Origin of the sequence: Microcoleus sp. T3_D1 (genome assembly GCF_036700405.1) — a bacterium.
In the GTDB taxonomy this organism is placed as follows: Bacteria; Cyanobacteriota; Cyanobacteriia; order Cyanobacteriales; family Microcoleaceae; genus Microcoleus.
Window position 1 is genome coordinate 1 of record NZ_JAUBOV010000006.1, and the last position, 57,671, is coordinate 57,671.

The 57,671-nt window shown below is 46.7% G+C and carries 32 protein-coding genes (1 of these 32 running past the window's edge); 11 read left to right on the forward strand and 21 right to left on the reverse strand.

Features of this window, described 5'->3' with window-relative positions; all coding sequences use genetic code 11:
* Positions 1–84: 84 nt before the first annotated feature.
* The 7 genes from QT992_RS04680 to QT992_RS04710 all read right to left on the reverse strand — a co-directional run bounded on the left by QT992_RS04680 (position 85) and on the right by QT992_RS04710 (position 11,965).
* Complete coding sequence (locus QT992_RS04680; RefSeq protein ID WP_333151007.1) at positions 85–603, reverse strand: Ycf51 family protein; 519 nt, start codon at positions 601–603, stop codon at positions 85–87.
* A gap of 84 nt (positions 604–687) precedes the next feature.
* Entirely contained in the window at positions 688–1,746 is a 1,059-nt protein-coding gene (locus tag QT992_RS04685; protein WP_333321341.1) for an adenylate/guanylate cyclase domain-containing protein, read from the reverse strand.
* A complete protein-coding gene (locus QT992_RS04690; protein WP_333143834.1) occupies positions 1,743–2,117 on the reverse strand; it encodes a response regulator in 375 nt (124 codons plus the stop codon). The genes QT992_RS04685 and QT992_RS04690 overlap by 4 nt, the downstream gene beginning before the upstream one ends.
* The gene (locus tag QT992_RS04695) at positions 2,110–5,829 is read right to left on the reverse strand and encodes a response regulator (RefSeq protein ID WP_333342756.1); all 3,720 of its coding nucleotides are present in this window, start codon (positions 5,827–5,829) and stop codon (positions 2,110–2,112) included. Before QT992_RS04695 ends, QT992_RS04690 begins: the two co-directional genes overlap by 8 nt.
* Before the next feature lie 855 nt (positions 5,830–6,684).
* Entirely contained in the window at positions 6,685–9,198 is a 2,514-nt protein-coding gene (locus QT992_RS04700) for an MASE1 domain-containing protein (protein ID WP_333321338.1), read from the reverse strand.
* Between the two features lie 572 nt (positions 9,199–9,770).
* Positions 9,771–11,111: an ABC transporter substrate-binding protein gene (locus QT992_RS04705; protein WP_333342758.1), complete on the reverse strand. Its 1,341-nt coding sequence runs from the start codon at positions 11,109–11,111 to the stop codon at positions 9,771–9,773.
* Between the two features lie 65 nt (positions 11,112–11,176).
* The gene (locus QT992_RS04710) at positions 11,177–11,965 is read right to left on the reverse strand and encodes a hypothetical protein (protein WP_333376632.1); all 789 of its coding nucleotides are present in this window, start codon (positions 11,963–11,965) and stop codon (positions 11,177–11,179) included.
* Positions 11,966–12,351: 386 nt separating this feature from the next.
* On the opposite strand from QT992_RS04710, the gene QT992_RS04715 reads away from it, so the two are divergent.
* Both QT992_RS04715 and fmt read left to right on the forward strand, forming a co-directional pair.
* Positions 12,352–12,510 carry a hypothetical protein gene (locus tag QT992_RS04715; RefSeq protein ID WP_333338329.1) on the forward strand — a complete coding sequence of 53 codons (159 nt, stop codon included), beginning with the start codon at positions 12,352–12,354 and terminating at the stop codon, positions 12,508–12,510.
* Positions 12,511–12,677: 167 nt separating this feature from the next.
* Positions 12,678–13,676 (forward strand): methionyl-tRNA formyltransferase, encoded by a 999-nt coding sequence (fmt, locus tag QT992_RS04720; protein ID WP_333338326.1) that lies wholly within the window; start codon positions 12,678–12,680, stop codon positions 13,674–13,676.
* Positions 13,677–13,759: 83 nt separating this feature from the next.
* On the opposite strand, the gene QT992_RS04725 is transcribed toward fmt, so the two are convergent.
* The 4 genes from QT992_RS04725 to QT992_RS04740 form a co-directional block, all read right to left on the reverse strand.
* Entirely contained in the window at positions 13,760–15,001 is a 1,242-nt protein-coding gene (locus tag QT992_RS04725; protein WP_333338323.1) for an exonuclease SbcCD subunit D, read from the reverse strand.
* A 108-nt stretch (positions 15,002–15,109) separates the two neighbouring features.
* Positions 15,110–15,685: a Uma2 family endonuclease gene (locus QT992_RS04730; RefSeq protein ID WP_333338320.1), complete on the reverse strand. Its 576-nt coding sequence runs from the start codon at positions 15,683–15,685 to the stop codon at positions 15,110–15,112.
* Between the two features lie 89 nt (positions 15,686–15,774).
* Positions 15,775–17,052: an ATP-dependent DNA ligase gene (locus QT992_RS04735; protein WP_333338316.1), complete on the reverse strand. Its 1,278-nt coding sequence runs from the start codon at positions 17,050–17,052 to the stop codon at positions 15,775–15,777.
* 307 nt (positions 17,053–17,359) lie between these two features.
* Positions 17,360–18,415 carry an acyltransferase gene (locus QT992_RS04740; protein WP_333315748.1) on the reverse strand — a complete coding sequence of 352 codons (1,056 nt, stop codon included), beginning with the start codon at positions 18,413–18,415 and terminating at the stop codon, positions 17,360–17,362.
* A 206-nt stretch (positions 18,416–18,621) separates the two neighbouring features.
* Between QT992_RS04740 and QT992_RS04745 the strand changes: the two genes are divergently transcribed.
* The 3 genes from QT992_RS04745 (at position 18,622) to QT992_RS04755 (ending at position 26,513) form a co-directional block, all read left to right on the forward strand.
* Positions 18,622–18,927 carry a glutaredoxin family protein gene (locus tag QT992_RS04745; RefSeq protein ID WP_333315806.1) on the forward strand — a complete coding sequence of 102 codons (306 nt, stop codon included), beginning with the start codon at positions 18,622–18,624 and terminating at the stop codon, positions 18,925–18,927.
* A 327-nt stretch (positions 18,928–19,254) separates the two neighbouring features.
* Entirely contained in the window at positions 19,255–20,781 is a 1,527-nt protein-coding gene (locus QT992_RS04750; protein ID WP_333315749.1) for a UDP-N-acetylmuramoyl-L-alanyl-D-glutamate--2,6-diaminopimelate ligase, read from the forward strand.
* Between the two features lie 167 nt (positions 20,782–20,948).
* Positions 20,949–26,513 carry an AAA family ATPase gene (locus QT992_RS04755; protein WP_333338313.1) on the forward strand — a complete coding sequence of 1,855 codons (5,565 nt, stop codon included), beginning with the start codon at positions 20,949–20,951 and terminating at the stop codon, positions 26,511–26,513.
* A gap of 318 nt (positions 26,514–26,831) precedes the next feature.
* Here the strand turns inward: QT992_RS04755 and QT992_RS04760 are convergent, their stop codons facing one another.
* Complete coding sequence (locus QT992_RS04760; RefSeq protein WP_333376634.1) at positions 26,832–28,448, reverse strand: HAMP domain-containing sensor histidine kinase; 1,617 nt, start codon at positions 28,446–28,448, stop codon at positions 26,832–26,834.
* Positions 28,449–28,850: 402 nt separating this feature from the next.
* Here QT992_RS04760 and QT992_RS04765 point away from each other — a divergent pair, with 402 nt between their 5' ends.
* On the forward strand, positions 28,851–30,257 hold the full coding sequence (locus QT992_RS04765) for a TldD/PmbA family protein (RefSeq protein WP_333315752.1): 1,407 nt from the start codon (positions 28,851–28,853) through the stop codon (positions 30,255–30,257).
* A gap of 710 nt (positions 30,258–30,967) precedes the next feature.
* Here the strand turns inward: QT992_RS04765 and patX are convergent.
* Positions 30,968–31,171 carry a heterocyst-inhibiting protein PatX gene (gene patX, locus QT992_RS04770; protein ID WP_333315753.1) on the reverse strand — a complete coding sequence of 68 codons (204 nt, stop codon included), beginning with the start codon at positions 31,169–31,171 and terminating at the stop codon, positions 30,968–30,970.
* 801 nt (positions 31,172–31,972) lie between these two features.
* Entirely contained in the window at positions 31,973–32,704 is a 732-nt protein-coding gene (coaE, locus tag QT992_RS04775; RefSeq protein ID WP_333338307.1) for a dephospho-CoA kinase, read from the reverse strand.
* A gap of 205 nt (positions 32,705–32,909) precedes the next feature.
* Here coaE and QT992_RS04780 point away from each other — a divergent pair, with 205 nt between their 5' ends.
* The 4 genes from QT992_RS04780 (at position 32,910) to QT992_RS04795 (ending at position 42,481) form a co-directional block, all read left to right on the forward strand.
* Entirely contained in the window at positions 32,910–38,054 is a 5,145-nt protein-coding gene (locus tag QT992_RS04780) for a CHAT domain-containing protein (protein WP_333376637.1), read from the forward strand.
* 170 nt (positions 38,055–38,224) lie between these two features.
* On the forward strand, positions 38,225–38,377 hold the full coding sequence (locus QT992_RS04785; protein WP_333315759.1) for a hypothetical protein: 153 nt from the start codon (positions 38,225–38,227) through the stop codon (positions 38,375–38,377).
* A 190-nt stretch (positions 38,378–38,567) separates the two neighbouring features.
* Positions 38,568–38,717: a hypothetical protein gene (locus QT992_RS04790; RefSeq protein WP_333315760.1), complete on the forward strand. Its 150-nt coding sequence runs from the start codon at positions 38,568–38,570 to the stop codon at positions 38,715–38,717.
* A gap of 737 nt (positions 38,718–39,454) precedes the next feature.
* A complete protein-coding gene (locus QT992_RS04795) occupies positions 39,455–42,481 on the forward strand; it encodes a PAS domain S-box protein (protein WP_333338301.1) in 3,027 nt (1,008 codons plus the stop codon).
* Between the two features lie 165 nt (positions 42,482–42,646).
* On the opposite strand, the gene QT992_RS04800 is transcribed toward QT992_RS04795, so the two are convergent.
* The 6 genes from QT992_RS04800 to cobA form a co-directional block, all read right to left on the reverse strand.
* A complete protein-coding gene (locus QT992_RS04800; protein WP_333315762.1) occupies positions 42,647–43,225 on the reverse strand; it encodes a Uma2 family endonuclease in 579 nt (192 codons plus the stop codon).
* An 87-nt stretch (positions 43,226–43,312) separates the two neighbouring features.
* Positions 43,313–44,485, reverse strand: a complete 1,173-nt coding sequence (locus QT992_RS04805; RefSeq protein WP_333315763.1) for a tetratricopeptide repeat-containing serine protease family protein — start codon at positions 44,483–44,485, stop codon at positions 43,313–43,315.
* A gap of 93 nt (positions 44,486–44,578) precedes the next feature.
* Positions 44,579–45,769: a tetratricopeptide repeat-containing serine protease family protein gene (locus QT992_RS04810; protein WP_333338298.1), complete on the reverse strand. Its 1,191-nt coding sequence runs from the start codon at positions 45,767–45,769 to the stop codon at positions 44,579–44,581.
* Between the two features lie 233 nt (positions 45,770–46,002).
* Positions 46,003–46,287: a type II toxin-antitoxin system death-on-curing family toxin gene (locus QT992_RS04815; protein ID WP_333338295.1), complete on the reverse strand. Its 285-nt coding sequence runs from the start codon at positions 46,285–46,287 to the stop codon at positions 46,003–46,005.
* An 87-nt stretch (positions 46,288–46,374) separates the two neighbouring features.
* Positions 46,375–46,566 (reverse strand): DUF2281 domain-containing protein, encoded by a 192-nt coding sequence (locus QT992_RS04820; RefSeq protein WP_333338293.1) that lies wholly within the window; start codon positions 46,564–46,566, stop codon positions 46,375–46,377.
* Positions 46,567–46,601: 35 nt separating this feature from the next.
* Positions 46,602–48,188, reverse strand: a complete 1,587-nt coding sequence (gene cobA, locus QT992_RS04825) for a uroporphyrinogen-III C-methyltransferase (protein ID WP_333376639.1) — start codon at positions 48,186–48,188, stop codon at positions 46,602–46,604.
* A 190-nt stretch (positions 48,189–48,378) separates the two neighbouring features.
* Here cobA and QT992_RS04830 point away from each other — a divergent pair, with 190 nt between their 5' ends.
* Positions 48,379–51,594 carry a glycosyltransferase gene (locus QT992_RS04830; RefSeq protein WP_333376641.1) on the forward strand — a complete coding sequence of 1,072 codons (3,216 nt, stop codon included), beginning with the start codon at positions 48,379–48,381 and terminating at the stop codon, positions 51,592–51,594.
* Positions 51,595–51,801: 207 nt separating this feature from the next.
* Here QT992_RS04830 and QT992_RS04835 read toward each other — a convergent pair whose 3' ends face one another.
* Positions 51,802–57,671, reverse strand: the 3' portion of a protein-coding gene (locus QT992_RS04835) for a tetratricopeptide repeat protein (RefSeq protein ID WP_333376643.1). The gene runs 4,003 nt beyond the window's last position; the window shows 5,870 of its 9,873 coding nt (coding positions 4,004–9,873); the start codon falls outside the window, past its right edge; the stop codon is at positions 51,802–51,804.

Sequence of the window (57,671 nt, forward strand, 5' to 3'; positions counted from 1 at the left end):
GGATTTTAAAGTCCCAAAAGCCTTTCGACCCCAATTATTTACTCGCGACCCCTTGACAGGTCAAGACAGTATCTACAGGATTTATCAGGCTTGATATTTTTTCAGAATAGCAACTTTTTCGGGGAAGATTTCGATCGCCATTTTGTCATCATAACGAGTCGCGAGCGATCGCCTCACCTCGCCCAAAAACAGCGGCTGCGACAGCCCCGGTTCAGGATGTACCACTGTACGAACGCGGATGGTCATGTAGTCTCTGCCGCGCCCAGAGCGCCCTGGAGAGTACAAATCCGCCGCCGCTTGCCGCATCGTTGCTTCTAATTCCGATTCGGTGATCGTAGGTGGCACAGTAACTACTGTTTGAGCGCCGCCAGTATCGTAAACTAAAGAATAGCGCACCGCACCCGGAATTTCTGTACGGGAAAACAGTCCCAAACCCAGACCGAATATACTCGCAGCAATTACTCCCATAAAGCTTGTCACTCCTACCAATCGGAAGCGAAAACCCCATTTGAAGATAAATGCTATAACTGTTAAAATAGCCAAAGCTACTGTCAGAATTCCCGCCCATTGGGCGTACATTAAGAGATTAGAATTTACGCTCATTTGATGATTTGTTGACTGTTGACTGTTGACTGTTGACTGTGGATATTAGTTACCGATACCCGATGCCCAATGCCCAATGATTAATTAAGCGTTTCGGGCCACAAGCAGATAAGTCATCATATCGCCTTTCCCCTTCACTGGAATGATGCCGCGCTCCTCAAAAACGTACTTACCCCGCAAGCGTTCGTAGGTAGCAACTGTCACCTGAATGCTGCCGGGGACGCCTTGAGATTCCATCCGGGAAGCTGTATTTACCGTATCTCCCCACAAATCGTAAGTAAATTTTTTAGTACCGATTACCCCAGCTTCCACCGGGCCTGTGTGGATGCCGATGCGGATGCTGAGCGGCTGACCTCCCTTGGTACGGATCTTAGTCATTGCTGCTTGAATTTCCAGCGCCATTTCCGCGATCGACTCGGCGTGGTCGTCGCTGGGCGTCGGCAAACCGCCAACTACCATATAAGCATCGCCGATCGTCTTAATTTTCTCAAGTCCGTAGCGCTCGGCCAACTCGTCAAAAGCCGAAAAAATCTCGTTGAGCAACTCCACCAATTGGGCCGGCGATAAATGAGCCGAAAGCTTAGTAAAACCGACCAAATCGGCAAACATCACTGTTACCTCAGCGAAACTGTCTGCGATCGTAATTTCCCCCTGTTTCAGGCGCTGCGCGATCGCCTTCGGTAAAATATTTAACAGCAAACGCTCGGACTTTTCCTTTTCCTGGGCCAACTCATGTAAATAGGCCTGTTCCTTATCCCGCAGTCGCTTCTTTTCGAGACAAGCGCTAATTCGAGCCTTGAGCAATACCGGATTGAACGGTTTAGAAAGATAATCCTCCGCCCCCAACTCTATACACCTGACGATACTGTCGATATCGTCCACCGCCGAAATCATAATCACCGGGATGTAGCGCAAATTCTCGTCCGCCTTCAGACTTTCGAGCACCTGATAGCCGTTCATTTGCGGCATCATAATGTCTAGGAGAACCAAATCAAAAGGATGGCTTCGCAACATTTCCAGAGCTTGGAGACCATCTTCAGCAACAGTCACCACATGGCCTTGACGCTGAAGTCGGCGGGCCAGCAAATCGCGGTTTACCTCATTGTCGTCAACAACCAGCACGCTGCCCTCGTCACCTTTCATGTCATAGCCTTTTTTAGAAGCAGTTCAATCTTACCCAAAAGTCGAGGAAACTCGACCGGTTTGGTGTCGTAGTCGTCGCAGCCGGCGGCAATACACTTTTCACGATCGCCCGCCATTGCGTGAGCCGTCAGCGCAATCACCGGAATCGTGCTAGTTTCAGAAGCCGCCTTAATTTGCTGCGTTGCTTGCCACCCGTCGAGCACTGGCAGACTCATATCCATCAGAATCAAATCCGGTACCTTCGCGAGCGCCATCGACACTCCCTCAGCACCGTCAACAGCAATAAAGACCTCGTGTCCCTTGCGGGCCAGACGCCGGGAAAGCATATCCCTGTTCATTTCGTTATCTTCGACCAACAGGATTTTAGCCATTGGTGTTCTCCTTGCCTTTCGAGTCGTACCTGCGATCGAACCTGTCATTGACTATAGAGCGAACATCGTGCAACAAAGTATCGCAACTGTAGACTCCCTTTTGTAGCACCCGCTCGACGTAGCCGTTTAGCTGCTGGCTTTCGGCCGGTGTCAAGTTTTTCCCCGTGAGCACAACAATCGGTATAGGATCTCCCGAATGGGATTTGCGAATTTCCCCGATCAACTCAAAACCATCCATTTCTGGCAACATCAAATCCAGTAATATCAGGTGCGGGCGAGCAACTTTTAGCCGATCGAGAGCAGCGCGTCCGCTGTCAGCTTCCGTTACTTCCCAGCCTTGTGTTTCTAGTACGCATCGCAGTATTTCGCGCGTGGCAACGTCGTCTTCCACAATTAGAATTTGACAGGTCAAATTGTTACTTGCAACGTCGTCTTGGTCGCGTCGGTACTTGTTCAACAAGGCAGCCAGCCGTTTGCCGTCCACTGGTTTGGTGAGGTAGTCCGAGGCACCCAATGCAAAGCCGAGGCTTTTGTTGCCCACAAAGGATAGCAGGATTACGGGAATTTCGGCAAGCTCAGGATCTGCCTTCAGCGCTGAGAGTACCGCCCAGCCGTCCATTCCGGGCATGATCACATCCAGGGTAATGGCGTCTGGCCGTAGTTGCTTAGCGAGCCGGAGAGCTTGCTCGCCGCCGCCTGCGACTTCTACGTGCAGTCCTTGGCGACTGAGGGTGCGCTGGATTAAATCCCGCGATATCGGGTCGTCATCAACTACCAGCACCGTGCCGACAGCGGGGGCGTCGGGAGGGCTAGTGCTGTCGTGGACATTGTTGGGGATTTCCGGCTGTTTGATGGCGCTGGGCAAGAGCACGGTGAAAGTGGTGCCGGAACCCGAGGTGCTGCTGACCTCAATGCTGCCGCCCATCATCTGACAGAAGCGCTGGCTGATTGCTAGTCCCAAACCGGTGCCACCGTACTCGCGGGTAGTCGAGGCATCAGCTTGGGTGAAAGGTTGGAAAACTCGCTCCAATTGCTCTTGTGTCATGCCGATGCCAGTGTCGGCGACGCGGAAACTTAAAAATTCGGAGTTGGAAATTAAAATTTCGGAAGATTCCTCTTGATTTTTCATTTTTAATTGTTCATTTTTAATTCTTTCCACTCCGATCGCAATTCTCCCGTTTTGTGTGAACTTGGCAGCGTTGCTGAGCAAGTTAAGCAGCACTTGCCGCACTTTGGTCATGTCCGCGTGCATGGTGTCGAGGTTGTCTGGACAGTACACTTCTAGGGTATTACCGTTTTTCTCAACCAGCGGCCTGGCCGTGGCAACAGCACTTTCAATTAAGGTATGGATGTCGAAGGTTTCTAAGTAGAGATCCATTCGACCTGCTTCAATTTTAGAGATATCTAGGATGTCGTCGATCATCGACAGCAGGTGTTTGCCGGCGCTGCAGATTTTTTCGAGGTCGGGGACGAAAGCTTCATCACCCAATTCTTCAGCTTCTTCTTGGAGCATTTCGCTGTAGCCGATGATGGCATTGAGCGGTGTGCGAAGTTCGTGGCTCATGTTGGCGAGAAATGTGCTTTTTGCCCGGTTGGCTGATTCGGCTGCTTCTAGGGCCGACTGCAAGGCGGATTCTGCCTGTTTGCGATCGGTGATGTCTTGGACTGTGCCTTCGTAGTACAAAACGCTGCCGTTTTCGTCGCAGATGCTGCGCGCGTTTTCGGAAATCCAGATCGTGCTGCCGTCTCGGCGGTATATTTGGGATTCAAATTTTGACACTTGGTGGCGCGCGCGCAATTGGGCCATAAACTCGGCGCGCCGATTCGGGTCTACGTAAAGTTGGCGGTTGATATCTGTGAGTTCGGCTAGCATTTGGGCACAGGATTCGTAGCCGTAAATCTCGGCTAGTGCGCGATTGCCGCTGAGGTAGCGCCCGTCTGGGGTGGTCTGGAATATGCCTTCGACTGCGTTTTCAAAGATGCTGCGGTATTTTGTTTCGGATTGTCTCAAGGCTGCTTCTGCTCGCTTGCGCTCTAGGGCATTGGCGAGCATTTCTCCTACCATTTTTAGCTGTGGGGATATTTCGGTTGCTCGACCTGCTGTTTGCTTTAAGCCCTCGAATCCGAGAAATCCTACTAGGTTTTTACTCGAAATTATGGGAATAATTATCAGTGATTGGCTATTTTTTAGCGGTTTTTGGGATTCTAAATTATTGAGGGAAGTCCCACTCGAAGGTATTGAGGCGGTTGCGGTTTGATTGACTGTTTGGGATGGGGAGTCTGTCGGGAATTGGGCTGGATTTTGACCGATAAAATAGGCAATTTCGGCGATTGCTGAGGGCGGGAGTTCGCCGATTTCTGGAATATAAAGGCATTCGGCGCGATCGAGCTTTTCTGCAATCCAAGGGATTTGTGCGATGTCTATTGGTTTGTCGGTGCTGTTTTTGACGGCCGGAATGCTTTCGCCGCACCACTCGTAGGTTTTGTCGGCGCGGGTTTTGTCGAATGATAACAGGTAGATGTAACTGCGGTCAAACCCGCTCAAGGTGGCGATCGCTTCTAGAGTGCGATCGATGCTTTTATCTATTTCTGATAAGGGCTTGCTGATAAAATCGGTTGACAAACGGGCAATCAACTGAGCGAATTCTATTCGATACTGCAAAGATTGTTCTACTTTTTTGAGTTCGGTAACGTCTCGAAAGATCCAGACTCTACCGACTGTTTTCGCTCCGACTTTTGATGGCAACGAATTTAATTCAAGAATTTTTCCGTCTTTAAATTCTAATAATTCGCTGATTTGAGTATCTGAATCTGCCGACACTTTGAGCACGTTTTGGAGAAATCCTTGCGGGTCTTTTAATTGTTCCCTGTCGAATGGGAATCCTGTTTCGATCGTGTTTTTGACTGGGCCGAAGGTCGATCGGCTCAACTTTCCTTGGCTGGCGGACAAACCCCACAGCTCTAGAAATTTCTGATTATAATTGCATACATTGCCGTTGATGTCAACGGCCAGAATTCCTGCATCGGTAGATTTTAGAACTGCTTGCAGTATCGAGAGCGATTGCTTGTGTTCTCTAATGTCAAAAATGTCAAAAAACACCAAGACTGATATTTCGCTTCCCTCAACTGCGGGATGGAAAAAATAGGAAACTGGTAAAATCTTGCCGTCGCGACACAAAAACTCGTCGTCCCAGTTGTTGCAAGGTTGACTGGAAGCGATCGCCTGTTGTAAATCTAGTGTAGGTGCGATCGGCCTATCTTCAGTCTTGCTGGGCGAATGTTTCGGAGCCGTCAAAACTGGGGATTTGTGGCCTTTGTTTTGCTTCCCGATGCGCTCTAGCAGAGAAACGCCTGCAAGTTCCGACTCTCGCCACCCCAGCAAGCGTTCGGCCTCTGGATTCACCGAGATTACACAGCCCTTCGCGTCAAGGATACACAATCCCGCCCCCAAACTGTTGACACTCGCCCGCAGTCGATCGAATTCTGAAGCTGTTGGAGAGTCTTGAGGGGACTGCGGCGAGTGGGCTAAATCCTTTAACGGCACCGTCTCCGAGTTCAAGCAATCCTGCTGCTGAAGTTCTTGCTGACTCTGAACTTTGTCATAGCTACAACTTACCTGCTCTAATAAAAGCTGCCACTGCTCAGCAGTGGGAGGGGGAGACTCGCCGACTAAACCGAGCTGTTCGAGTTGGCGCTGGAGGTGGGGGTGCATATTTTCTGGCGCTTTGTAGGCAACTTTCTACAGTATATCTTTTTAATTAATAATATATATAGGTAGGTATACGGTTAGGGGACAAGTACGCGATCGAAATCTCTAACAGGTTTTATTGAGAAGCCGAGGGATCATCTCTGCTCTCCAAAATCTTTCCAACTCGGCTAATTATATTAATTCTCATAACTTTTAAGGGTTGTGTACAAACCAATCTTCTGAATGTCGGCAGCCGGCTCAAAAATAATAATAATATCATCTGATCGAGTCAATACTCAGGAAATTTTGGGTAACGATACTATAAGCTTACGCGGGGCAAGGATCAGAAAAAAGTCGAATTAAATGCAATCCCGGTGTGGAGCCGACATTGATTTAATTATCCACAGTCGATCGAAGTCAAGCGAGAATCAGCCATTGGGCCCGATAAAAACTGTTCGGAGTATTAATCAAGTGAACTTACCCTCAAAAATTAGGTGGGACCCAAAAAACGATCGCGGACGCGGGTACTGGACAGGAAAAATTATTATTCCCATGCCAGCCGAAACGATTTCAGGACTTTTCGTATTTACTCATAAATTAATTAGGGTTATCTAACCCGCCCTAATCTTCTACCTCTATAGCAATCCTACATCATTTGTGAATTTATTACTCCCGATCGAGCGGGTTCGGGGAGGGTTGGGGTGGGGTAAAAAAAATACGACTCATTTAAGATTACTCTATATTAGAAAAACCTCGTAAAAAACTTACTTTATAATGTGATAAATTCTGGGGAAAATCTCCCTATCTGCTAGCGAAATAATCAGCCAAGTGCGGAGGCAAATAAAATTTACAGGCATAGAAAATAACTGTAAAAAAATATTATTGGTCAGACTTTTCGGTTGAGATCGAAAGGTCGGTGAAAATAGCTGGCAGCCGAATGGTAAAGGTAGAACCTTTGTCCACCTCGCTGAATGCGGTAATGTCTCCGCCCATCATTTCGCAGAATTTCTTAGTAATCGTCAGCCCCAAACCAGTGCCGCCGTACTTCTTAGTAGTTGAGGAATCGGCTTGGGTGAAAGGCTCAAAGATTTTGGCTAACTGTTCGGGACTCATGCCAATGCCGGTATCTTTGACCGTAAAAATGATCCAATCTTGAGCGGAAGATAAGAGAGACAAGCTATTTTCAGCTTTGCCACCTCCTCTATACGCTCCAAGTTTTTTGCCTTTCTTTGCAGAGTCGGCGGGGGTTTCGACGGATCGGGTAACGGCGAAGGTAATCGCGCCGGAGCAAGTAAATTTCGCGGCATTGCTGAGGATGTTGAGCAGAGACTGCCGGAGTTTAGTCAAGTCGGTCTGCATCGAGCCAATATCATCGGGGCATTGTATTTCTACAATATTGCTATTTTTGTCGGCCATCGGCGCGATCGTGGCAACTACTTCCTCAACCAGAGTTGAAATGGTGAAGGTTTCGAGGTGGAAGTCTATGCGGCCTGCTTCAATTTTGGTCAAGTCGAGAATATCTTTAATCAGGTCTAGTAGGTGCTTGCCGGCCGTGTTAATTCTCTGGAGGTCGTCTATGAACTCTTCGGCACCAAGGTCTCGGGCGTCTTCTTGCAGGATCTCGCTGTAGCCGATGATGGCGTTGAGGGGGGTTCTGAGTTCGTGACTCATATTGGCGAGAAAAATGCTTTTGGATCTATTTGCAGCTTCGGCGGCTAATGCAGCCCGGCGGAATTCTTCGGAACGCAGGCGTTCGGTGATGTCGGTAGTCATGATTAAAACGCACTGAGTGCTGCCGAGGTCGATGAGTTCCACTGACAGCAGCCAGTCGCGCACTTCGCCGGCTTTGGTGCGAATTTTGATTTCTTGGTTGCTGATCGAATTTTGTGATTGCAAAATCTGGGTGAGTCGCCCCCCGTCTTCTGAATTGACAAACATTCCTAAGTCGCTGGGAGTGCGGCCCATAAATTCGTGGCGCAGCCAGCCTAATGAGCGCAAAAAGCTTTCGTTGGCATCGAGGAAGCATCCGTCTGTGAGGGTGCAGATGCTGATCCCGACTGGGGAGGCGTGAAAGGCCTTGGAAAATCTTTCTTCTGAAGAACGCAGGGCGGCTTCGGCTTGCTTTCTGTCTGTGATGTCTTGGACGGTGCTGGTGATGTAGAGGGAGGTGACGGCGGCTTGTTCGTAGACTGTGCGGTTGCTACCGTCGGGGAGTATGAGCCTGTAGTCGATGCTGTAAGGCTGTTGCTGAAATAAAGCGGCTTCGATCGAGCTTTTGACTAATTCTCTGTCTTCAGGGTGCACGTATTCCAAGAAGGCTTCCAGGCTGGGTTCAAAAGTTCCCGGTTCCTGTCCCAAGATGCGGTAAATTTCCTCTGACCACCGCAATTGCTGGGCGTTGCGGTCTAAGTCCCAGTTGCCTAGCTGGGCGATGCGTTGGGCGTTAGCGAGGCTGGCTTCGCTGGCGCGCAGGGAGACTTCTGCTTGGTGACGTTCGGCGACGGTGGCAGCTAAGACTAAGCCGGTGACGGCGATGACGGCGATGAAGGCTTGCAGGGATAACAGTGCTTGGGGGATACTGCTGGCGTGTTTGAGGAAGGGGCCGCTGCCTCGGGCAATACCCCAGATGGCGAAGCCGCAGAGGATGAAGTTGGAGAGGGCGGTGTAGCGCTGACCGAATCGAAAGGCAGCCCAAACTACTAGGGGAAATGGTAAGTATTCGAGGGGATAGCGGGCGTAGGCGGCGCGGGTGCGGGAGCAAAAGACGAGCCAGCCGACTGCTAGTAGCAGCAGCAGCCAAATCGCTCGTTCAGCTATCTGTTGGCGATGGGTGGGGACTTTGGGCAATTGTTGCCACGTCAGCAGCAGCGGGGCGACGAGCAAAATTCCCATTGCGTCTCCTACCCACCAAGTCCCCCAAATCGTGCCAAAATCGCTCCAGCTAGATAAACCGGTCAGGCAGACGACGATGCTGCCGATGGTGGAGTTGATTAGGGTAGAGCTCAAGGCTGCTAGTCCGACTATTCCTAAAACGTCTTTGAGCCGATCGAGCCTAGCGCTAAAGTTAATGCCCTGGAGTAGATAAGTTCCCGTCCACGCTTGCAGGGTTCTGGCGCCTGCCGAGATCAATGCCGTGGCGATGTTGGCCGACGGTACGCTCATGCTAAACAGGAAGCCTCCGATCGCGATTCCCGGCCACAGTTGCCGCCCAAACAGCAGCAGGGCGACTTGGGCAATTCCTGCTGCCGGCCACATCGGGTAAATTTCTGAACTGAGGGTGAGGGTGGAAATGGCGAATTGCGACGCCCCATAGTATACCAGGGCGATCGCGCCTACTGCGAGGAAGTACCGCCAGGAATGTCCTTTGATTGCGTTAAGGAACTTTGTCTGCATTGTCGTTTAGGGAAAAGGTGGACGGTTGTTGGGATCTCAGGATGTGGCACGGGACAGGCACAGGGTAGAGAAAATGTTTCTATTAGGTGATGGTAGGTCATGAGTGGTAGGTACTGGGAGAAGCTTGTGAGCTAAATTTTTGTGGTGCCGTTGAGGGAGCGGTTTTTTTGTTCGATCAAATCTGCCCATGAATTTCGGGAGTATCGCTTTTTTGTAAATATATCTCTAATGGCTAAGCAATTGGTTTGTAAATTTTTGGTTTTTGTTAAAAATTTATTACCGAGCGACAGCGGGTGTCTTTTTGTGTCGGGCGATCGTAACTCAATTCACCCTAACATCTTGCACCCTGCTCAATAATACCTAAAATACCTAAAATACCTAAAATACCCATAACAGCGACCTAAAATCTCTGAGTTTAGGTAAGTTTGGGGCAAACAACACGGTTTCTGATTAGAAGTGCAGGCGGTAGTGATTTTCACTAGATTTTTAACCCATCAATTGAGGCTTCAAGTCTGGCGATCGAATACAGTGAAACCGGATAATTTACAGCTAACAAAAATATTTTTTCTTGTCTATTTCTCTTTGGCTGTTGCAATATCTAAGGTTAGTGTCAAACGCTCTTGAGATTCTTTAAGGGCGTCTTGGGGGTTGCGGCCGAGAAGGGTTGCCTCTATGGCGCGACCGAGGTTTTCGGATAGGCGGGAGTAACCTGATATAATGGGTCGCGCTCTGGCTGAGTTCATTTGTTCTAAAAATACTTGCAAAACAGGGTTTTTTTCCACAAAGCTTTGATAAGCTTGGCTCTGTCTCGATTTTAAGTTAATGGGTAAATAACCTGTTCCCAATGCCCATGCTGTTTGGAATTCTTCACCTATAACGTATTCTAAGAATACTAGGGCTGCTCGCTCTCGTTCTGGCGAGGTTTTCATTAAAAATAGGTTTTCACCCCCCACGACGGCTGCGGGGCGTTTGAGGAGCGGTAAAGGCATTGCTGCGTAGTCGATCGCGCTTTGCTGCAACTGTGCTAGCGTCCACGGCCCGGTGATTTGCATGGCGACTTTCCCGGCAATGAAATTGTCGAGTTCGTAACCGCGTTCGGGTGCTGACAATATTGCTGAACCTTCTTTTAACAAGTCGCTCCACAATTCTAAGGCGGCGTGAGAACCGGGATTATCTATTTGCGGTACAGGACTTTGAGGTATTTCGCCTTTGAGTTCGCCGCCTGCGCTGAACATGAATGGCAGCCAGGTAAATACTGTCCATTCTCCTTTGCCTAGGGGGAGCACTATGCCGTGTTGGTCTGTGCGGCCGTCTCCGTTGGTATCTCGCGTGAGCGATCGGGCTACTTGCTTTAATTCCGCCCAATTCTGCGGCACTTTTTTGATTCCTGCTGCTGCAAATAAGCTGGGACGGTAAAATATGGCGACGTTATTTGTGCCTAGGGGAACTGACCAAGTGTGTCCGCCGAGTTCCATTGACTCGAAGAGGGCCGGGTAGATTTCTGCTTTCCGGGGCGATTTGTCGAGCCAGTTTTCTAAGGGTACAATTGCGTTGAGTTCGGCTAGTTTTCCGGCACTTGTGGGGCTATTCCACAGCAAATCCGGCGGTGCATTTCCAACTATTGCTGTTAGTATTTTTGGTAGTTGTTGGTCGGGCTGGCCGATGTAAATTGGTTTAATCTGGATGTTGGGATGCGTTTGGTTGAATTTGTCTGTGAGGGTTTGAAATACGTCGCGATTTGGCGGTGGATTGATGCCGTGCCAAAGTGTGAGTTCGATCGGTTCGCCGTTTTTGGATGCGGGTGTTGTGCTGTTTTGACAGCCGCTTAATATTAGCAGATTTAAGGTAAGTAAAATGCCGACAGCGAGTTTTAGTGGTTTTTTAATTGCTTTGGATAATTGGGATAATATCATTTTTTAGTTAGATTCAGGGAAGAAGATTTTTTTAACTGCAGATGAACGGGGATGGACGCGGATAGTTAGATGTTGGTAAAACGAGCTAAATCTCGAAAATCGGCTGGTAGCTGATTTCTCTCTCCATCCGAGGTGTTTTGAAACAAAACGGTGAAAGCTCCTGCTCCTAGTCTATCTTGCGGCCACATCCGATAGCAAGGAATTTCTGTCAGGTGCGATCGATATTTTTCTAAATGAGGAACAGTGACTGGGAGCATCTCAGTTTTGCATTTACAGTGCGAGCGTCCCCGCTCGCGTATTGTACAATACGCGAGCGGGGACGCTCGCACTACAATAAAAAAAATGCTTTTTACAAAACTGAGATGCTCCCCAGTGACTGGCCCAAATTCGGGGAATTTGCTTAACAGCCATTCGCTGACTTGTTCGTTTTCTGCGGTTGAATAAGTGCAGGTCATGTATGCAAGATAACCTTGGGGCGCTACAATTTTAGCAGAATTGGCTAAAATTCTTTTTTGGCGGTTGGCATTGCTGTTGATGGTGACATGATGAAAGCAGCCGGGTGCTTTGTCTCCTTTTGCTAAGAGTGATTGACCAGTACAAAGAGCATCCACTATTACTAAATTAGCCGTTTGTGGCATCTTTTCGGCAAGTATTTTTGAATCGACGTTAGCGGCGGCGGATGGTTGAATTTGGCAGCGTTTTAAATTAGAGATCGGCATTCCCATGCGTTTGCCTATGGCTTCGTTGCACAACAGCAATTCTGGGTTTAATATTTTCCAGGCAAATATACTTTTTCCTCCGGGGGCGGCGCACATATCTACGATTAGTTTGATTGGCTGCGGTGTTGTTAACAATGTGGAGGCGGCGAAGATTGAGGAAAAGTCGAGACAGTAGTAATGTCCTGCTTGATGTAAGGAATGTTTTCCCGGCTGGGATTCTCAGGCTAGTCTATCTACAAATTGCGGTTGCCAAGAAACTGGAATTTCGACAGTAAATGGGTTTTCTGTTGGTTTTGGTGGCAGCCACAAGATAGCAGGATTAAAAGCTTGGGGATTGGTGACGGCATGAATAAACTTTTCTTGTTCGGCGGTGTCTGCAAATAAGCTGCGGCTGAGATTCAGCAGGAGATTCGACGGTTTTTCCCTGTTCGAGGAGATATGATAAGATTGAGATTCCCAGTAACAAAGGTAGATTAGATGATAATTATTAGTGTAGAACAGTTATAGTTAAGTTGGGAAGAATGGATGCAAATGTTGTTGCCTCTATCAAACCCATTGCTTTTGAGCGTTCGAGTCTGGCTGCACCTGAGTATCAATCGAGATACTTTTTGCCGATCGCACAACTCGGAACTCTTCTCGAAGTGTATAATCTAGGAGCCAACTACTATTATTTGAGCTGACAAATAAACATTACATGAGCTCGGTGGGTAAAAACACTCATAAACTAGCTTGTATCATAGCTGCGACGCGCTGAATAGTCTGTATAATATACTATGGTTTTTTGCCATTACCTACTTGATGACTAATGAGTAATGACTGAGGACTACTTACTAATAACGAAGAATCTATGAAAATTGTTTTTTTTGGCACTCCCGATTTTGCTGTTCCTACTTTATCCAGTTTGCTAAGTCACCCAGAATTTGAGGTTGTGGGTGTAGTGACTCAGCCGGACAAACGTCGGGGAAGAGGCAATCAATTGATGCCTTCACCTGTAAAAGATGTGGCTTTAAATCACAGTCTCCCGGTTTGGCAGCCTCGCCGAATTAAGAAGGATGCGGAAACGCTTGCTAAGTTGCGGGAAGCAGAGGCGGATGTGTTTGTGGTGGTGGCTTACGGTCAAATTCTTTCTCAAGAAATTCTGGATATTCCTAGTTTGGCTTGCGTTAACGTTCACGGTTCAATTTTGCCGAAATATCGCGGTGCTGCGCCGATTCAGCGCTGTCTTTTTGACGGGGAAAAGACAACAGGAATTACTACTATGCTGATGGATGCGGGCATGGATACTGGGGCGATGCTATTGAAGGCTTTTGCTGGTATTTCACTGTTGGATAATGCTGATTCTTTGGCGGATAGGTTGGCGGAAATTGGGGCGGATTTGTTGATAGAAACTTTGGTGAAATTGAGAGACGATAAGGTTAAAGCTGTTGTTCAAGATGATGCTGAGGCGACTTACGCGCCGATGATTAAGAGTGCGGATTATGTGCTGGATTGGTCGAAAAGTGCGATCGACCTTCACAATCAAGTTAGGGGCTTTTTCCCGGATTGCACGACGACTTTTCGTGGCAATTCTCTGAAGGTGATAGCTACTGTGCCCGTCGGGCCGGAATATTGGCTGCAAATGCCAGCGGATTTGAGAGTTTTGGAACGCGAATGGCCTGTTTTAGCCCAGTTGTCGGGCGCAAATGGGGAAGTTGTTAAGGTTGTGAAGGGGTTGGGGGCGATCGTCCAAACCGGTGATGGTTTATTATTGTTGCGGGAGGTGCAGTTGGCGGGGAAAAAGGTGCAGTCTGGGGTGGATTTTGCGAACGGAACTCGGTTGGCGGTGGGTGAGATTTTTGGGAGTTAAATAGTATATTTAGGGCGGGCAAGATGCCCACCCCACAATATTTGGCAGCAAAATCATTTTGTAATTAGATGCGCGATTCTTGACTAAAATTCAACCAAAACTTCCTCCGCGCCGCCCAACAAACCCTGCGCCGCTTCCAACATACTCTCAGCAACATCTTTCAAATCTTCGCGACTTGCTAAATAAGTTTTCAAAGCTTCTAAGGGTTCTATACTATTATTAGCATTCAATTCGGGCAACCGCGGCCTCGCTAGCTGACTGACTAATTCCGGCTGGATTGTGTAGCTGTGCGCTTCGCCCAGAAGTGTGTGCAATTCAGCGTTGTCGATTAAATCTAACTGTTCCGATCGCAATTGGTAGATCAATCTCACAACCGCGTCTGCGATCTCCTTCTTCCCAATAGCTTTCACCAGCTCAGCTTGCGGATTTTCCGATTCCGAAACATTCACTTTAATAGTCTGAAACACTCGCACGGGCAAAGTGCAAAATTCCCACTCTGCTTTCCCCCGTTCCAAATTAACTAACACAAAACCTTTATCTTCTTTCTCTTCGCTAAAATCAACTCGTTCGATACTTCCGGGATAAATTACGGGCGGATTGTTGGAAGCATTGAGATTTTGGTGTTTGTGAACGTGGCCGAGTGCAACGTAATCAAAACAAGGGCGAGTTAGCATGGAAACGGGTATGTTAAAACCTTTACCAACTGCTAAAAAACGCTCTGCGCCCAGACTTGCTTTATCTGCCATTAAGTGCGCTAAAAGTACGGTTGGTATGTCGGGGTTGAGGCGGCGAATTTCGCCTTCCATTGCGATCGTCAGTTTTTCGGTTAATAATTGGTTAACATCGCCCATAGACAGGCTTTCAGTCTCGGAACGTGTCATTAAGGTCGATCGAGTCAACCAAGGCAATGTTACCACCTGTACCGGCCCGCTGCGGGTTTGAATGAGGTGAGTGTCCAGGCGATCGCCTACAATAAACTTAGGTATTCCCAAAGTCCGATAAATCCCCAAACTCGCGCCGCCTTGTCCCTGAGAATGTTGGTCGTGATTTCCTACTAGCAAAACCGTCGGAATTTGCGCCTCCACCAAGCGGCTGAATTGTCGGGCAAAAGCCTCTTTTACAAACGGTGGAGGCGTGGAATCCGGGAAAGCATCGCCGCCGAATATGACTAAATCTACGGGTTCAGAAATTGCTCTATCCATACATTTACTCAGCGTCGCCGCGAAGTCTTCCAGCCGCGTATTTAAACCGGTTTCTGGATTAATCCGGCCGTGGGAAAAGCCGCTGCCCATGTGAATGTCTGAAAGGTGTAAGATTTTAATCATTGTTTTTTCTATTTTTAGCTATCGTTTTGGTTCGGAGTGAGGACGGAAGTCCTCAGAAGCATGACTTGCATTCCTCACTACCAACCAAAGAAAGTTTTTTTTCATACATCACAATATGATGCCGGGGACTTTTTGATAAATTTCGCTAATGGCACAACTAAAATTCGCACTAACAAATTCTACTCTATCTCCTTGTCGGTAAGTCTGAGAAACCCAATTTCCCTCAGCATTGAGTCGAAAACACTCAATTTTGCTCTCAGATTGAGTGATGAGTACGTATTCTTGCAAACTCGGAGAAGTTTGGTAATCGGCTAATTTATCGCCTCTGTCGAAAGCTGCTGTTGAGGGCGACAATACCTCAACTACTAAAGATGGATATAAAATGAAATCTTCAGTAGTTGAGGTATCCCTTTCGTCGCAAGTCACCGCTACATCAGGATAGTAATAGCAATTTGCCTCTTCCAGTCGGACTTTTATGTCTGATGAAAGAACTAAGCAGGAACTCTCGCGGAGATGATTGTTAAGCAAACTTGCTAAATTTACTGAAATAACAATATGAGGTTTTTTTGCCCCTGTCATTGCATAAACCTGTCCGCGTCTGTATTCGTGTTTGATCGGGCTTACTCGCTCGCCTTCTAGGTACTCTTCTGGAGAAATGTAGAAATTGTTTTGGCTGATAACCATTAATTTTTACTCCGCTGATTTTCTCGGATACTATGTGTTGGAGCTCACATATTCTGGGAAGGAAACGGGACTGCCGTTTCCCTACAAATTTAACAAAACTCCAGAAATCGTGCGTGCCATAATTTGCCACTTTCCGTCAAACCCTGCGATCGCACTTTAATTTTGACACTTTTGGGGTTAGCCTCGTAGAGTCGGGCAATTTCCTGCATTTCCTCGGCGCTAAACCCGGTTCCCACGGTTCCTACTGGGACTAATTTGCCATCAATTTCTTGCGCTACTTTGACGGCACTAAACGGCCGCCCCGCAACTTTTGTCGCCGTCAAACCCACAATAAACAAATCGTGTTCTTGACAGTATTTAGTCCTCACCATCGGATATTTCTTAACATCTTTTCCGCCGACATAGCGACAGTTGTGCAACACCCAAACTTCACCTTCTCTATTTTCAGATTCCTGCTGATTTGCCAGGACGAGTTTTTCGGCGGTGGTGCGAAATGTCGGTACAACTTCAAATGCTGGGGATAAATTCGCCAGCATTTCGCCAACTTCAACTCCCGCTGCAATTCGTTCGGATTCTGCCACGGGAGTTAAATCATTGCCTTTGAAAAACAAACTTTTAAAAATGGCATAAATTGCGTTAGGCTGAGTAGTCGGAAAACCGCTTTCAATATTAACTGTAGCAGCTTGCGCGCCGGTGCGGTGTTCGCTGCCCGTACAGCTTTTGTAATACAGTTCGCCGTCTAAAACAAAGGTGCCAATTTTAGCGGCTGTGTCGATTAATGTGCGATCGATCTCAATCGATGCCTGTTGCCGCAGGTTAGTAGATCGCGATTGGTAGTATACTTTATCTGGCGTCGCGATGACCACTACTCGATTGCCGTCGCGTTTTGGCTGTCCCCAATAATCGGGATTTTCGATGTAATAAGAACGTTCACTCGGCGCGTCCACCGGCTGCATGGTGACAATCCTTCCCGGCTGCAAATGCGGTGGTAATTCGCGAACTACGGGGTTATTAACAGTCTCTATTGTGGCAGCGGTAGTTGATTTTGCAGCAGGAGCAAGATTGGTGCTAGATTTGTTTGGAGGATTCAGGGCGATCGGCTTTTCTCCGGTTTCCAATTCAAACGCTCTTTTCCAAAAGCCGATCGCCATTTCCGGGTATCCTTCCGACTCGGCGCACAGTGCAAAACCGATAACTTTTGCCGTACCGATGCCGCGCCCGTAATCAGATAAATACTGCACGGCCCCCGCTTCACCCATCAAGTGCAATTCTCGCTGAACAATGCGATTGTTCCAGCGTTCTCGAATGTCGGCGCTAATTTTTTTAGCTGCTTTTCGTTTGGCTTCTGCGTATTCGGTGCAGTCCATACTGCCTCCTTTATGTAGGGCTATTTCTATACTATACTAAAGCTTGATTTATTAGTCAATCGTAATTTGATAATTAGGTGGTGTGAATAAATTTAACTTTTTCATTGGTGAACTAGATTTATTTTTTTACCGCAGAGGCGCAGAGGGCACAGAGGAAGAGCAGAAAGAGAGTAATCTAAACTCTCTAATCCTCCATCTAAAATTGATACCAGTTCGCAAAAAAAATGCTACTGTAGGCAAGATCCAAACCATGAGAGTCATCCCTCCCACATCTAAAATCTAAAATCTAAAATCTAAAATGGTATGATTATCCCCTGGCACCTGTTATCAATTGGAAAAATTTAGGCGTGTACCTTTGTAAAAGACTACCCGCAGCCAGCGTTACTAAAGTGGCAATTGTCACTATCAACAAATATTGTACCATGACCGTTATCGAATTTGGATTTTTTGACAATCTCTCAAAAACTTCCTTCAAAACTGTTACCGTCGGTTCGTGAGAAGCATAAACAAAAAATGCCAAACCCGAAAGATTTAAACACACCTTTTGCAGCTTTCCAGCTACCAAATCGGCAGCGCACCAAATCGCCATCGTACCTACTACTCTCGTGCAGCATTCAAACAGGTGTTTAAAATTTTCTATTTCTGATGTTTGCATTATTGCCAGCACAACAGCCATCGCTAAGTATATGCCTATTATCAAACTTTTTCGTCGATTGAGCCAAGTTAAATCCAATTTTTGAACAGCAATCAGACATCCCAAATAAAAGAACAGTGGCCCCAACCACTGGATTTTAATAAAACCAAGTTGTAATTTCAGCAACCAAGGCGCGGCAAACAAAGCCAAACCTAGATAGGGAATCTTTCTAGCTACCAGTAAAAATACCGGAGATAGAATCACCATCGCGATTAAGTCCCGGACATACCAGAAATGAAATGCGATCGGATAACCGTTTCTGTACCCCGTCAAACAATCTATAAAATTGGCGAAGCTGTAGTCTTCAATGTATTTTTTGTAATGACCTTGAATAATAGAACTTGTTGCCGGTATGTTCAAGACAATTAAGACCATTGCCAATAAAGCTAAGTTCCAAAATAAATAGGGAACCAGGAGAGTCCAAAACCGAGACTTGAGCTTTTCTAGGTAAGAATTTAGCGATAAGTTAAAAGTTTTGAAAAAAAGCACTCCTGAAATAACAAACAAAAAAGACACGCAGGAACCGCCCCAAGTGCTCGCAATAAAAGTCTGGAAAAATTTGTCAGCATATCCCACAGAATTTATAGACGAGTGAATAGTAACAATCCCAATAATTAGGGGGAGACGTAATAATTGAATTTTCCCAGAAATTTCAGGCGTAATTTGCATTTTTTACGGACCTAGTGTATGGATAGATCGACCTGTATTTACATTGAGATGGCAAATTACCGTAATCGGTTCGCCGTCAATGCTAAGATAACATCGATCGCGCGTTGAGGTCAATTATGCCACGGCTTGCTTCTTGCCAAGTCTGGTTCGCCAACTGGCGATCGCAGGTTTGAGAATTTAAGATCGAGTTTAATCTTACTGTTATGATGCGATTGATTTTGTACAGCAAACCCGGATGTCACTTGTGCGAAGGGTTGCAAGAAAAACTGGAACAGATTGAAAGCCTGAAGTTTCAACTCGAAGTCCGAGATATTACCGAACGCGATGACTGGTTTCAAGCTTATCAGTACGAAGTTCCTGTTTTGTTTAAAGTGCAGCCCCCGCCAACAAATTCTGCTGGCGAGGCTGGATTCTCCCCTGAACAACTGTTACCCCGCCCTTCTCCCCGCTGTAGTGTCGCCCAATTGGAGCAAATGTTACAGAAATATTTGCAAATAGATCCGTCACAATAATACGATTTACTCAGATGTTGCACCCTTGTCAAGAACGGGCTCTCCGGCCCGTTCCACAAACAATGAGTTTTCTCGCTTCACAGGCCGGAAAGCCTGTTCCTAAACAAGTAATTGAATGGTGCAAAATGTGAGATTTACCCAAAAACTCAGGTTTTAATCCTGACATCGGGGTACTTGGTGTGCAGCTTACTCTAGGCAGATAGATTTTACATCGCGCACCAAAAAAAATTAGGCTTTGCACCGCCCACAGCAAAAACCTGTAGAGAGTGGCTCAAACAATCGGTTCCGCCAGTCATATTCAAGACATTCAAGCGAGGAGTTTTTCAGATGAAATTGAGAGAATTATTAGCAGCAGTTCCCAGCATTTCCTTTGACGCCAAACATCCCGCCCTCGATGCCGAAGTCAAGGGTTTATCCACTAATTCCCACGCTTGTCAGGCGGGCGATTTGTTTTTGGGAATGCCGGGAACTAGGGTTGATGGGGGAGATTTTTGGCAAAGTGCGATCGAATCTGGTGCAATTGCCGCCATAATTTCCACCCAAGCAGCCGAGAAAACACCCCCCCAACCCCCCCTTGCTAAGGGGGGGCTAGAAGAGGTTCCCTGCGTCATCGCAGCAGCGGATATGGCTCAAGTTTGCGGTCAAATAGCAACCGCATTTTACGGCAATCCAGCTAGCAAATTAAAACTTGTCGGCGTTACCGGGACTAACGGCAAAACTACAACAACTCATTTAATCGAATTTCTGCTGAATGAAATGCAGTTGCCGACGGCGATTTTCGGTACGCTTTATACTCGCTGGCCGGGATTCCAAAAAACTGCACTTTACACCACACCTTTTGCAGTTGACCTCCAAAAACAACTAGCAGAAGCTGTAGCAGCCGGATGCAAACACGGCGTGATGGAAGTCAGTTCCCACGCTTTAGCGCAACAGCGAGTTTTAGGGTGTAGTTTTGAAGTGGCTGTCTTTACCAATTTGACTCAAGACCATCTGGATTATCACCGCGATATGGAGGATTATTTTGAGGCAAAATCGCTTTTATTTGGTTCGGATTACCTCAAAAATCGCGCTGTAATTAATATTGACGATCCCTACGGGCAGCGGATATTTGAAACCATCAAATCCGACCGAGTTTGGAGTTACAGCACTGTTCTGAAAACCGCAGATTTGTATGCTTTTGATTTGCAGTATCAGCCCAATGGAGTTAAAGGAATGCTGCACACACCGAAGGGAGAAACGGCTTTTTCTTTGCCTTTAGTCGGTCAGTTCAATTTATCAAATATGTTGGCGGCTGTCGGTGCTGTTTTAGAATTGGGTTTAGATTTGTCCGCAATTGTGGAGAAATTATCTCAGTTTTCGGGAGTACCGGGACGGATGGAACGGGTGCAAATTAGCCCGGAACAAGATATTAGCGTTATTGTGGATTACGCGCACACTCCAGACAGTTTGGAGAACTTGTTGAAGGCGTCGCGGCCGTTTATTCCGGGTCAGATGATTTGCGTGTTTGGCTGCGGCGGCGATCGCGATCGCACTAAGCGGCCGATCATGGGTAAAATCGTTGCAGAATTAGCCGATTTAGCGGTTGTTACTTCCGACAATCCGCGCACTGAAAATCCCGATCGCATTTTGGAGGATATTTTAGCAGGAATTCCCGCCGCAGTAAAGCCGATCGTTTTGTGCGATCGCGCCGCTGCAATTCGCACTGCTATTATGGACGCTAAACCGGGAGATGGCGTGCTGATTGCAGGGAAAGGACACGAAGATTATCAAATTTTGGGCACCGAAAAAGTCCATTTTGACGATCGAGAACAAGCGCGAGATGCCTTGAAAGCCAGAATGAATTCGGTTAACTGACTTCGGTTAACTGTTAACGGTTAACCGAATCCGGTTAACCTTTAACGGTTAGCTGTTCGCGCGCTGCGAAATTTGTTATATTTTTAAGTATTAATACCAAGGAAGAATCTGATTTGCACTAGATTGTAAGAGTAAATCAAATATTTATCTAAAAAATAATTATTGCTATGATAGAATTAACTGGCTATCAAATTCTCGCTCGAATTTACTCAGGCACTCGCACCCTCGTTTATCGCGGAACTCGCCTCTCGGACCAAAAACCTGTAGCCATCAAAGTCTTGCGAAACGAGTATCCCAGCTTCAGCGAACTCTTGCATTTTCGCAATCAATACACGATCGCCAAAAACCTGAATTTGCCCGGAATCATCCAAACCTACAGCTTGGAGCCCTACCGGAACGGCTATGCGCTGATTGTGGAAGACTTCGGGGGAATTTCTCTGAAGGAATGGACGGGGAAAGGAAAAGCCGTGCAATCTCTGGTTGATTTTTTGCAAATTGCGATCGACCTAAGCAATACATTAGATATACTTTACCGCCACCGCATCATTCACAAAGACATTAAACCAGCCAACATTCTGATTAATCCTGAGACTAAACAAGTCAAACTCATTGACTTTAGTATTGCATCTTTGCTGCCGCGAGAAACTCAAATGCTGATGAGTCCCAACGTGATCGAAGGAACACTCAGCTATTTATCTCCCGAACAAACAGGAAGAATGAATCGCGGCCTTGACTACCGCACAGATTTTTATTCATTAGGTATAACTTTTTACGAATTGCTGACAGGAAAATTGCCATGTCAATCCAGCGATCCGATGGAATTGATCCACTGTCATATTGCCCAGCACCCACCATCTGTACGTGAAATTAATCCCGAAATTCCCCTTGTCCTCTCGGAAATTGTCAGCAAATTGATTGCCAAAAATGCCGAATGTCGCTATCAGAGTGCATTAGGGCTGAAAGCCGATTTAAAAAATTGTTTGCAACAACTCAATGAGACAGGTAGAATTGAGAGTTTTGCCCTTGGTCGGCGAGATTTTTGCGATCGCTTTATCATACCCGAAAAACTCTACGGCAGAGCAACCGAAGTCGCTGCATTATTAGCAGCATTCGAGCGAATAGCAAACCCCTCTAAATCTCGTTCCCCACAAGAGCCTGGGAACGAGAGAAACCAGCGAAAAGAAGACTCACGCCTTACTAAGGGCGACGGGGGGGACTCGAACTTATCCCGCAGCGAAATGATGCTAGTTGCCGGATTTTCCGGCATTGGGAAAACCGCTGTAGTCAATGAAATTCACAAACCCATAGTTCGGCAACGCGGTTATTTTATCAAAGGCAAATACGACCAATTTCAACGCAACATTCCCTTTAGTGCTTTTGTGCAAGCCTTCCGAGATTTAATGGATCAATTACTCTCAGAAAGCGACGCTCAGCTAGAACGATGGCAAAGGAAAATTATCAAGGCTCTGGGCGAAAACGCTCAAGTTATTGTAGAAGTAATTCCTGAATTGGAACGAATTATTGGCAAACAACAGCCTGTCTCTGAACTTTCGGGAAGTGCCGCCGAAAATCGTTTCAATTTACTATTTCAAAAATTTATCTCTGTTTTTGCTACAAAAGAACATCCCTTAGTGATTTTTTTGGATGATTTGCAATGGTCAGATTCAGCATCCCTGAAGCTTTTGCAAGTGTTGATGAGTGAAAAAAATAGTCAGAATTTGCTGGTAATTGGGGCATATCGAGATAACGAAGTATCTCCGGCTCATCCATTTATGTTGGCAGTAGCAGAGATGGAAAAATCCCAAGTAACGGTAAATACTATTACCTTGGAACCTCTGAGTCAAGTCGATATTAACGATTTGATAGCAGATACGCTCTCGTGCGATCGCCCTCTTGCTCAGCCATTAACCGAGTTAGTTTATCAAAAAACCAAAGGCAATCCATTTTTTGCCACCCAATTTCTCAGGGCGCTACAGGAAGAGGGGTTGATTGCGTTTGATCCCACCCCCCTTTCATCCCCCCTTACCGAGGGGGGAGAGAGGGGAGTAACATCCCCCCTTATCAGGGGAGGACACAGGGGGGTAACAGGGGGGTGGCAGTGCGATATCGCCAAAGTCAAAGCCCTAACTATCACCGATGATGTAGTGGAGTTTATGGCGGTGCAATTGCAGAAATTGCCGCCAAAAACTCAGGATGTGCTGAAGTTGGCTGCGTGCATTGGAGCGCAGTTTGATTTGAATACATTGGCGGTAGTCAGCGAGAAGTCGCCGGAAGAAACTGCTGCCGATTTGTGGAAATCCTTGCAAGAAGGATTCATCTTACCAACCAGTGAAATTTACAAGTTTTATATAGGGAAAGAAGATGGGAAAAGCACCCCCAACTTGCCAAATACCGCCGCTCAATTACCTCACTACAAATTTCTCCACGATCGGGTTCAGCAAGCTGCTTATTCATTAATTCCTGATGACCAAAAGCAAGCTACTCATCTCAAAATTGGACAGTTACTTCTGCCGAATTTCTCCGAGGTTGAAAGAGGAGAAGAAGTGTTCGATATTATCAATCATTTTATCATTGGCTCGGAGCTAATAACGCAGCAGGAAGAACGAACCAAGCTTGCTAAAATTAGCCTCTTTGCGGGGCAGAGAGCTAAACTATCAACTGCTTATGAATCGGCGACCAAATATCTCGCTTTCGGTTTAAGTTTCCTACCCGCTAATAAATGGGACTCTGCTTATAAATTAACATTTACGATGTATCTAGAAAGCCTTGAGGCTGAATTTTTGGCAGGTCATCTTGAGGAAGCTGAAAATTTGATAGAAATCGCCTTTAGTCATGCAAACTCAAGTCTTGAGCGAGCCAATATTATTGCGATTCAGCTAACTCATTATCAAAATAATGCCCTGTATCAAAAGGCGATTCAGGTAGGAATTGAAGGGCTGAAACTGTTAGGCTTAGAACTGGCGATCGTGCCAAACGAAGCAGAGTTAGAAGGGATGGCTCTGGAAGTTAAAAAAACCTTAAATCAGCGCCAAGTTGCAGCACTAATCGACGCACCGCTCATTGTCGATGAAGAACGCCAGATGCAGATCAAACTGCTAATGAACATGGTACCGCCCACTTACCTAACTAATCAGGAGTTGTTAGTGTTGGTTGTTTTACACATGACCAATCTCTGTTTGCAATACGGGAATACAAATGTGGCGGGTTTTGTTTATGTTTGGTATGGCACAATTCTCTGCCAACGCTTTCAAGACTATGAATTGGGCTATGAGTTTGGACTTTTAGGGTTGAAGGTGAATGAAAAATTTAATAACACCACCCTGAATGGCAAAATTTATATGTCCTTCGGCAACTTTATCAACCATTGGCGCAAGCACGTCAGTTCCAATCTTGCTCTGCAACAAGCTGCTTATCAGGGCGCAATGGAGGTAGGGGATTTTTCTTGGTGTCATCACAGTGCTCTGTTCAGTTTCTGGCAGCAGGCGATCGTCTCAAGCGATATTCACAGTTTGCTGGCTCGACATGAAAAGTACATCAGCTTTGCGGAACGAACGGAGATTACGACAGCCTTTGCCCTAATTCTTCAGTGCAAGCTCCTAGAGAACTTGCAAGGGCTAACGATAGGGAAGTATAGCCTTAGCTCTGAAACATTTGATGAAGAGTCGGCGCTAGCAACGTTCAATGAAATTGGCTATGGCTATGGCAGTAGCACTTACTATTTCGCTAAAGCCTTTTTGTTTTTTACCTATGGTGAGTATGCTAAAGCTTATGAAATGTTAGTAGCCGCGGCCGATTTTTCTAATGCACTCTATGGACAATTTCAACGTGTTCTGCATTGTTTTTATCAGTCTTTGACTGTATTGCAACTTTATGGGGAAGCACCGGAAAAACAACCAAAAGATTATCAAGAAATTCTTCAGAATAATCGGCAACAACTTCAAATCTGGGCACACAACAGTCCTGAAAACTGTCTGTCCAAATTTCTGCTTTTAGAGGCGGAGATGGCTCGTGTTGCTGAAGAAAAATGGCCGGCTGCTGAGTTGTACGATCGCGCCATTCAACTCGCTAAAGAAAACCAATTCCTCAACGAAGAAGCCTTAGCAAACGAACTCGCAGCTAAATTATACCTCAATTGGGGCAAAGAAAAAGTCGCTGCAGGCTATATGCAGGAAGCCTACTATTGTTACGCCCGCTGGGGAGCAAAAGCCAAAACCGATGACCTAGAAAAACGTTATCCCGATCTGCTGCGTCCCATCTTACAACAGTGCGTCCAACCCTTCACTATTTTAGAAACCCTATCCACCCTCACCAATCCCACCTACTCAATTCCTTCGATCACCCATCACACTACCTCAAGCACCTCCATTAACCAGGCTCTAGATTTTTCGACTCTGCTGCAAATCTCCCAAATGATCTCCAGCACGATCGACCTAGATGAGTTGCTGCAAATTCTGACCCAAACCATGCTACAAAACTCTGGAGCCGATCGCTGTGTACTGATGCTGTGCCAAGATCAACAATGGCAAGTGCGGGCGATAGCTACCTGGGAAAACATTAGCCTGCAAAGGGAACCCCTAGAGAACAATCCCACCGTTCCTGTTAAATTAATCCAGTATGTCAAAAACACCCTAGCAGCAGTTGTCATCGATCACCTCAAAACTGATCTGCCTGTGATTGACGATTATTTAGACCACCACCAACCAGAGAGTTTGCTGGGTTTGCCAATTCTAAATCAGGGGAACTTGGTCGGCATTTTGTATCTAGAAAATCGGATAACCAGTGGGGTGTTTAGTCGCGATCGCCTCCTAGTGCTGAATTTTCTATCTAGTCAAGCGGCGATCGCTCTGGAAAATGCCCGCCTCTATCACCAAGTGCAGCAGACTTTGAATGAACTTCAGCAAGCTCAGATGCAAATGATCCAAAGTGAAAAGATGTCAGCATTAGGTAATCTAGTGGCAGGGGTTGCCCATGAAATCAACAACCCCGTTGGTTTCATTGCCGGGAACATTAATGAAGCTCATGCTGGAGTTCAAGACTTAATTGATTATTTGCGCCTCTATCAAGAAAAGTTTCCTCCATCCGAAGCAGAATTGATTGAGAAAGCAGAGGAAATAGATTTAGATTATCTAGTAGAAGATTTACCCAAGATGTTGAGTTCAATGAAAATAGGATGCGAGCGCATCAAAAACATCAGCACCTCCCTCCGCACTTTCTCTCGCGCGGATACGGCCCATAAAGTTGAGGCCAATATCCACGAAGGCCTCAACAGCACTGTGATGATTTTACGCCATCGCCTGAAAGCGAACGACAAGCATCCGGAAATTGAAATCATTAAAGAGTACGGCAATATTCCCAAAGTAAAATGTTATTTGGGACAATTAAACCAGGTATTTATGAATTTGTTAGCAAATGCGATCGATGCCTTAGAAGACTCGAATCAAGGACGGAGTTTTGCCGAAATTAAATCCCATCCCAATCACATCACTATTCGGACGGACGTGGAAGGTGACCAGGTAAAAATTGCTATCGCCGATAACGGAAATGGAATGTCGGAAGAGGTGAAGAATCGTATCTTCGACCATCTATTTACCACTAAAGACGTGGGCAAAGGAACTGGGTTAGGACTGGCGATCGCGCGTCAAATTGTAGAAGAAAAACACGGCGGCAAACTGAGTTGTTTTTCTACACCGGGAGAAGGAACGGAGTTTGTCATTGAGATTTTAATTGATTAATGCGATCCGGCTGTAGGGGCGGGTTTTACCAACAATATTTGACGCTCAGAAACAATCTATAAAAACCCGCCCCCACCCAACCAATAACCCAGATTAACTGTAGGGGCGGGTTTTACCAACAATATTTGACGCTCAGAAACAATCTATAAAAACCCGCCCCCACCCAACCAATAACCCTGATTAACCTGATGTTCGATCCCCTTCAAAAAATATTAATTCGGATTTGTCGTTGGGCTGGGGCGGGTTTATTATATTGTTCGTTTCTGACATAGATGGTTGGTTAAACCCGCCCCTACAGATTTTGCCAATAATTAATGACTATTGCAACGGCAAAAATACCGTCATCACCTCGCCCTTTTGGGGTCGCTGGCGAATTACCAACTTCCCGCCAGCAGCCCGAAATAAATTCTTAGTCACGCTCAAATTTAAACTCAAACTTCCCGTCTCCGGCTGCACCATCAACAAAGGCCCGATCGATCGCAAAGGAGCATTCGCCGCTTCTGCAAAAGTCGATGCGACATTACCTTCAGGTAAGTGTTCCGATTCCAACTGCAACTTTAACTGATCGCCCGCTAATGTCACCTCCACCTGAATGCGACTCCCCGAAGGCAAAGTTCGAGTAAAATTCTCAATCAAATTAGTTAAAACCTGATCCAGCATCGTCGGATCGCTGACTACCGCCGGCAACTTTTTCGGCACAATAACTTCCAAAGTGTGGTTTCGCACACTCGCCTGTTTTTGCCAGCGGGGAATGCTATTTTGTAGCACTTCACCGAGGGACATTGCTGTTAGCTGCACGCCAGAATTTTTAGCTTGCGACATTTCCAATTCCACGGCGCGGAAAATTAAACCGAAGCGATCGATCTGAGCGGTACACTCAGCATCAATCATTTCCAAACGCTTGACCACCACCGCATCGAGTTTGGGACGTTTCAGCAGCAGCCGAGTCAGCGTGCGAATGGTAGCCAAAGGAGTGCGGACTTCGTGGGCGATCGCCTGTAGCAATTCGACCTCTTTAGTAGCCAGAGGAATTGGAGATTTGCAGTTGATATCTGTAGCCGATAACTTGTGATGTCTGTGGTTCAAACCATCATCAATTCTTTCATCCTTTATCCTGCCTGCTTCATCTTTCCCAATCGGCAAATTATGCAACAGCAAGCGGCTGAACTGCATCACTGTTTGATAATGGGGTTCCACAGGCAAAAACTGCTGGAACAGCCCGTCTAATTTAGTAGAATTATTAGTTAATTTGCTAACTGATAAATTGAAGCTAGCGTCAGAATTGGCAAGCAAACATTCGCTTTCAGTCACCCGGCGCCGCAAAACCTCCCAAGCTTTGGCGACTACTTGCGGATCGAAAGAAAATAGAAAAGCCGGAATTCCCGCAGAATTTTCACCCAAAACCATCACCAGGCTAAAACTAGCAGTTAAAACCAAACAAAACTGCTCGTTGGCTAAGGGATCGCCACTGGCCAAAGCCAAAGCCGGGGCCGCCGCAGGGACTGATATTTGCACATCAGCCGCCGGCATTAAAGCTAAAGTTTGTCTAGCCCGAAAAGACCACAAAGCTGCATCGTTGTCGGGAATACTGGTAAAAATCCAATTGGCAAAGCCGTTGGCCAAAGCGGGGTCAGTCAAAACCGAAGACGGGCCAGACAACACCAATCCCTGACAGGAATGGGGGATTGTCGATCGACCATTTGCTCGATCGGCATCTGTTTTTTGTCCTGCTTTTTGCCGATCGAGCATTTGATTCAAAGCTGCGATCGCCCCATACCATTCCTGTTCAGCTTTCAGCCGAGAAGCCCCACGGCTTGCAGGACACCGATGGCGGTTGTTTCCTCCCGCCAACTTAGCATCAAAGAGACTGAGGTCATTTTCTTGGCCTTCGGAGGCTAAAATTTCGCTTATTGTCGGTAAAAAGTAAGTATTCACAGTTATAAACCCACCTTCGGAGGCATGAAGGGTGAAGTATTTATGTATAGGAAAGTTCAGGAGTTAGGAGTCAGTCGATTTTAGATTTTAGATTTTAGATTTTAGATTTACCCCACAGATAAATCTGGGAGATTGAACTTTGGTCTAAAATTTTTATCTTTCCACGACTTAAGTACGTGGCACGGTATCCGTTTTTGGGCTGGGTCAAGCACCAGCACGATCGAAAAATCCCGCATAATTTCTTGCACCTTCCTCCTAACTCACAGGATATCCACATTTGTCAACTAACGATATTGGCAGAACCGTACCAATAAGTCGCAATCTCCGCGCTTGGGGCGATATTTTGGACGATCGCCCTGACAACAGTGCAAAATGAAGTAAGTTAAACACCGTGCTTTCCTTATGCCCACCTCGATCGCCGACTCGAAAAATCTGCTGTCAGACTTAATGGCACGCTACCGCCACCAAGTCGATTATCTGGCAATTCGACTGGAAGAAGCCGAAGGCACCGACATCCTGCTGCGGGGCGAAAAAATTGAAACCCTCAGCGAAGGAGTCTCAATTGGCGGCCAAGTCAGGGCTTGCCACAAAGGCGGTTGGGGCTTTGCCAGTTTTAACCGACTTTCCACCCTCGCCGAAAGAATCGAAGAAGCCATCGCCGCGGCAAAACTGATCGGCGAAGAAGAAACGATCCTGGCGCCTGTCACCCCAGTACAAGACATTTGCTTGCTGCCGCTGACAGGAACAGACCCCCGTCTGGTTCCCCTAATTGACAAAAAGCAATTGTGCGATCGCTACGCGGCCATTCTCCGCAGCATTGACCCCCGCATCGCCACAATCTCCGTGCGCTACGGCGACACCACCCAGCGCATCATCCTGGCCACCTCCGAAGGCACCATGCTCGAACAAGGTTGGGCAGACATGGAAATGCGCTTTGCCGCCACAGCCCGCAGCGGGGAAACCGTACAAACCGGCCGCGAAACCACTGGTTCCCGCAAAGCTTACGAAGATTTAACCGATCTCGATGTTCAAGTTCGCAGCGCCGCCCAGAGAGCCGTAGATTCCCTAGCCTTACCCCCCGTCCAAGGCAACACCTACACCGTCGTCATCGACCCGATTTTGACCGGATTATTCGTCCACGAAGCCTTCGGACACCTTTCCGAAGCCGACATGGCCTACGAAAATCCCGACATTTTGGAAATTATGACCCTCGGCCGCCAGTTCGGCCCACAAAACTTGCAAATTTTCGACGGTGCATCGCCAGAGGGACACCGGGGCAGCTATTTCTACGACGACGAAGGCACTCCGGCGACTACTACTCAGTTAATTAAAGACGGCGCTTTAGTCGGGCGACTGCACTCGCGGGAAACGGCGGGTAAATTGGGAGAAACGCCTACTGGTAATGCTCGCTGTTTGAATTATCATTATCCGCCGATCGTCCGCATGACGAATACTTGGATCGAACGGGGTGACACGCCTGTTGCGGACTTATTTTCAGGTATCAAAGAAGGAGTTTATGCGCGCAATTGGCAAGGCGGCATGACTAACGGCGAAATGTTTACTTTCAGTGCGGGCGAAGCTTGGATGATCCGCGACGGAAAACTAGACAATCCGGTGCGGGATGTTACTCTTTCGGGTAATGTTTTCAGCACTTTAGCTGATATTGAGGCGATCGGCGACGATTTCTACTGGGATGAATCCGGCGGCTGCGGCAAGGCAGGGCAAAGCGGTTTGCCCGTGGGCTGTGGCGGCCCGAGTTTGCGGATTCGCGATGTCGTTGTTGGCGGCGAAGCTGCGGAAGAAGATTAAAGCTGCAAAAGTTGAAAAAAAAGGTAAAGCGTAAGATTCCTACTCGCGCTTTACCTTTCTTTATTTTTTGAGTGCAACATTTCCCGCCCGTTGGTGTTGTCTGATATCTTGAGGACGCTTGGCCAAAAAACCGGAATAGCCAAAAATTATGCCTTGAGTCTTGATACTCCCCATGCCTAAAGGCGAGGGGATTCTTGAAGAACCCACATTCGGACTTTCAAAGGCGCTATCAAATCGCCGCTACTCGCTCCGTTTGAATTTCTTTAAACATTGCGTATACTTGTTTTTCGCTTTCAGAGTCCATCACTAGCCAAAAGTTGCGGTACGCTCAATATTCTGCCATTATTTGCCCTTTAGCTATTTCGGATCTAAGCCGAATATGCCCGTTGCAGGGATTTCTCCTTACTAGAATATCTCAACACGTAGATGGTTATTCCTACTCAATCTCCTTAATTCTAGCACTAATGACTGATGTATCTCATTAAGAAATATTGAAGGCGGTTGAAACCGCCACCGACTTTTCCCCGTGTCTGAAGCCAGGGGCTTGCGTCTCGTTTTCCGGTCAAATACCGCTGAAAAATCGGTTTTTTGCTACGCAGTACGTAAGTCCGCAATTAATGGCTCGAAATCTTCAATTTTTTTTTTCTTCTCCCAATTTTATATTCTCCCATTCTCCCTCTAATTCCCCGCAATTATCGCTTTTTTAGGCTTTATCTCCCGGTGCCTCGTTCTGGCGGCTGATTATCTGGCGGCTTATCGTAAAAGGTCTGAGAGTCGGCTATGGCGGTTAAAATTTCTGGAGCAGAGTTGTCTTGAGCAAAAAAGGTCGATCGAGTTTCTAAGCTTTGAGCGTTAACTGCGGTAGCACTCAGTAACAGGCTGGACATCAGGATGGAAGAGTAAACGCGCATCATAAATTTTGGTGTTTGTATTTTCCCCTTCTTGATACGCAGTCTGTACTCTGCTATCAGGATAAAAAAAATAATTGTGGCGAAGTCATCAATTAGTAAGTGACGGCACCTGCAATTTTTTTGATTTTTGGTTAAAAGCGGGTGAAATCCATCGTCTAGCTCGCTTTTTCGCTGGTAATTTCTAGTTCTCTGCTACTTGCGGGCAACCAGCAGAACTCAAGACCATGTTCAAAAAAAAAGAATGCTACTCTTCTATGCCCGTATTCCCCACCCTGGTAGTTATAAATTATTCCCAAATCTCAAATCTCAAATCTAAAAGGGTATCGCCCCTGGAATCCTTTTGAAACAGTCTTCCAAGAAAGAAACAAAAACCGCCAATTGTAAAGTTTTACTACTTTTATGATTAACTTGATAATTTATTGAGTTGAAGCGGCAACCCGGGGATTAAAGACACAACAGGAGAGTACCCAGGCGCGCCATCAGCACGTTACATATAAATATCTTGGTGAATGAGATTCCTTAAAGGGGGCAATGCCTAATTTTTCACATTAACTTCATAAATGGTTGCTATTGTATTTTTAAATAAATTGTGAACCTTTTATTTTTTCTGATCTTTTCTGATCTGGCTTTGTGACAAGAGCGCTGACGCGCCACTCCGAAAGAGGAGTCGAAAGCGGTTGGGGAAAAAAAGCCCGTTCACAAAATCGTGGAGTCAATCTCAAATCTCAACTCTCAAATCGAACTGGCGCGCAGGAATTAAAAAACCTGGTTTTAAAAACGCTATCGCGGAGTCAATCTCAAATATCAAATCTCACAGCGACTGACTTCCACATCTACCTGCTGGAATAGCGAGTCGAGGGTTGACGAGTTGTCCAAAATAACATCAGCTTGTTGACACTTTTGAGCTAGCGGCAACTGCGCGTTAATGCGGGCATTAGCTCGATCGTAACTTAAGCCGTCTCGCTGCATTAGTCGTTCTAACTGCACTTCGGGTGAACAGTACACTACCCAAATTTCGGTACACAAGTCAGTCATGTTAGCTTCAAACAGCAGCGGCACTACCAAAACCAAAGTCAACGTGTCAGCCTTGGCAGAGAAACCGGGTTTTTTTTCAACAATACTCGGTTCTAGCTTTTGGTGAAACAAGCCGGTTTCTTGAGTCTTTGTACCTAAATCCTGTGTGTCTTGGGATACCAAACTCGATGCAGCAATGCAGCTTTGAGTTTCCTCAACTAATCGGCGCCGCACGTAAGGGTGAATCTGTTGTTCCAACCACTGCCGCTCGTCTGCGTTACAAAAAATAATACTTCCCAACTCTGGCCGATTTAAATTGCCGTCCGGGAGCAGAATACCCGCGCCGTATCGTTTTACAATAGAGTCAAGTATTGGCGAACCGGGGTTCACAGCTTCGCGGGCGTAAATATCGGCATCTAAAATCGGAAATCCACAGGCATCTGCCAGATAATTAGATATGGCGGTTTTACCGGTGGCGATGCCCCCAGTTAAACCGATCCGACGGACAATTAGATCGCTCATAATTTTCTCTGTTTAAACTTCCTGTGTTTCGACACTTACTGTCAGTCTTTGCTATGTTGGTGACACAATCAAATTTAGACTTAAATTTTAAGATTTGCGATCGAGAGTTCGCGTTAAGAAGTGTCAGGATAGGGGTGCGATCGACTCTTTTTTACCTAAAATCTCAATTTTAAACTCGAATTAAGGTCTAGATCGAGGCAAACTTATGAATGCTCAACGTGCTGTGCGATCGATTCTGGCAGCAATTCCCCTTGCTGGATTTTTGATATTAGATTTTTTCCCCAACCTGGTTTTCCTCAAAGAAAATAGCAGCGGATGGGTACTCGTGGCAATTTATCCCCACTCTCAAATTGCTGCAGCACAATCTATTACTCCAGCCCCAGACGGCACCGGAACCACTGTCACCGCCCCAGGTACAGGGTCGCCTCCTCGCTACGACATTCAAGGCGGCACTACATCCAGAGACGGAGCAAATTTGTTCCACAGTTTTACTCGGTTTGGCCTGAATGCTGGCGAAACTGCCAATTTCATCTCCAACCCCAGCGTTAAAAATATCCTCGGCCGCGTTGTCGGGGGCGACGCTTCCTTAATTAACGGCCTAATTCAAGTTAGCGGCGGCAATTCTAATTTGTTGCTGATGAATCCCGCAGGCATTATCTTCGGAACAAATGCCCGACTCGATGTGTCCGGGTCTTTTTTGGCTACCACCGCTAGCGGTATCGGTTTTGACAACGGCTGGTTCAACGGTACTGGGGCGATCGACTTCGCGGCCCTCGTCGGAACGCCGAATGCTTTTGTTTTTGGCACACAGCCGGCGAGTATTGTCAATGCCGGTAACTTGGCTGTCGGCGCGGAGCAAAATTTGACTTTGCTGGGCGGTACAGTCATCAGTACAGGGCAACTTTCAGCCCCAGGCGGTCAAATTACTGTGGCGGCTGTTCCGGGCAAAAATCTGGTGCGGTTGAGTCAAAACGGACTTTTGCTGAGTTTAGAAGTTTCTCCAGCAGCCGGAGTGTCGGGTTCCGAAGGTGTTCCCTTCTCTCCGCTGAGTTTACCTCGGCTGCTTTCGGGCCCCGGCGTGGCAAACGCTACGGGTATAACTACGAACGCTCAAGGTGAAGTCGTACTGACAGGCGGCCAAACAGTGCCTGGAGGGGCTGGAACTGCGCTGGTAGGGGGTTCTGCGGACGTGTCTGCCAGGGGGGGCGTCGGAGGAAGCGTCAACGTGTTGGGCGACAAGGTAGGGCTGTTTGGAGCGAAGATTGAGGCTTCGGGGCCGGACGGCGGCGGAACGGTGCGGATCGGGGGAGATTACCGAGGCGAGGGAACTGTGCCGAATGCCAGGATGACTTACGTGGATGGCAAAAGTTCGATCGCAGCCAACGCAACTGAATCAGGCAACGGCGGCAGAGTTTTTGTCTGGGCTGACAACACAACAGCATTTTTGGGCAGCATCAGCGCAAATGGCGTTTCTGCAACGGGAACCGCAGGGGTTGGGGGGTTTGTGGAAGTTTCGGGCAAGCAAAGATTGATTTTTAACGGTACTGTTGATACCTCTGGGACAAACGGTTTGGGGACTTTGCTGTTAGATCCTAAAAATATTTTCATTACAGATTCCCCAGAAGCTGCGGGCGATGCGGAAATAATTGCCAACAATAATATTTTGGCAACAGGAACGCCACCAGGACAGGAAAACAATTCTGAGCCTTCGCTGACAATTTCGGCTACAGCTTTGGAAAGTATGTCGGCGACTGCAAATGTGGTTCTCGAAGCGCTCAATGATATTACAATTGCTGATTTGGCGGACAATCAGTTGAGCTTTCAAGCAACTACTGGTTCGGTAACATTGAAAGCAGATGCCGATGGCAATGGTGCGGGTGCTTTTTCGATGAATTCTGGAGATACAATTAGCACGGCTGGCGGTGCGATCGCCATTTCTGGAAGTCAAATTACTGCGGGCAATTTGTCGAGTAACGGCGGAAATATTAGTTTGATTAGTCCGGGTTCGACTGTTGCCAACAATATTTCTTCATCCAATCCCAGCACCGGCAGCAGCGGGAATATTGCGATCGAAGGCCTGAACGTAACGGCCCAAAAACTTGATGCCAGCGGCCCGGAAGCGGCGGGTAATGTAACTGTGACGGCTCGAAATGTTCTGGGAGTGAGCTTCGTAGCAGGGGGCTCTGGAAACATTACTTTGACTGGTAATGAAATTAATTTCAAAGGCGACAAAAATTCAGTCAGCGGTACTGGCTTTTTGGTACTGCAACCTTGGAGTCCCGGTCAAAATATTGCGATCGGCGGTTCTGGAGATGTCGGCACTAATATTTATTTGAATCTGACGGCAAACGACCTCGGAAGTTTGGAAAATGGGTTTGCTGGAATTACGATCGGCCGCAGCAACGGTATCGGTTCAATTCTGATGGCCAACGATTTCACATTTTACGATCCGCTAATTATTCAATCGCCAGCGGGTTTGGGAACAATCACTACCACAAGTTCCCTGACAGGGGCAGACAATGCCTCAATTACTCTCAAAGCTGACGGCAATATCCGTACCGGAAATATCACTACCAACAATCAGGAAATTCGCATCGTCAGCACCGCAGGCAATGTCACAACCGGTCAGCTAGTTACTGGCACTGCCCGCACCATTAACACTTCTGTCAATTCTTCCGAAGATATACGCAATTCGGCGGGAGATGTTAGTGTTACCGCACAGGGCACGGTGACGGCAGGGCAGATCGACACGAGGGGCGATCGCGCGGGGAATGTGACGCTGACGGGACCCAATGGAGTCACGGCAGGCGCGATCGAAGCTGGCGGCTCGAAAACACCGGGAAATATTACTTTAACCGGCAACGAAATTGACTTGACGGGTGACAAAAATTCGATCGCCAGCAAGGGCAATCTGGTGCTGCAACCGGCAGATCCCAGTCAAAATATTATAATTCAAGGTTCTGGCGATACAGAAGCTCTGAACTTGACTGCTGCTGAATTGAACACTTTTCGCAATGGGTTTGCTTCGATCGCGATCGGACGTTCTGACGGTAGCGGTGCGATCTCGATTGGTTCTCCAGCGCCCAATTCAACGCCGAATTCAACGCCAGTAGCGGTGACATTTCAAGATCCGACGACGATTCAATCGCCGTCGGGCACCGGCGCGATCGTGGGAACGGGTGCGATCGTCGGCACTGATAACGCCACCATCTCTCTGATGGGCGGTACAGTAGCCGTCGGAGACGTTACCTCGATTGCGGGGATTAACATCACTAGCAGTCAAGGCAAGTTGACTGCTGGTACGGTTTCATCTCGCTCAACTTCCGGGGTGGCGGGGCCTATCAATATTCGCAGCGCCGGTGCGGTAGAAACCGGCAACATCGATGCTTTTGGTGCCAGAAGCGGGGGAGATATTTCGATTGCGGCGCCAGGCCGGATCGTTACAGGGGTGATCAATTCGAGTTCGCAATCGGGAAGTGCCGGTTCGAGCCAAATTATCGGGCAGAAAGATGTTGAAGTTGTTTCGATCAAAGCTCGCGGCAATACGGGCGGCGATGTGGCAATCGAGGCTGGGGGAGCGTTTCGGGCTGCGGGAACAGGAACGGCTGCTGAGCGTGCCCAGGTCAGCATTTCTACAGAGGGGCTGGCTCGATCGGGTTCACAGACGCTGCTGCAAAGCACTTGCCCGTCGGGAACCTGCACGGCGGCGACTGTTGGGACGGGAAGCTCGAAGTCGAACACTGCCACTTCCTCAACTGCGATCGGATCGCTGGCGATCGTGCCGAGTCCGGCACCAACTACCAGCGTGGAACTGAAAACTACAGCCAATTCTCAACAAATTGTGACTCAGGTGAGCATCGGCCCCGCAGCGCCGGTGCCCAAGAGCACTAACGCAAATGTCTCGCCAGAACCTGCTGCTGTCTTTGTTGAGGCTCAGTCGAACCAGACTGCGGCCGGCCCGGTAGTGCTGTCGCCGTCGGTGTTACAAGACAATTTTGCCGCGCCTGCAGCGACAGAAAACCGTAGCGCGGCAACTGCACAGAAGCCGGCGAGTGCGGTAACAGCAGAAAGTATGGGGAATGTGAGGGTTCCTGAGATTTCTCGATCGAGTTCGATCGCGCCCATAAATCCGATCGACGCAGTGCAGCAAAGGGATAGAACTCAGGGCCGGGAATTTGAACGTTACTTTGGGGGCACTGTCACTGAAAAGTCAGTCACGCAGCAAAGTATTCGAGATACTCTCAGCAGCGTCAATCAGTTGACTGGGGTTAAACCCGCCATCCTTTACGTGTGGGCGAAAGAAAAACATTTAGAACTTGTGTTGTTATTGCCAGACGGCAAAAATGTTTTTAAAAGCGTGCCTGCAAGCCGCGAGACAGTCCTGCAAGTTGCTAAAAAATTCACTAATGCTATCAGAAGTCCCAGGAGATTGAATACTGCTGACTACAAGGAACCTGCCGAGGAACTTTACCAGTGGTTAATTGCACCGCTGCAACCGGAATTGGAGGCTAACAAGATTGACACCTTGGTGTTTTCGATGGATGTCGGTTTGCGAACTTTGCCTTTGGCTGCTCTTTACGACGGCAAGCAGTTTTTGGTAGAAAAGTACAGTTTGGGGCTGATTCCGAGTTTGAGTTTAACTGATACTCGCTATGCCGATGTTAAGGGTTCTGAAGTGTTAGCGATGGGTGCGTCGAATTTTCCTGCAAAATACGATCAAAATCCTTTGCCTGCGGTGCCGCTGGAAATATCGACAATTGTGGGCAAGATTTGGCCGGGTTCGTCTTTTCTCAATGAAGCTTTTACTTTGGCAAATTTGAAGCAGAAGCGCAATCAACCGCAATACAAAATTATTCATTTAGCTACTCACGGCGATTTTCAGCCTGGGGGAGCCCAAAATTCTTACATTCAGTTTTGGGATACTAAGTTGCGGTTGGATCAGTTGGATCAGTTGAAGTTATCTAACCCGCAGGTGGAGTTGTTGGTTTTGAGTGCGTGTACTACGGCGGTGGGGGACGAACAAGCTGAGTTGGGGTTTGCAGGGTTGGCGGTGCACGCGGGGGTAAAATCAGCTTTGGCGAGTTTGTGGTATGTCAGCGATGTCGCTACTTTGGGGCTGATGACTGAGTTTTACCAGGAGTTGCGTACAGCGCCGATTAAGGCTGAGGCTTTGCGGCAAGCGCAGTTGGCGATGTTGCGGGGCGAAGCGCGGTTGCAAGATGGTTATTTGGTACGATCGGGCAACAATCAAGCTCTGCCTTTGCCGTCGGAGTTGACTGCCAGGGGCGATCGAAATTTCTCGCATCCTTATTATTGGGCTGCTTTTACCATGATCGGTTCGCCTTGGTAATTCTGAAGTCCGAGGGTGCGATCGGCCAAACTCACTCATGACTAATGGCTCATGACTCATGACTAATACCAAATCCGGGTTACTTACCCCCTTTTTTATGATGGCGAAAAGAAACTCAGCCCGCACCTGCTTGTTCGCCAGCGATCGTTAATGGCTGATGGAATCAGGGTATGGTTAAGCTTCAAAACTGTTTGATATCAGGCAGGACGTTTCGGGCGATCGAGCTCTGGGCGGGCGAGACATGGGCGGACGATCGATATTTGGGCGGGCGATCGATATCTGGGCAGGTGAGGAAAGGAGCTACAATCGTGTTCCTCAGTTAATAGTTCAAACAAAAAGATGAGGCATAGTAGCACATCTAGAACCTTACTTGAGCGACTCCGAACTCAAGCATCGTCCAGAGTTCGGCAACTAACCCGATAGCAGCGCGTCGCTGGCAATTACGTCAGGTTAATTGCCCTCTCCTGGACTATTAAAGAAGCAGCGGTAATCGGAATTAATTATGATTATGAAGTGAGAAATAGTCAAGAGCTACAATCAGCACGGAAAGAGAGCGATTCATCTCAAAAAGCAGCCTCTAAAAAACGTCCCAGCCATGTTTTGCTCAAGGCAGAACAATTAGAAGTAGTGCGTTTAAGTCTCAAAGGAGAATCGCCCGATTGAGGCAGAGGCGAGTCGGCTAAAAATTGCATTATGGATGGCAAAAAAACCGGGAGAGAACAAATCGCAAAACTCGGAGGATGGGAATACCTAAAAAAGTGCGGTAACTCACACTAGAAACCGCGACCTCAACATCGAAAACTGGATAAAATGGAACCCGAAAAATTTCAAACAACTAGACTGCTAGCGCCAGAAATATTGAGCGTATACAAGTCTTTACTAAAAACTTTTAGCCCAGATAAATTATGATAATTCAATCAAAAAGTTTCGATCGCTAACTCTATCGCTACTTGTATCGAGAATCCTACTCCTTTCTATAGTTTTTGGTCAGAGTAATATAACCCTATAAATAAGAGTATAGTTGAATTATTAGGTTAGAAACTCACTTTAGGCACAAAGAAGTCCTGCGTGAGCAGAGTTCGAGGACTGGCACGCTGGCACAGCCCCTACAAAATCTGACTTGTTGAGGTAGGGATAATCTCCCTGTGGTTGCCCTTCTTCGTTTCGGGTAACATTAGGAGAACCTTTTTTCAACCCAAGCAGCCGATTTATGAACAAGCACATTTCTTAAAGGGCAAGTCTACTCGTCATTGCGATCGGATGTCTCGTGCTGCTAGGTTGGCAATTTGACATCTCCCTACTCAAAACTGGTTTTCCCGGTAAAACTTCGACGATGAAGCGGGCAATGGCAGAACTAAATCGCTAAGCACTTCAGCACTCATCAATAATGCAGGTTAGGTATGATTACACAATTTTTTGAGACGGCAGGATTCATTCCTCATGGTCACTGCTATCTCTGGCAAACAAACTTAGTAGGATTACATATTTTATCCGATGGTTTAATTGCTTTAGCTTACTACTCCATCCCAATCATGCTAATCTACTTTGTGCGACAGCGCCCAGATATTCCATTTCAGAAAGTATTTTTTCTGTTTTGCGCCTTCATAATTGCCTGTGGTACAACTCATATCATGGAAATTTGGACGCTTTGGTTTCCTACTTATTGGCTTTCGGGAGGACTTAAAGCTATTACTGCTCTGATTTCTATATATACTGCATCTGAGCTAGTCTTGTTAATTCCATCAGCCTTAGCTTTACCTAGTCCAGCTCAACTTATTACGACAAATCAAGCCTTAGAGAAGGAGATCAACGATCGCAAGCGGGCTGAAAACGAACGCAAACAAGTTGAGGTGGCATTACGAAACAGTGAAGAGCAGTTTCGCAATGCGTTTGAAAATGCGTCAATTGGAATGGCGATCGTTTCACTTGATGGGCACTGGGTTAAAGTCAATCCTGCCTTATGTCAGATTATTGGCTACTCCTCAGAAGAGTTGTTATCGTTAACTTTCCAAGACATTACCCATCCTGATGATTTAGACGGGGATATTAGTTATAGAGATAAACTCTTAGCAGGAACCATTTCAACTTACCAACTGGAAAAACGGTATTTCCATAAACAAGGACATATAATTTGGATTCTTCTGGATGGCTCGCTAGTACAAGATGAACAGGGAAAATCACGGCATTTTATTGCTCAAATCCAAGACATCACCCCTCGCAAAGAAGCTCAAAAGACGCTAGAGCTTCAGAGTGTTATTATGAATAACATGGCAGGTGGAGTGTGTTTAATTAAAGCCTCAGATTTCACGATCGTCTACACCAATCCCAAATTTGACGCTATGTTTGGCTACACAAATGGCGAACTCGCAGGTCAACCCGTTGGTGTCTTGAATTATATCGATACAGAGGTAACACCAGACGCAAGTTTTCTAGATATTGTCACTCAAATCAATCAGAACGGAGAAGCCAAATATGAAGTCTACAATAAGAAAAAAGATGGAACTCTCTTTTGGTGCAGAGTTCATACATCCAGGTTTGAGCATCCTGAATACGGAACTGTATATGTTGCCGTTCAGGAGGATGTGACAGAACTCAAACAAGCTGAGCAAGCTTTGCAAGCTACCACAAATCGCCTCAACTTTCTCCTGAACTACAGCCCCGTCGTTATTTTTAGCAGTCAACCTGATGGCGATTATCCAGCAACGTTCATCAGCGAAAATGTCAAAGATGTATTGGGCTATGAAAGCATTACTTTTTTAGAAAATTCTGAATTTTGGGTGCATAACTTACACCCAGATGATTTAGAACGAGTGCTTAATGGCTTAGAGAATCTATTCGTCAATGATTTTTATTTCCATGAATACCGTCTTCGTCGCTCAGATGGCGTTTATCGCTGGATACTCGGTCAACTCAGGCTAATTCGAGATAGTGCAGGTAGACCAGTGGAAATCTTGGGATATTTAATTGACATTAGCGATCGCAAACAAGCCGAGTTGGAACTTCAGCAAGCTAAAGAAGCAGCAGAAACAGCAAACCGAGCCAAAAGTATGTTCCTGTCCAATATGAGCCACGAACTGCGTACTCCTCTCAATGCTATTTTGGGATTTACGCAATTGATGAGTTACGATCCTGTTCTGACTCCCGAACTCCAACAAGATTTGGCGATCGTCAATCGTAGCGGGGAACATTTATTGGAATTGATTAACGACATTTTAGATTTATCCAAAATTGAGAGCGGACAGATGACACTCTCTCTTTCTGACTTTGACCTCAAATTTTTGCTGATTTCTCTTGAAGAAATGTTGCAAATTAAAGCCAAATCGAAAGGATTGAAACTAATTGTCGAGCGAGACCCCCATCTGCCCAATTTTGTGCATAGCGATGAGAAAAAACTGTATCAAGTCTTACTCAATCTGCTCGGTAATGCGATTAAGTTTACTAATCAAGGAAGCGTCACCTTACGACTAAGATCGGAACAGAGCGACCAAACGTCCTGTCGCCTATATTTTGAAATTGAGGATACTGGAGTGGGAATTGCTCCAACAGAAGTTGAGGGCTTATTTAAGGCGTTCGTGCAAGCTGAAGCTGGGAATAAATTGAATCAAGGTACTGGTCTAGGTCTAGCTATCAGCCAAAGATTTGTCCAACTCATGGGTAGTCAGATTCGGGTTCAAAGCACATTGAATCAGGGCAGCATTTTTTACTTTGAACTTGGGGTAAAGTTACCTCAAACAGTCTGCCTTGCTTCAGAATTGCTTAAACAAAGAGTGATTGGTATAGCTCTAGGACAACCAACTTACCGCATCCTTGTGGTTGAAGATGTAGAGGAAAATCGCCGCTTATTGGTCAAACTCCTTACCTCAGTCGGTTTTGAGGTGCGCGAAGCAACACAGGGAGTTGAAGCACTATCGCTGTGGGAAAGTTGGTCCCCACACCTGATTTGGATGGATCTACGAATGCCGATCGTGGATGGCTACACAGCTACCAAACGCATTAGAGAACACTCTCAGGGACAAGAGACTGTCATTATTGCTTTAACTGCCAGTGCTTTTGAAGAAGAGCGAGAGAAAGCTCTTATGGCTGGTTGTGACGACTTTATCAGCAAGCCATTTCAGGAACGGATAGTCTTTGACAAACTCGCTCAACACTTGGGAGTAGAGTACATCTACACAGTTGTAGGAAAAGATTCCCAAAAACTATTGGTTGATTCTTTATCTCCAGAAGATTTAGCCGTGATGTCCTCTCAGTGGTTAGAACAAATGTATCAAGCTGCCTACTATGTTGATCCTGAAGTCATGAACGAGCTAATCAAACAAATTCCCCCATCTAAATCAACCCTTTCCAGTTCGCTAATTGATTCTCTCAATAACTTTAAGTATGACCAAATTATGGATTTAATTCGACCTCTGCTCCCGAATCCAGTTTAGTTATCGAGTTTAAGGACAAAGAAGCTATAGTGCTGTAAGGAGTGGCTATATCTCGAATAATTCCCAATCTCTTTACCCGCTTGGTTTGCTGCGGGTACATTAAAGGCTCCGCAGCCGTAAACCAACGCTTAAATAAGGGTTTCAACGGTTCATCAGTGAATTCTGCTAATTCCAAATTTTTTGCAAATTGAGAACAAATCCCGGTAAAACATTTTCCCCAGAAAGGGTGAGAGGAGATTGTAAAACTTCCACATCTTGACCGGGGCGATAAATTTCAACTTCGCGTTTTTTGCGGTTAATCAGCCAACCCAAACGGCAGCCATTTTCCATATACTCTTGCATTTTTTCCTGAGTCTTTTTCAAACTGTCGCTGGGCGAGACTAATTCAAGGACAAAATCGGGACAAAGCGGGATGAATTTTTCTCTTTGTTGAGGTGTCAAAGCTGACCAGCGGGATTTTTCTACCCAAGACGCATCGGGAGATCGATCGGCTTTATTAGGCAGAGTAAATCCTGTTGAGGAATCAAAGGCTTCACCGAGTTCGGTTTGTTCGTTCCACGTCCAGAGTTGAGCGCCTGCTGTTAAGTTGCGTTTCCCTGTTTCTCCTCCGGTTGGCGGCATGACAATTAATTCTCCGTTGGCGTTGCGTTCGAGTTTCAAATCGGGGTTTTCTTCGCACAGTTGATAAAACTGTTCTGAAGTTAGTTTGATGAAGGAATTGAGGTTTAAGGTGATAGCAGTCATTGTTATTTACCTGCTGTTTTTATGAACTTGATTAAGAATTAAAAATGGGATTAGTCATTTTTAATTCTTAATTCTTAACTTCTAATTTTACTGCAATTGCTTGATTCTGTTGAGCGCGTCTTGATAGGCGCTGGTTCTTCCGCCTTGTTTGTAAAGTTCTGCCGCTTTTTGAAAGTCGGCAATTGCCTTCGGTTTGTTTTTTTGATCTAGGTAGGCTAGAGCCCTGTTGTAGTAGGCATCAGCAAAGCCGGGATTGGCTTCGATCGCCCGCCTGTATGCTGGAATCGGGTTAGTGCGTGTATCGGGAGTGCTGGCGATGGTGATGGCATTACCAATATTGAAATGCAATTCCGGGGTGTTGTTGGGATTGAAAGAGAGTGCTTTGTTGAAATCCTCGATCGCCTCGAAAGTAGATCCCTCATCTAAGTGCACCAGTCCTCGAAAATAAAAGGCCTCAGCGTCTTTTGGGTTGAGGGTGGATAGGGGAACTGCGGTGGGGGGAGAATTGTCTACTTTCAAATCGGATTTGTTCATTCCCGCCGCCGCCAGTTTCGCCATAAAAGTATTGATCGGAACTGCTGCATTAAATCCCGTTTTAATCGGGGCGACTTCGCCGGAACTCGTTTGAGCAAAACCGAATTCCCCTTGTCCGTGTAAACCGATGACTCGGCCTTCGGAGTCAAAAACTGGGCCGCCGCTCATGCCGCTCCAAGTTACGGCCTGATACCGCAAAGTGTAACCTTCCGGGCGGTTGCCGGGGCGGCTGGTAACGAGTCCGGGAGAGAGTTCTGGTTCTCGTTGGGCGCCAAAAAGTCCGCCCGTAGCGGGATAGCCGTAAACGAAGATTTGAGTGCCGATGACGGCTGTGTCGGAATCTGCGATCGTCGCGACTGGATATTCTTCGGGGCTTTCAAATTTGACTACGGCTAAATCCGCCTCTGTTTCGGCTGTTTGCAGCCCGGTGACAGAGGTTGCTTGATAGTTTTTGCCTGTGGAGGTGCGAACTGTGTATTTGAGATCGGGTTTTTCGACGACGTGGTTGACTGTTAAAACTGTGTAAGTTTTGCCCTTTTTGGCAATAATTACGCCAGAACCGTCTCCTAGGGAACTGTTAATTTGTACTGTCAGCGGCCCGGCAATGCTGGCGACTTCTTGGGGGGTTTTGGCGATCGCGGGCTGACTGATGATTATGGTTAGGGCAGCCGTAGTCCCTGCTAGCAAGGTGGTTAAGGTGTCGAAACGGGAAAAATTTACGTTCATGGTAGTTGCTGATTATATTAATTACCCTAGTTGGAAATTCAAACATCAAAATGAATAGCTTCATTTTGATGTTTGAACTCTTAAAGGGTAAGTTTATTGCAACTGTTGGAGTCTGTTAATTGCGTCTTGATAGGCGCTGGTTCGGCCGCCTTGCTTGTAAAGTTCTGCTGCTTTTTGAAAGTCGGCAATTGCTTTCGGTTGGTCTTGGTTGTCCAGGTAAGCTAAAGCTCGGTTGTAGTAAGCGTCGGCAAAACCGGGATTGGCTTCGATCGCCAGCGTGTATGCTTGAATAGCATTGGAACCGCGAGTGGGACCGAGTAGGGGCGCGCTGGCGGTCATGAAAGTGCGGGCATTACCGATATTAAAATACAATTCAGGGGTATATGTGGGCTTGAAAGCGAGTGCTCTGTTGAAATCGGCGATCGCCTCCCAAGCATCTCCTTGATCTAACAGCGAAAGTCCTCGAAAATAATAGGCTTGGGCGTCTTGCGGATTGGCGGTGGATACGGGGCCGGTCGTTGCGGGAGTATTGTCTACTTTCAACTCGGATTTGTTGATTCCCGCCGCCACTAGCTTCGCGATAAATGTATTGATGGGAACTGCTGCATTAAATCCGGTTTTAATCGGGGCGACTTCGCCGGAACTCGTTTGCGCGAAACCGAATTCCCCTTGTCCGTGTAAACCGATAACTCGGCCTTCGGAGTCAAAAACTGGGCCGCCACTCATGCCACTCCAGGTTACGGCCTGATACCGCAAAGTGTAACCTTCCGGGCGGTTGCTGGGGCGGCTGGTAACGAGTCCCGGAGAGAGCTCTGGTTCTCGTTGGGCGCCGAAAAGTCCGCCCGTAGCGGGATAGCCGTAAACGAAGATTTGACTGCCGATGACGGCTTGATCGGAATCTGCGATCGTCGCGACTGGATATTCTTCGGGGCTTTCAAATTTGACTACGGCTAAATCCGGGTCAGTTTCGGCGGTTTGCAAACGGGTGACGGAGGTTGCTTGATAGTTTTTGCCTTGAGACGTGCGAACGGTGTATTTCACGTCTGCTTTTTCTACGACGTGATTGACTGTTAAAACTGTGTAAGTTTTGCCGTTTTTGGCAATAATTACGCCAGAACCGTCTCCGAGGGAACTATTAATTTGTACTGTCAGCGGCCCGGCAATGCTGGCGACTTCTTGGGGGGTTTTGGCGATCGCGGGCTGACTGATGACTATGGTTAAGGCTGCGGTAGTTCCTGCTAGCAGGGTGGTTAAGGTGTCGTAACGAGAAAAATTTATATTCATGGCGATTGCTAATTTGTAGCTGGGTAGCGGGATTTGGTGGAGGAAGGGCGATCGGCGGTTTGTGCTTTTTTCTGTTTAGTTTTATTACTTATTTGACGCAAAGGATCTCGGCTTTGTTCTTTAGTGATAATTTTACTCGCTTTTTTGTTCCTCGATTCCCTTTTTCGCTGTAGGGTGCTTATGGGCGCACCTTACTTAACCTCAATGAAGGCTGCCCAACTTACTTATTAAAACTAAACAATACATGACGCGAACTCGGTGCTTAATTCTTCCTTAGTCATGGTTCCCCGCGCGACTCGCATGACTAAATCATAGGCTCGATCGTCCGTCAAATTCAGAGCGCAATTATTCAAACGCAAAAAGGTATCTGTCACTGCAAAAGCCGATCGCTTGTTACCATCAATAAACGGATGATTCATCGGTATGTGATAAAGATAAGCAGCAGCTTGTTCGCTAATTGTGGGATGCAAAAAATTCCCGCCAAAAGTTGCTTGTGGCTGAGCAAAAGCCGACTCCAACAGCCTTCATCTCTAACGCCGGGAGTGCCACCAAATCTCTCTATCTGTCTGGCGTGGATACTTAAAACCATACTTTTGCTGACAAAATTAGGAGTTGGCAAGGCGACGGTAAACCTCCTTTCTTTCGCGTTCTGAATCTAGATAGGCTTGCCATGCTTTGGCTTCGAGTTTTTGTTGTTCTTCTTCAGTCTTTAAGGAACGGACAAATTCAAGCACTTTCAGCAGCAAGGGTTCTGGTAATTGGTCGAGTTCTTGAAGAAGTTGGTCTTTTGCGGTCATGTTTCTTTCCTCCTAATGATGATCGTACAACTCTTTTACAACCTCGCTTGTGCCCATTCAACGATCGCCTCAGTCAATCCATCTAAGGTATACTCTTTGGCTTCTACGTCTAACTTACCCAATAATTTCTGACAGCTTTTGGAAGTTTCAGGGCCGATGGATGCGATGCAAACGCTTTCCAACCAATCCTTAGACAGGGATAAGTCTGGGCTTTTTTCGAGGAGATTGCAAAAGTTATGCACGGTTTTGGAACTGGCAAAGGTTATGATATTTACGGCTTGGTTTTGGAGTGCGGATAGGGCGATCGGATCGATTGTTTCGGGACAGCAAGATTGGTAAGCTGGCACTTCTATTACTTGCGCTCCTTTGGCGGTGAATTCTTTAACTAAAACTTCTCTGCCGCCGCTTTCTACTCTCGGAAATAGGATTTTGCAGTTTGTAGGGGCGGTGCCCCCGTGCCCGCCCTGCCAGGGGAAGTTCTCGACTAGGGAATCGGCGATAAAGTTGGGGGGAATAAAGTCGGGTTGTAGAGAGTGCGATCGCAAACTTTCTGCGGTTTTTTTACCAACTACTGCTATTTTAATGCCAAACAAGCTGCGGGCGTCTTTGCCTTTTGCTTGTAATCGTTGAAAAAAGCAGTCTACAGCGTTGTGGGAAGTGAGAATTAACCAGTGAAAGCTTGACAATTGTGCGATCGCACTGTCTAATGGTTCCCAAGTGGACGGCGGCCCAATTACTAAGGCGGGCATTTCGATGACGCGGGCTCCTTGTTGCTGGAGTCGATCGCTAAATTCAGCCGACTGAGAAACCGATCGCGTGACTAAAATGGTTTTTCCTGCTAGCGGCAATTTGCTGTTATTAATGGTGACTGATGTATCGATCATATTTGTGCTTTCTGGCTGGATTAAATATTCGCGCAATCTAACTACTTCCCCAATTACGGTCACGCAAGGCGACAGAGATTGACCTGCTGTTTGCTGTACAATGTTGGAGAGAGTGCCGAGCCAAATTTGCTGTTCGGGGCGGCCGCAATCTCGGATAATGGCGATCGGAGTTTCGGTAGATCGTCCGTGCTTTTGCAATTGCCAAATTATCTCGCTTAAATTGCGCCCTCCCATCAATATTACCAAAGTTTCTATCTGCACTAATGCTTCCCATTCCAAAGCATCGGGTTCATGGGCGCTCATCACTGCAAAACAGCGGCTCATTACCGGATCTGTGAGGGGAATTCCTGCTAGTAAAGGTGCGGCTAAGGCGGAGGAAATTCCGGGTATTACTTCAAACTCGCAGCCCGCTGTGATTAATGCTTGAATTTCGGAACTGGAACGACCAAAAATAAACGGATCGCCGCTTTTTAAGCGGATCACTTGTTTTCCTAGTTGGCAATTTTCGACCAGCAAACGGTTAATTTCTTGCTGCTGGGTGGAAGGTTTGCCGCCGCGTTTACCAACTTCGATTTTTCGACAAGTTGCTGGGATTAATTCGAGTTGCGGGATGTCGATGAGAGCATCGTAGATTAAGACTTCGGCTTGGGATAGCAGTTTGTGCGATCGCACCGTCATCAAGTTACAATCTCCGGGCCCCGCACCGACTAGATAAACTTTCCCTTTGTGGTTTTTCACAATTCCTCCTCGATCGTCTCGATAGTATAGTTTTATGAATATTGCGGTGCTTCGGCGCACCCTACTCTACCCTATAATTTAATCAGACTTTTCAAGCAGCCTGTAGGGGCGGGTTCACCCCTTCCCCTCAACGGTGCAAACAGGTTAAATAAACCCGCCCCCACCCAACGAGATGCACCCGTTACTATTTATGCAGATTATCATCATCACGGCGGCCGATGCAAATTACTTTGAATTGGTGCAAGGTACTATTTTATCGGTGCGGGAACAACCAGAGGGTGAAAATGTGGCGATCGGCTTTTTCGATCTCGGCTGCACTCCCGAACAGTTGCAGTGGTTAAAAACACAAGTTAATATTATTCAAAAGCCCGATTGGGACTTTGACTTTCCTGGCCAAAATGAAGCCCCTCACTATCTCAAAGGACTTTTAGCGCGTCCGTTTCTCCGTCGATATTTTCCCAATTTTGACATCTACCTTTGGATAGATGCCGATGCTTGGGTGCAAGATTGGCAAGCTGTTGAACTGTTAGTTAAAGGCGCGGCTAAACGCGGTTTAGGAGTTGTTGCAGAACTCGACCGGGGTTATTATTTAGCTTACGGCAAACTGCCTTGGTACTGGCAATTTGTTTACCGCGATTATCAGGCCGCTTTTGGCGAAGAAGTAGCCGAACGGTTGCACAGCTATCCAACCATAAATGCAGGTATTTTCGCGCTGCAAAAAGACGCCCCCCATTGGGAAATTTGGGCAGAATATCTGGAGCAAGGATTGCAGCAGCACGTTTCTTTAATGACCGACCAAATAGCTTTAAATCGGTTAGTTTACGGCACTGAAATGTTTGACAAAACAGAGATGCTGCCGGCTCGGTGCAACTGGAGCTGCAACTTTGGTTTGCCCGTTTGGGACAAGCAGCGAGGCTGTTTTGTGGAGCCGTATTTGCCACAGGAGGCGATCGGCATTCTGCACATGACTGGTCACAAACACGACTTGGTAAACTTAGCAACAACGGACGGAAATCAAATAGAAATTAGTCTCCGTTACCAACCGAAAAAAAAGCCCAACTCTCCTAATTTAATACCAAAAAAAATGACATTACCGCCGTTATCTGAAATTACAAACAATACTTTGCTGCCCGCCGGAGATTATGTCTCGCCCGGATTGAAAGTTGTTCTCCCAGATGCGTACTTTCCCAACATGATTATTGGGGATACTCAGACTTGTCCGTGGCCTTATTTGCGCCGGGAAATCAAGCACAATTGGTATGTCGATCGCCGTGCTAATTCAGTCGGATTTCTCAGTCGCGACGAAGCACATATTCTTTACAATACTGCTCTGCAATTCAAAGGGAAAAAAGCATTAGAAATAGGCTGTTGGCTGGGTTGGTCAGCCTGTCATTTAGCACTCGCAGGAGTTGCATTAGATGTGGTCGATCCGTTGTTAGAAAGAGAGGACATTAGACAAAGCGTAATAGACTCAATTCAAGGTGCTCTAAATGCGTCGGGCGTTCAAACATCAGTCGAGCTAATACCGGGCTACAGCCCCCAAAGAGTCGAAGAATTTTCCGCTCAATTCAACCGCAAATGGTCGTTAATTTTTATTGACGGAGAACACGGAGGTGATGGGCCGTTCAATGATGCCATTGCGTGTGAAAAATTGGCTGAGGAAGATGCAATAATTTTATTTCACGACTTAACAGCGCCCGATGTTGGTAAAGGTTTAGATTACTTGAAGCAAAGGGGATGGCAAACGGTAGTATATCAAACAATGCAAATTATGGGGGCTGCTTGGCGGGGCAATGTCGAGCCAGTAAAACATCAACCAGACCCCAATATTTACTGGCAGTTGCCAGCCCATTTGCACGGTTACAATATTAGCAGTTTAGAGGCAATTAATTCTCAAACAGGCCGCCAAACTCATCAAAACCAACAGTCATCTTATACAAGAGATTTTTACCAATTAATCGGAGAAGGAACTCGCACTTCTGCTAGAGAAATTATTCCCCTGCTGTTAGACTTGCTGCAACCCATTTTACCTAAAAGTGTGGTAGATGTGGGCTGCGGTACGGGAAGTTGGTTAGCTGCTTTTCACAAGTTGGGAATTGCTGATTGTTTGGGAATAGATGGCGATTATGTCGATCGCACTCTTTTACAAATTCCTTTAAATCAGTTCCAATCCGCCGATTTAAAGCAACCGCTGCAAATAAACAGAAAGTTTGACTTAGCAATTTCTCTGGAAGTTGCCGAACATTTGCCGGCTACCTGTGCCGAAAACTTTGTTAATTCTCTCACTCAACTAGCACCAGTGATTCTGTTTTCTGCTGCGATACCATTTCAAGGAGGCGTCGAACACGTTAACGAACAGTGGCCAGAATATTGGGTTTATTACTTTCAGAAAAACGGCTATGCAGTTATTGACGGGTTGAGAAAAAAAATATGGAACAATGACAAAGTAGAGCCTTGGTACGCTCAGAATATCTTGATTTTTGTTAAACAAGAATACTTGCCGGCATATCCGAGGTTAGTAAATGAATATCAAAATACCGATCTGAATCAATTAGCGATCGTCCATCCCAAGATTTATTTTTATAGCTTGCAAGCTGCTAGAAATTCCGCCCAAAAATTACATTCAGAAAACGTTAAAAAAGTTGCAGCACCGCAGTTGGAAGAGGGGCCTTTAATATCTGTGATTATTCCCTGCTACAATCAATCTCATTTTTTGCAGCAAGCAATCGACAGTGTGCTCGCTCAAAGCTATAAAAATTGGGAAATAATCGTTGTCAATGACGGCAGTTTAGATACTACCAGTACCGTAGCAAAAAATGCGATCGCAACAAATCCCCAGCATCAAATTAGGCTTGTAGAACAAACAAATCAAGGGCTTTCAAGTGCTAGAAATGCGGGCATAGCCGCCGCAAAAGGTGAATACATTATGCCTTTAGATGCCGATGATATCCTAGCTGAAAACGCCTTGACTGACCTTTTAGAAATATGCTTAAAATCAAATGCACCTTGCGTAGCATTTGGTTCTTATCAAATGTTTGGCACTGAAAATCGCATAGTACCCAGTTACGACTTGTATTCTCCCGAAAATATCAAGCAATCTAACATGATTCACCCGTCTTCACTCTATCACAAATCTATTTTGGATTTGGTCAGGGGGTACAAAGTGGGGATGAAGGAAGGTTACGAAGATTGGGAGTTTTGGGTTAACTGCCACAAGCACAATATTCCATTTTTGGGAACGAGAGAAGTAGTTGTCAATTATCGGCGTTCCCAGGGTTCTATGTTGGCAAAAGCTCAGCAATATCATCAAAAATTGGTAGCACAAATTGTTTGTTACAACCGGGAACTTTACGATATGGAAAGCGTGAATAATGCTGAAAAGCTATTGGAACTAATCGCAAGTTAATCTTGATATCATGTCCGGTCGATTACCCTGATTCCTGTAGGGGCGGGTTCACCAAATAATATTTGCCAAAAACGGACAATCTCACAAACCCGCCCCGGCAATTGTATTATGGGCGATCGGACATGATATGATTCTTTATTATTTAGTCCACAAAAACAAACTTTGTTTGTGGAGGAGGGAATTCTATTCGCCGTAAAAAGATGATTGTTAAATCGAATTTGATATAACATCAAGAAAGCGCTTAACCTGTTTTTCCCAAGTCCAATCCAGCATAAAATTAGCCGCAGCTAAACCGATCCGTTTTGATTCTTCGCGATTAGTATAAACTTGTTCCAAAGCCTCGACAACTTCTGCCACATCCGACTCTCCCCAACCTTCTACACCGGAAAAAGGAGGAGTTAGTTTAACTCGTCCTTGACTCCATAAAGGATAGCAAATATGGCTGTAAATCAAGTCTAAATGACCAGTATTTGCTGATAGAATAGTCGGGATTCCGCAGGCCATACTTTCCATCGCGACTAAATTAGTGCCACCTTCGCAGCGGTTGGTGAAAACAGCGCAGTCGGCTTCTCGCAAAATTTGTCCGGTGAGGTGATTTGGAATTAAGCCGATATCGATAAAAGAGTCAACCGGCAAACCGTTAGCCACTAACCATTGGGAAATTTCTAAACTTCCGTCGCGGTTGATATTGGGAAGTCCGGCCACGTTTCCGGTTTTTTCTATTCCTAGCATATACTGAGGCCAGAAGTTGTGCCATGTTGTTAGTAACAAAGCCTCTGGATGTTTGGCGCGAAATCGTTTGAAAGCGGCAATTACAATATCTTGACCTTTGCGATATTCCAATTTGCCGCCGGAGAAAATGACGAAGCGATCGCCAAATAGATTAGATTTGGGTGCAGGATGGAAAATTGTTGGGTCAATTCCTTGATGTACCATCGCCACATTAGTCAAGCCGCGGCTTCTCAAAACATCCGCATTCCAGTTAGAACCTGTGACAATCGCGCTATATTTTTTGGCCGTTTCTAGTGCTTCTGCTGTGATTCGTGTGTCTTCAAAAAATATGACTCCTATTTGACAAGCGCTGGTAATTTGATTGTCAACTCCAGACGAAGCTAAATTATTCCCCAAAGCGTAAAGGACGGGAAAATTACAACTGATTTGTTTGTCGGAATTTGCTGCTACTAATTCCTGAAAAGTTTTGTGCTTTTCAATTACAGGTAACAACAGCGATTTATGCAGCGGATTCATCGATTCTGAGGTGATTGAGGGCGGTGCTAAAAGTGCAACTTCCCAGGCAGGATTTTGCCGCAGTTGTAGTGTTAAATTCATGGCGTAAATTCCCCAGCCGCTGGTGATGCTGATCGGCCAAGTGATGCCGATTCCTGTAATTTGTGGGGGAGTTTCTGGGGGTTGAAGCCGAGGCGGAGCCTCTGAATATGCGTTACCAGGCAGAGCCTGGTAACGAGTAGATTGTAGGGGCGGTGCCCCCGTGCCCGCCCTCTCTAGCAAGGCTGCTTTTATACGATCGCAAACTCCATCCCAATCACCCGCTTTTTGCTGCCTAAACAGACGCACAGTGGGATACCAAGGGCTATCTTCGCGTTCCAACATCCAGCGCCAATCGGGAACAAAAGACAGCAAAATCCAGACGGGTTTGCCCAAAGCACCGGCCAAGTGCCCGACAGAAGTATCTACGCAAATTACTAAATCGAGTTGCGAAATAATTGCTGCTGTGTCGGCAAAATCGACGCAATGTTCGCTCAAATCTTCAATTTGGTGTTGCTTTAATAAAGTGCGTGAAGCGCAGCTATCCTGTTGGGAATCGCCCGCTGACAAATCTTTCTGAAGACTGTAAAAACTCACTCCCGGAACATCTACAAATTTTACAAAATCGCTCAATTTACACGATCGCTGATGATTGTTGCGGTGCAGCGGGCCGCCCGCCCACACAATACCTACTTTTAGTTTATTGTTCGGCTCTAGGAAAAATTTAAAATCCTGTGGAGGGGCTAAATAAGGAATATTTGCCGGTATATTTTCCAAAGTTGTTCCCAGAATTCTGGGCAAACTTAGCAGGGGGGCTTGCACTTGAAACTCTATCAAATCGCTCGGCCTGACTCCTACTCGATCGACTCCTGCAACTCCTTCAAATAAACGCTTCAGCAAGACATGACAAGCAACAATAACTTTGCCGCCTTTTTGCTTAACTAAAGGCGCGTAGCGGATAAACTGTATCGTGTCACCAAAACCTTGTTCAGGGTGCAATAAAATTGTTTTTCCCTGCAAATCCGAGCCGTCCCAAAGCGGTTGATCAAAAGAGCGCCGATCCAATTCTTCAGTTTGCCAGCGCGATTCGTACTCCGCAAAACCCCGCTTCAAATCTCCAGTTAAGAGCAAAGCGAAGGCTAGTCTCAAGCGCCAATTTGGCGAGTTGGGACGTAGTTGAATTGCTTTATTGTAGAAGTGAATCGCCTCTGCGACTTTTCCTTGTTCTTCGAGGGCAGAACCCAAGTATAAGTTTGTTTCGCTCAGGTTGGGATTGGTTTCTAGCGCTTGTTTGTAGTGCGAAATTGCCTCGGTTATTTGCCCGTTTTCCTGTTTGAGATAACCTAAACAACTGTGGGCTTCTGCGTGGCTGGGTGATGCGGCAATTACTTGTTCGTAGCGATCGGCTGCCTCTGCTTTTTTACCTTGTTTTTCTAAGGCATTTGCTATGTGAAATTGTACCTGTGCGGGCGATAAAGAAAATCGAGGCGAAGCTTCGGTATCTCCGTTACCAGGCACAGCTTGGGAACGAGTAGATTGTAGGGGCGGTGCCCCCGTGCCCGCCCTCTCTAGCAAGGCTGTTTTTACGCGATCGCAAACTCCCACCCAATCGCCCGGTGTTTGCTGCCGAAACAGCCGCGCCGTCGGATACCAAGGGCTATCCTCGCGTTCCAACATCCACCGCCAATCCGGCATAAAACACAGCAAAATCCATACCGGTTTACCCAAAGCACCGGCTAAGTGCGCGATAGCAGTATCCACGCAAATTACTAAATCTAGTTGCGATATCACCGCCGCAGTATCGGCAAAATCGTTCAAATTGTCGCTCAAATCTATCACGGGAATTTGAGTTAACAAAGTACGATCGCCAGCCGACATTTCTTTCTGAAGACTGTAAAAACTTACACCGGGAACATCTAAGAATTGCAGAAAATAGCTTAAATCGCTCGATCGCTGAAAATCCTTCAAATGTTCCGCACTTCCCGCCCACGCAATCCCAACTTTAAACTTGCCATCGGAATTTAGAGAAAATTGCCAATTCGGCGGCGCAGCTAAATAAGGAACATTGGCCGGTATATTTTCTAAATTTGTTCCGAGAATATACGGCAAACTCATCAGCGGTGCTTGCAGTTGGAAATCCGGCAATTCATCCATCCGAATCACCACTTGTTCAATCCCCGGAATCTGCTTAAATAAACGCTTAAGTTCTTGATAGCAAGAAAGGATTACTTTGCCGCCTTTTTGCTGCACAATTGCCGCGTATCGCACAAATTGAATGGCATCGCCCAAACCTTGTTCGGATCGGAGCAAAATAGTTTGGCCGTTCAAATCTGAACCGTCCCAAACTGGTTGGTCAAAATTCAACCGTGGCAATTTTTTCGCCTGTTCTGTTTGCCACCGCCACTCGTATTCTGCTAAACCGCGCGGCAAGTCCCCAGTCAACAGCAAGACTAAGCTTAAATTGAAGTGAGCTTTAACACAATTTGCATCAATTTCAAGAGCTTTAGTGTAACAAAAAATTGCTCGATTCACGTCTCCTAATTGTTCAACAGCACTGCCTAAATTAGTAAGAGCTTCTATATAATTAGGACTCAAAGATATGGCTCGTTCCAAGCTAGAAATTGCCTGTTCTATTTTTCCCGCAGCCAAGCATAACGTTCCCAGGTGATAGTGTCCTTTAGGATTGTGCGGTTCTGCTTCAATTGCACGCTCGTAAAGGCGTTCAGCCTCTGCTAGCTGAGATTGTGTTTGCATCGCCGCACCCAAATTTACCAGGGCTGGCGCATAATTGGAATTGACAGAAAGTGCTTGATGAAAACAGGCGATCGCAGTCGGCAACTCGCCCTGCTGCTGGAGTGTCGCGCCGAGATTGTTGAGAGCTTTGACGTAAATCGGATTCAGGGCGATCGCCTTTTGAAAACAAGATACAGCATCGGGTATATTGCCTCGATCTTGCAGCAAAATACCCAAGTTATTGTGCGCTTGAGCGCAGTTCGGATCGATTTCGATCGCGCGCTGATAATAGGCGGCAGCTTCCGCTAAATCGCCTGTTTGGTGCAGCGTCACTGCCAAATTAGTGGCGGCTTCGATCGAATTCGGCTGCAAAACTAAAGCATTTTTAAAATAAGCGATCGCCTCGGCAAATCTTCCTTGCGACTTGAGAATATTTGCCTGATTGAACTGTTTTTGATATAATTGAATATTGGTCTGAGTTTCTATTGGCGGTCGAGCTTCTTGATACTGATAAATTCTTTCTCTCAACGCCAAAGCAGCCCGATCTAAAACTCCTTCCCAATCCCCCGCTGTAGACTGGCGAAACAGCCTCGCCGTCGGATACCAAGGACTATCTTCGCGTTGCAACATCCACCGCCAATCCGGCACAAAACACAGCAAAATCCACACGGGTTTGCCCAAAGCACCAGCCAAGTGCGCCACACAAGTATCTACAGAAATTACTAAATCCAGAGCCGAGATTGCCGCCGCAGTATCCGCCAAGTCGTGCAAATAAGAGCTTAAATCTGTTACGGCCATTTGCTCTAACAAAGCGCGATCGTCTGCTGTCATTTCCTGTTGCAAACTGTAAAAATCGGCTCCGGGAATATCTAACAGTTTGGTCAATAAATTCATGGGTAACGATCGCACATTATTTTGGGAATTTTTAGGATTTCCTGACCACACAATTCCCACTTTCAAATTAGGAGTTTGACTGAGAGTAAATTCCCAACCGGGCGGGGGAGCTAAATAAGGAACATTCGCCGGTATAGTTTCTAAAGTTGTTCCCAGAAGGTGAGGCAAACTCATTAGCTGCGCGTGAACTTGAAAATCCGGCGCATCCTCTGGATTAACTATTAACCCATCGATTCCCGAAACTTGTGCAAACAAGCGCTGCAAGTGCGGCAAACACCAAACAATTACCCTACCGCCTTTTTGTTTGACTAAATCTGCGTAGCGGATAAACTGAATTGCATCGCCTAAACCCTGTTCCGGGCAAAGCAAAATAGTTTTTCCCTGCAAATCTTTGCCATCCCAAAGCGGCTGAATAAAGTTGTGGGATCGGAACTGTTTTTCTTTAACTAGGAGTCGCCATTCGTACTCGTAAAAACCGCGCTGAAAGTCTCCCGCCAGCAGCAAAGCTAAACCTAAATTTAGGTGAGATTCAGGATTGCCGACATTAAATGTAACTGCTTGGCTGTAGCAGGTGACAGCATCTGCAAAGAAGCCGCGATCGTGCAAAGCACTTCCCAAACTGGTGAGGGGATTGATATAACCGGGTTTGAGTTCGATCGCCCGACGGTAACAATCGATCGCCTCTGCCATTTTTCCCGATTCCTCAAAAGCTTTGCCCAGATTGTTCAAAGCTTGTGGAAAGTCGGGTTTCAGGCTCAAAGCTTGCTGATAGCAGGCGATCGCATCTTCAATTTTGCCCTGTTTGTGCAGGACAATTCCCAGATTGCAGCGAGCCTGTGCACTGGCTGGCAATTGCTGAATCGCTTGCTGGCAAACTGCTAGAGCCTCATCCAACTTGTCTTGCTGTTCCAGAGAACTCCCCAAAGCGATCAGAGTTTCTGCTAAATCCGGTTGCATTGCAGTCGATCGCTCGTAGTATGCGATCGCACGGTCAATTTTGCCCTGTCGGATCGAGGCGTAAGCTAAATGCTGCAGGGCGTCCACATAATTTGGCTCGATCGCGATCGCCCGTTCGTAATTCGCGATCGCCCGTTCGTAATTTGCGCCCGCTTCCGCTTCCTCCCCTTGTGCCTCCAAAGCAATTCCCAAATTCAAATAAGCCACCGCGCAATTAGGATTGACTT

Excerpts from the sequence above, each read along its gene's own strand:
- QT992_RS04680 (WP_333151007.1), bottom strand. The coding sequence starts at position 603 with ATGAGCGTAAATTCTAATCTCTTAATGTACGCCCAATGGGCGGGAATT.
- QT992_RS04685 (WP_333321341.1), bottom strand. The coding sequence starts at position 1,746 with ATGAAAGGTGACGAGGGCAGCGTGCTGGTTGTTGACGACAATGAGGTA.
- QT992_RS04690 (WP_333143834.1), bottom strand. The coding sequence starts at position 2,117 with ATGGCTAAAATCCTGTTGGTCGAAGATAACGAAATGAACAGGGATATG.
- QT992_RS04695 (WP_333342756.1), bottom strand. The coding sequence starts at position 5,829 with ATGCACCCCCACCTCCAGCGCCAACTCGAACAGCTCGGTTTAGTCGGC.
- QT992_RS04700 (WP_333321338.1), bottom strand. The coding sequence starts at position 9,198 with ATGCAGACAAAGTTCCTTAACGCAATCAAAGGACATTCCTGGCGGTAC.
- QT992_RS04705 (WP_333342758.1), bottom strand. The coding sequence starts at position 11,111 with ATGATATTATCCCAATTATCCAAAGCAATTAAAAAACCACTAAAACTC.
- QT992_RS04715 (WP_333338329.1), top strand. The coding sequence starts at position 12,352 with ATGGATGCAAATGTTGTTGCCTCTATCAAACCCATTGCTTTTGAGCGT.
- fmt (WP_333338326.1), top strand. The coding sequence starts at position 12,678 with ATGAAAATTGTTTTTTTTGGCACTCCCGATTTTGCTGTTCCTACTTTA.
- QT992_RS04725 (WP_333338323.1), bottom strand. The coding sequence starts at position 15,001 with ATGATTAAAATCTTACACCTTTCAGACATTCACATGGGCAGCGGCTTT.
- QT992_RS04730 (WP_333338320.1), bottom strand. The coding sequence starts at position 15,685 with ATGGTTATCAGCCAAAACAATTTCTACATTTCTCCAGAAGAGTACCTA.
- QT992_RS04735 (WP_333338316.1), bottom strand. The coding sequence starts at position 17,052 with ATGGACTGCACCGAATACGCAGAAGCCAAACGAAAAGCAGCTAAAAAA.
- QT992_RS04740 (WP_333315748.1), bottom strand. The coding sequence starts at position 18,415 with ATGCAAATTACGCCTGAAATTTCTGGGAAAATTCAATTATTACGTCTC.
- QT992_RS04745 (WP_333315806.1), top strand. The coding sequence starts at position 18,622 with ATGCGATTGATTTTGTACAGCAAACCCGGATGTCACTTGTGCGAAGGG.
- QT992_RS04750 (WP_333315749.1), top strand. The coding sequence starts at position 19,255 with ATGAAATTGAGAGAATTATTAGCAGCAGTTCCCAGCATTTCCTTTGAC.
- QT992_RS04755 (WP_333338313.1), top strand. The coding sequence starts at position 20,949 with ATGATAGAATTAACTGGCTATCAAATTCTCGCTCGAATTTACTCAGGC.
- QT992_RS04765 (WP_333315752.1), top strand. The coding sequence starts at position 28,851 with ATGCCCACCTCGATCGCCGACTCGAAAAATCTGCTGTCAGACTTAATG.
- patX (WP_333315753.1), bottom strand. The coding sequence starts at position 31,171 with ATGATGCGCGTTTACTCTTCCATCCTGATGTCCAGCCTGTTACTGAGT.
- coaE (WP_333338307.1), bottom strand. The coding sequence starts at position 32,704 with ATGAGCGATCTAATTGTCCGTCGGATCGGTTTAACTGGGGGCATCGCC.
- QT992_RS04780 (WP_333376637.1), top strand. The coding sequence starts at position 32,910 with ATGAATGCTCAACGTGCTGTGCGATCGATTCTGGCAGCAATTCCCCTT.
- QT992_RS04785 (WP_333315759.1), top strand. The coding sequence starts at position 38,225 with ATGGTTAAGCTTCAAAACTGTTTGATATCAGGCAGGACGTTTCGGGCG.
- QT992_RS04795 (WP_333338301.1), top strand. The coding sequence starts at position 39,455 with ATGATTACACAATTTTTTGAGACGGCAGGATTCATTCCTCATGGTCAC.
- QT992_RS04800 (WP_333315762.1), bottom strand. The coding sequence starts at position 43,225 with ATGACTGCTATCACCTTAAACCTCAATTCCTTCATCAAACTAACTTCA.
- QT992_RS04805 (WP_333315763.1), bottom strand. The coding sequence starts at position 44,485 with ATGAACGTAAATTTTTCCCGTTTCGACACCTTAACCACCTTGCTAGCA.
- QT992_RS04810 (WP_333338298.1), bottom strand. The coding sequence starts at position 45,769 with ATGAATATAAATTTTTCTCGTTACGACACCTTAACCACCCTGCTAGCA.
- QT992_RS04820 (WP_333338293.1), bottom strand. The coding sequence starts at position 46,566 with ATGACCGCAAAAGACCAACTTCTTCAAGAACTCGACCAATTACCAGAA.
- QT992_RS04830 (WP_333376641.1), top strand. The coding sequence starts at position 48,379 with ATGCAGATTATCATCATCACGGCGGCCGATGCAAATTACTTTGAATTG.